At 66.6% G+C, this 53,261-nt stretch carries 56 protein-coding genes and 1 pseudogene; 32 read left to right on the forward strand and 25 right to left on the reverse strand.

Annotated features, from left to right (window positions below; translation table 11 throughout):
* Together RXV88_RS16635 and RXV88_RS16640 are read right to left on the reverse strand one after the other, a co-directional pair.
* Window positions 1-77 (reverse strand): annotated as a pseudogene (locus RXV88_RS16635) (elongation factor Tu); the annotation flags it as partial.
* A gap of 125 nt (window positions 78-202) precedes the next feature.
* A complete protein-coding gene (locus tag RXV88_RS16640) occupies window positions 203-802 on the reverse strand; it encodes a hypothetical protein (RefSeq protein ID WP_316294620.1) in 600 nt (199 codons plus the stop codon).
* A 124-nt stretch (window positions 803-926) separates the two neighbouring features.
* Between RXV88_RS16640 and RXV88_RS16645 the strand changes: the two genes are divergently transcribed.
* Window positions 927-2,291 (forward strand): cytochrome P450, encoded by a 1,365-nt coding sequence (locus RXV88_RS16645; protein WP_316294621.1) that lies wholly within the window; start codon window positions 927-929, stop codon window positions 2,289-2,291.
* Window positions 2,292-2,768: 477 nt separating this feature from the next.
* Here the strand turns inward: RXV88_RS16645 and RXV88_RS16650 are convergent, their stop codons facing one another.
* Entirely contained in the window at window positions 2,769-3,341 is a 573-nt protein-coding gene (locus RXV88_RS16650) for a cob(I)yrinic acid a,c-diamide adenosyltransferase (protein WP_316294622.1), read from the reverse strand.
* A 1-nt stretch (window position 3,342) separates the two neighbouring features.
* A complete protein-coding gene (locus RXV88_RS16655; RefSeq protein WP_316294623.1) occupies window positions 3,343-3,546 on the reverse strand; it encodes a twin transmembrane helix small protein in 204 nt (67 codons plus the stop codon).
* A gap of 361 nt (window positions 3,547-3,907) precedes the next feature.
* On the opposite strand from RXV88_RS16655, the gene RXV88_RS16660 reads away from it, so the two are divergent.
* A complete protein-coding gene (locus tag RXV88_RS16660) occupies window positions 3,908-5,422 on the forward strand; it encodes a YifB family Mg chelatase-like AAA ATPase (protein ID WP_316294624.1) in 1,515 nt (504 codons plus the stop codon).
* Window positions 5,423-5,461: 39 nt separating this feature from the next.
* Here the strand turns inward: RXV88_RS16660 and RXV88_RS16665 are convergent, their stop codons facing one another.
* From RXV88_RS16665 to rsmI, 4 genes are all read right to left on the reverse strand, one after another.
* Complete coding sequence (locus RXV88_RS16665; protein ID WP_316294625.1) at window positions 5,462-6,349, reverse strand: alpha/beta hydrolase; 888 nt, start codon at window positions 6,347-6,349, stop codon at window positions 5,462-5,464.
* Window positions 6,346-7,281, reverse strand: a complete 936-nt coding sequence (gene gshB, locus RXV88_RS16670; protein ID WP_316294626.1) for a glutathione synthase — start codon at window positions 7,279-7,281, stop codon at window positions 6,346-6,348. The genes RXV88_RS16665 and gshB overlap by 4 nt, the downstream gene beginning before the upstream one ends.
* A gap of 65 nt (window positions 7,282-7,346) precedes the next feature.
* Window positions 7,347-7,781 (reverse strand): YraN family protein, encoded by a 435-nt coding sequence (locus RXV88_RS16675; protein WP_316294627.1) that lies wholly within the window; start codon window positions 7,779-7,781, stop codon window positions 7,347-7,349.
* A 34-nt stretch (window positions 7,782-7,815) separates the two neighbouring features.
* Window positions 7,816-8,673: a 16S rRNA (cytidine(1402)-2'-O)-methyltransferase gene (gene rsmI / locus RXV88_RS16680; RefSeq protein ID WP_316294628.1), complete on the reverse strand. Its 858-nt coding sequence runs from the start codon at window positions 8,671-8,673 to the stop codon at window positions 7,816-7,818.
* Between the two features lie 89 nt (window positions 8,674-8,762).
* Between rsmI and RXV88_RS16685 the strand changes: the two genes are divergently transcribed.
* From RXV88_RS16685 to RXV88_RS16705, 5 genes are all read left to right on the forward strand, one after another.
* The gene (locus tag RXV88_RS16685) at window positions 8,763-9,947 is read left to right on the forward strand and encodes a penicillin-binding protein activator (protein WP_316294629.1); all 1,185 of its coding nucleotides are present in this window, start codon (window positions 8,763-8,765) and stop codon (window positions 9,945-9,947) included.
* On the forward strand, window positions 9,907-12,714 hold the full coding sequence (locus RXV88_RS16690) for a [protein-PII] uridylyltransferase (protein WP_316294630.1): 2,808 nt from the start codon (window positions 9,907-9,909) through the stop codon (window positions 12,712-12,714). Before RXV88_RS16685 ends, RXV88_RS16690 begins: the two co-directional genes overlap by 41 nt.
* On the forward strand, window positions 12,707-13,306 hold the full coding sequence (locus RXV88_RS16695) for a hypothetical protein (protein ID WP_316294631.1): 600 nt from the start codon (window positions 12,707-12,709) through the stop codon (window positions 13,304-13,306). The genes RXV88_RS16690 and RXV88_RS16695 overlap by 8 nt, the downstream gene beginning before the upstream one ends.
* A gap of 177 nt (window positions 13,307-13,483) precedes the next feature.
* Complete coding sequence (gene murJ / locus RXV88_RS16700) at window positions 13,484-15,031, forward strand: murein biosynthesis integral membrane protein MurJ (RefSeq protein WP_316294632.1); 1,548 nt, start codon at window positions 13,484-13,486, stop codon at window positions 15,029-15,031.
* A 4-nt stretch (window positions 15,032-15,035) separates the two neighbouring features.
* Window positions 15,036-16,520 carry a phospholipase D family protein gene (locus RXV88_RS16705; protein ID WP_316294633.1) on the forward strand — a complete coding sequence of 495 codons (1,485 nt, stop codon included), beginning with the start codon at window positions 15,036-15,038 and terminating at the stop codon, window positions 16,518-16,520.
* Window positions 16,521-16,745: 225 nt separating this feature from the next.
* On the opposite strand, the gene RXV88_RS16710 is transcribed toward RXV88_RS16705, so the two are convergent.
* A complete protein-coding gene (locus RXV88_RS16710; protein ID WP_316294634.1) occupies window positions 16,746-17,432 on the reverse strand; it encodes a rhomboid family intramembrane serine protease in 687 nt (228 codons plus the stop codon).
* 95 nt (window positions 17,433-17,527) lie between these two features.
* Here RXV88_RS16710 and trpS point away from each other — a divergent pair, with 95 nt between their 5' ends.
* On the forward strand, window positions 17,528-18,562 hold the full coding sequence (gene trpS, locus RXV88_RS16715) for a tryptophan--tRNA ligase (RefSeq protein WP_316294635.1): 1,035 nt from the start codon (window positions 17,528-17,530) through the stop codon (window positions 18,560-18,562).
* Window positions 18,563-18,565: 3 nt separating this feature from the next.
* Here trpS and RXV88_RS16720 read toward each other — a convergent pair whose 3' ends face one another.
* Complete coding sequence (locus tag RXV88_RS16720; RefSeq protein WP_316294636.1) at window positions 18,566-18,859, reverse strand: HNH endonuclease; 294 nt, start codon at window positions 18,857-18,859, stop codon at window positions 18,566-18,568.
* A 335-nt stretch (window positions 18,860-19,194) separates the two neighbouring features.
* Between RXV88_RS16720 and RXV88_RS16725 the strand changes: the two genes are divergently transcribed.
* Window positions 19,195-20,388: a TIGR03862 family flavoprotein gene (locus tag RXV88_RS16725; RefSeq protein WP_316294637.1), complete on the forward strand. Its 1,194-nt coding sequence runs from the start codon at window positions 19,195-19,197 to the stop codon at window positions 20,386-20,388.
* 51 nt (window positions 20,389-20,439) lie between these two features.
* On the opposite strand, the gene RXV88_RS16730 is transcribed toward RXV88_RS16725, so the two are convergent.
* The 4 genes from RXV88_RS16730 to leuS are packed head-to-tail and all read right to left on the reverse strand — an operon-like array spanning window position 20,440 to window position 25,094.
* On the reverse strand, window positions 20,440-21,027 hold the full coding sequence (locus tag RXV88_RS16730; protein WP_316294638.1) for a glutathione S-transferase family protein: 588 nt from the start codon (window positions 21,025-21,027) through the stop codon (window positions 20,440-20,442).
* An 11-nt stretch (window positions 21,028-21,038) separates the two neighbouring features.
* Entirely contained in the window at window positions 21,039-22,064 is a 1,026-nt protein-coding gene (gene holA / locus RXV88_RS16735; protein ID WP_316294639.1) for a DNA polymerase III subunit delta, read from the reverse strand.
* Complete coding sequence (gene lptE, locus RXV88_RS16740) at window positions 22,061-22,552, reverse strand: LPS assembly lipoprotein LptE (protein WP_316294640.1); 492 nt, start codon at window positions 22,550-22,552, stop codon at window positions 22,061-22,063. The genes holA and lptE overlap by 4 nt, the downstream gene beginning before the upstream one ends.
* Entirely contained in the window at window positions 22,539-25,094 is a 2,556-nt protein-coding gene (gene leuS / locus RXV88_RS16745) for a leucine--tRNA ligase (protein ID WP_316294674.1), read from the reverse strand. Before leuS ends, lptE begins: the two co-directional genes overlap by 14 nt.
* Before the next feature lie 198 nt (window positions 25,095-25,292).
* Between leuS and RXV88_RS16750 the strand changes: the two genes are divergently transcribed.
* On the forward strand, window positions 25,293-26,552 hold the full coding sequence (locus tag RXV88_RS16750) for a glycosyltransferase (protein ID WP_316294641.1): 1,260 nt from the start codon (window positions 25,293-25,295) through the stop codon (window positions 26,550-26,552).
* A gap of 45 nt (window positions 26,553-26,597) precedes the next feature.
* Here the strand turns inward: RXV88_RS16750 and RXV88_RS16755 are convergent, their stop codons facing one another.
* Window positions 26,598-27,371: a c-type cytochrome gene (locus tag RXV88_RS16755; protein ID WP_316294642.1), complete on the reverse strand. Its 774-nt coding sequence runs from the start codon at window positions 27,369-27,371 to the stop codon at window positions 26,598-26,600.
* Between the two features lie 208 nt (window positions 27,372-27,579).
* Window positions 27,580-28,074, reverse strand: coding sequence for a DUF3576 domain-containing protein (locus RXV88_RS16760; RefSeq protein ID WP_316294643.1), 495 nt, complete (start codon window positions 28,072-28,074; stop codon window positions 27,580-27,582).
* Between the two features lie 267 nt (window positions 28,075-28,341).
* On the opposite strand from RXV88_RS16760, the gene RXV88_RS16765 reads away from it, so the two are divergent.
* From RXV88_RS16765 to RXV88_RS16775, 3 genes are all read left to right on the forward strand, one after another.
* Entirely contained in the window at window positions 28,342-29,301 is a 960-nt protein-coding gene (locus RXV88_RS16765; RefSeq protein ID WP_316294644.1) for a porin, read from the forward strand.
* A gap of 96 nt (window positions 29,302-29,397) precedes the next feature.
* Complete coding sequence (locus RXV88_RS16770; protein ID WP_316294645.1) at window positions 29,398-30,867, forward strand: tetratricopeptide repeat-containing sulfotransferase family protein; 1,470 nt, start codon at window positions 29,398-29,400, stop codon at window positions 30,865-30,867.
* Complete coding sequence (locus tag RXV88_RS16775) at window positions 30,858-31,511, forward strand: YggS family pyridoxal phosphate-dependent enzyme (protein ID WP_316294646.1); 654 nt, start codon at window positions 30,858-30,860, stop codon at window positions 31,509-31,511. Before RXV88_RS16770 ends, RXV88_RS16775 begins: the two co-directional genes overlap by 10 nt.
* Before the next feature lie 69 nt (window positions 31,512-31,580).
* Here the strand turns inward: RXV88_RS16775 and RXV88_RS16780 are convergent, their stop codons facing one another.
* From RXV88_RS16780 to RXV88_RS16800, 5 genes are all read right to left on the reverse strand, one after another.
* A complete protein-coding gene (locus tag RXV88_RS16780) occupies window positions 31,581-32,141 on the reverse strand; it encodes a F0F1 ATP synthase subunit B (RefSeq protein ID WP_316294647.1) in 561 nt (186 codons plus the stop codon).
* A gap of 3 nt (window positions 32,142-32,144) precedes the next feature.
* Window positions 32,145-32,690 (reverse strand): F0F1 ATP synthase subunit B', encoded by a 546-nt coding sequence (locus tag RXV88_RS16785; protein WP_316294648.1) that lies wholly within the window; start codon window positions 32,688-32,690, stop codon window positions 32,145-32,147.
* Window positions 32,691-32,808: 118 nt separating this feature from the next.
* Window positions 32,809-33,033: a F0F1 ATP synthase subunit C gene (locus RXV88_RS16790; RefSeq protein WP_072775827.1), complete on the reverse strand. Its 225-nt coding sequence runs from the start codon at window positions 33,031-33,033 to the stop codon at window positions 32,809-32,811.
* Window positions 33,034-33,109: 76 nt separating this feature from the next.
* Entirely contained in the window at window positions 33,110-33,868 is a 759-nt protein-coding gene (locus RXV88_RS16795; RefSeq protein ID WP_316294649.1) for a F0F1 ATP synthase subunit A, read from the reverse strand.
* Window positions 33,858-34,205 carry an AtpZ/AtpI family protein gene (locus RXV88_RS16800; protein WP_316294650.1) on the reverse strand — a complete coding sequence of 116 codons (348 nt, stop codon included), beginning with the start codon at window positions 34,203-34,205 and terminating at the stop codon, window positions 33,858-33,860. The genes RXV88_RS16795 and RXV88_RS16800 overlap by 11 nt, the downstream gene beginning before the upstream one ends.
* Window positions 34,206-34,467: 262 nt before the next feature.
* Here RXV88_RS16800 and RXV88_RS16805 point away from each other — a divergent pair, with 262 nt between their 5' ends.
* Window positions 34,468-34,803 carry a metalloregulator ArsR/SmtB family transcription factor gene (locus RXV88_RS16805; RefSeq protein ID WP_316294651.1) on the forward strand — a complete coding sequence of 112 codons (336 nt, stop codon included), beginning with the start codon at window positions 34,468-34,470 and terminating at the stop codon, window positions 34,801-34,803.
* A 9-nt stretch (window positions 34,804-34,812) separates the two neighbouring features.
* Here RXV88_RS16805 and RXV88_RS16810 read toward each other — a convergent pair whose 3' ends face one another.
* Both RXV88_RS16810 and RXV88_RS16815 read right to left on the reverse strand, forming a co-directional pair.
* Complete coding sequence (locus RXV88_RS16810) at window positions 34,813-35,694, reverse strand: LysR family transcriptional regulator (RefSeq protein ID WP_316294652.1); 882 nt, start codon at window positions 35,692-35,694, stop codon at window positions 34,813-34,815.
* A 607-nt stretch (window positions 35,695-36,301) separates the two neighbouring features.
* The gene (locus tag RXV88_RS16815; RefSeq protein WP_316294653.1) at window positions 36,302-36,553 is read right to left on the reverse strand and encodes a hypothetical protein; all 252 of its coding nucleotides are present in this window, start codon (window positions 36,551-36,553) and stop codon (window positions 36,302-36,304) included.
* Window positions 36,554-36,892: 339 nt separating this feature from the next.
* Here RXV88_RS16815 and ffh point away from each other — a divergent pair, with 339 nt between their 5' ends.
* The 10 genes from ffh to RXV88_RS16865 all read left to right on the forward strand — a co-directional run bounded on the left by ffh (window position 36,893) and on the right by RXV88_RS16865 (window position 43,104).
* Window positions 36,893-38,395 carry a signal recognition particle protein gene (ffh, locus tag RXV88_RS16820; protein ID WP_316294654.1) on the forward strand — a complete coding sequence of 501 codons (1,503 nt, stop codon included), beginning with the start codon at window positions 36,893-36,895 and terminating at the stop codon, window positions 38,393-38,395.
* 136 nt (window positions 38,396-38,531) lie between these two features.
* A complete protein-coding gene (locus RXV88_RS16825) occupies window positions 38,532-39,068 on the forward strand; it encodes a GNAT family N-acetyltransferase (protein WP_316294655.1) in 537 nt (178 codons plus the stop codon).
* The gene (locus tag RXV88_RS16830; RefSeq protein WP_316294656.1) at window positions 39,065-39,595 is read left to right on the forward strand and encodes a GNAT family N-acetyltransferase; all 531 of its coding nucleotides are present in this window, start codon (window positions 39,065-39,067) and stop codon (window positions 39,593-39,595) included. Before RXV88_RS16825 ends, RXV88_RS16830 begins: the two co-directional genes overlap by 4 nt.
* Window positions 39,592-40,107, forward strand: coding sequence for a GNAT family N-acetyltransferase (locus RXV88_RS16835; protein ID WP_316294657.1), 516 nt, complete (start codon window positions 39,592-39,594; stop codon window positions 40,105-40,107). The genes RXV88_RS16830 and RXV88_RS16835 overlap by 4 nt, the downstream gene beginning before the upstream one ends.
* Complete coding sequence (locus tag RXV88_RS16840; protein WP_316294658.1) at window positions 40,104-40,679, forward strand: GNAT family N-acetyltransferase; 576 nt, start codon at window positions 40,104-40,106, stop codon at window positions 40,677-40,679. Before RXV88_RS16835 ends, RXV88_RS16840 begins: the two co-directional genes overlap by 4 nt.
* Window positions 40,679-41,284 carry a GNAT family N-acetyltransferase gene (locus tag RXV88_RS16845; RefSeq protein ID WP_316294659.1) on the forward strand — a complete coding sequence of 202 codons (606 nt, stop codon included), beginning with the start codon at window positions 40,679-40,681 and terminating at the stop codon, window positions 41,282-41,284. The genes RXV88_RS16840 and RXV88_RS16845 overlap by 1 nt, the downstream gene beginning before the upstream one ends.
* Window positions 41,277-41,786 (forward strand): GNAT family N-acetyltransferase, encoded by a 510-nt coding sequence (locus tag RXV88_RS16850; protein ID WP_316294660.1) that lies wholly within the window; start codon window positions 41,277-41,279, stop codon window positions 41,784-41,786. The genes RXV88_RS16845 and RXV88_RS16850 overlap by 8 nt, the downstream gene beginning before the upstream one ends.
* Entirely contained in the window at window positions 41,783-42,079 is a 297-nt protein-coding gene (locus RXV88_RS16855; RefSeq protein ID WP_316294661.1) for a chorismate mutase, read from the forward strand. The genes RXV88_RS16850 and RXV88_RS16855 overlap by 4 nt, the downstream gene beginning before the upstream one ends.
* Window positions 42,080-42,121: 42 nt before the next feature.
* Window positions 42,122-42,499 carry a 30S ribosomal protein S16 gene (rpsP, locus tag RXV88_RS16860; RefSeq protein WP_316294662.1) on the forward strand — a complete coding sequence of 126 codons (378 nt, stop codon included), beginning with the start codon at window positions 42,122-42,124 and terminating at the stop codon, window positions 42,497-42,499.
* Between the two features lie 155 nt (window positions 42,500-42,654).
* Entirely contained in the window at window positions 42,655-43,104 is a 450-nt protein-coding gene (locus RXV88_RS16865; protein WP_316294663.1) for a nuclear transport factor 2 family protein, read from the forward strand.
* Window positions 43,105-43,126: 22 nt separating this feature from the next.
* Here the strand turns inward: RXV88_RS16865 and RXV88_RS16870 are convergent, their stop codons facing one another.
* Window positions 43,127-44,170, reverse strand: a complete 1,044-nt coding sequence (locus RXV88_RS16870) for an aromatic ring-hydroxylating dioxygenase subunit alpha (RefSeq protein WP_316294664.1) — start codon at window positions 44,168-44,170, stop codon at window positions 43,127-43,129.
* 168 nt (window positions 44,171-44,338) lie between these two features.
* Between RXV88_RS16870 and RXV88_RS16875 the strand changes: the two genes are divergently transcribed.
* The 7 genes from RXV88_RS16875 to rpmE all read left to right on the forward strand — a co-directional run bounded on the left by RXV88_RS16875 (window position 44,339) and on the right by rpmE (window position 49,606).
* A complete protein-coding gene (locus RXV88_RS16875) occupies window positions 44,339-45,151 on the forward strand; it encodes a MipA/OmpV family protein (RefSeq protein WP_316294665.1) in 813 nt (270 codons plus the stop codon).
* A 106-nt stretch (window positions 45,152-45,257) separates the two neighbouring features.
* The gene (gene rimM, locus RXV88_RS16880) at window positions 45,258-45,764 is read left to right on the forward strand and encodes a ribosome maturation factor RimM (protein WP_316294666.1); all 507 of its coding nucleotides are present in this window, start codon (window positions 45,258-45,260) and stop codon (window positions 45,762-45,764) included.
* Window positions 45,761-46,564, forward strand: coding sequence for a hypothetical protein (locus RXV88_RS16885; RefSeq protein ID WP_316294667.1), 804 nt, complete (start codon window positions 45,761-45,763; stop codon window positions 46,562-46,564). The genes rimM and RXV88_RS16885 overlap by 4 nt, the downstream gene beginning before the upstream one ends.
* Window positions 46,565-46,709: 145 nt before the next feature.
* On the forward strand, window positions 46,710-47,825 hold the full coding sequence (locus RXV88_RS16890) for a hypothetical protein (protein ID WP_316294668.1): 1,116 nt from the start codon (window positions 46,710-46,712) through the stop codon (window positions 47,823-47,825).
* Between the two features lie 42 nt (window positions 47,826-47,867).
* Entirely contained in the window at window positions 47,868-48,695 is an 828-nt protein-coding gene (trmD, locus tag RXV88_RS16895; RefSeq protein WP_316294669.1) for a tRNA (guanosine(37)-N1)-methyltransferase TrmD, read from the forward strand.
* 293 nt (window positions 48,696-48,988) lie between these two features.
* Window positions 48,989-49,372 carry a 50S ribosomal protein L19 gene (gene rplS / locus RXV88_RS16900; RefSeq protein ID WP_316294670.1) on the forward strand — a complete coding sequence of 128 codons (384 nt, stop codon included), beginning with the start codon at window positions 48,989-48,991 and terminating at the stop codon, window positions 49,370-49,372.
* A gap of 12 nt (window positions 49,373-49,384) precedes the next feature.
* Entirely contained in the window at window positions 49,385-49,606 is a 222-nt protein-coding gene (gene rpmE, locus RXV88_RS16905; RefSeq protein WP_316294671.1) for a 50S ribosomal protein L31, read from the forward strand.
* Between the two features lie 127 nt (window positions 49,607-49,733).
* On the opposite strand, the gene RXV88_RS16910 is transcribed toward rpmE, so the two are convergent.
* The gene (locus tag RXV88_RS16910; RefSeq protein WP_316294672.1) at window positions 49,734-52,028 is read right to left on the reverse strand and encodes a calcium-binding protein; all 2,295 of its coding nucleotides are present in this window, start codon (window positions 52,026-52,028) and stop codon (window positions 49,734-49,736) included.
* A 240-nt stretch (window positions 52,029-52,268) separates the two neighbouring features.
* Here RXV88_RS16910 and RXV88_RS16915 point away from each other — a divergent pair, with 240 nt between their 5' ends.
* Window positions 52,269-53,078 (forward strand): division plane positioning ATPase MipZ, encoded by an 810-nt coding sequence (locus RXV88_RS16915; protein ID WP_316294673.1) that lies wholly within the window; start codon window positions 52,269-52,271, stop codon window positions 53,076-53,078.
* Window positions 53,079-53,261 lie beyond the last annotated feature (183 nt).

A 53,261-nucleotide genomic window follows, 5' to 3' on the forward strand; every position in this document is an offset into this window, starting at 1 on the left:
GTCTTGCCGTGGTCAACGTGACCAATCGTGCCGATGTTGCAATGCGGCTTAGAACGTTCAAACTTTTCCTTTGCCATCGTACCAGATGCCTCGTGTCTGAGGGGTCTTGCCCGACCCGGATTTCCATCGCGGGCCATGTATTGGCTTGCGGCGGGAAAATCAAGCGGCAGATGGTGCAGCGATGCGGCGGGCCGCGCCGGCGTTATCCGGCCTCAGCGGCGACGGGTTCCGGCCCTGCCTCGGGCGCCTCGCCCTCCGGCGCCGGGCCGAACCAACCGTCCTCGGCCTGCCTGCGCCGCAGCCAGGTTTCCACCTTCAGCGCGGCATTGGCCGCAAGCGCCCGCATCTGCTCTTCCTTCGACTGCGTCAGCCCCGACCCGATCACCGTCTCGGGCGACACCGCTTCGAGCACGGTGATCAGCTGGGCCTCTTCGTTGAGCTTGCTCTGGCTGGCGTCGTCCCAGGCGGTGACCCGCAGGATCAGCGCCGACTTGGGGCTCAGCACCAGCGGCACACCGGGCTGCGCCAGCACATAGCCCTCGACGCTGATCCCGAGGTGATAAAGCCGCGTGCCCTCGAACCGGCCGAACCGCTCTTCGATGGCCGCGTCGACGGCGGCGGTCCATTCTTCGGCCGTGGCCTCACGCGACAGCGGACCCTTGACGAGGTTGGGCGCCACCACCTCGGAAAATCCCAGCCGGAAGTCGCCCAGCGGCTCGACCGGCTGGCCCAGCTGGCGCAGACCGTCGGCGCAGGCTGACAGCAGACACAGAACCGACAGGGACAGAAGCAGGCGGCGCATGGGCTGGTCCTTTTCGCGGTAACCGGGCTTTCGGATAGACCAGCGGCGGGTGCGGCGCAACGAGGCACCACCTTTGCCCGCGCCGCCGCCGCCCCTACATTGAGGATACGAAAGGAGCGCCGCCATGACCGACCAGACCCCGATCCGCGCACTGCCCGCCCGCGTTCCGCTGGTGACCGAGCCGATGGGGCTCTGGGCCAGTCTGCAGGCGTCGCGGCGCAACATCCTGTCGATCATCCCCGACATCGCCACCCGCCAGCCGATGGTGTCGGGCAAGACCGGCGTGCGCTGGCACATGGTGATGGATCCCGGCGCGCTACGGCGCATCCTGCTGGAAAAGCTCGACGATTACCCGAAATCCGACGTCACAAAGAACCTTCTGCGCCCGGCCATTGGCGAATCGCTTTTTATTGCCGAGGGGGCGCATTGGCGCTGGCAGCGGCGGACCGCCGCGCCGGTCTTTTCGCACCGCAACGTGATGAACCTGGCCCCGATCATGACATCCGCCGCCGAACGCTCGGTCGCGCGGGTAGAAGAGGCCGGACCGCGCGCGGTGAACTTCCTTGACGAGATGGTGACGACCACCTTCGACGTGATCTCGGACGTGACGTTTTCGGGCGACAAGGGCTTCGACCGGGCGGCGGTGCACAGGGCGATCGACGGCTATATCGCGTCCGCGGGCAAGATCTCGCTCTTCGACATTCTGGGCTTTCCCGACTGGGTGCCGCGCCCGGGGCGGATGTTGTCGGCGGGCGGCGTGCGCGAAATGAAGCGCGTGGCCGATCAGGCCATCGAGGCGCGGGCCGAGCGCGGGCACGACGGCGTGCCCGACCTGCTCGACCTGCTGCTGGCCGGAGAGGACCCCGAAAGCCAGCGCCGCATGAACACCGCCGAGCTGCGCGACAACCTGCTGACCTTCATCGTCGCCGGGCACGAGACCACGGCGCTGACGCTTGCATGGTCGCTCTATTTGCTGGCCTTCGACGAGGCCGCGCAGGAGCGCGCGCGTGAGGAAGTGCAGTCAGTTCTCAAGGGCCGCCGCGCGGTGACCGGCGAGGATGCGCAAAAGCTGCCCTTCGTGCGCCATGTGGTGGACGAGGCGCTGCGGCTCTACCCGCCGGCGGCGATGGTATCGCGCACGGCGCAGGCCCATGACACGCTCTGCGGGCGCGAGATCCGGCCCGGCGACACGGTGATGATCCCGATCTACGCTTTGCAGCGGCATCACCAGCTCTGGCAGGACCCGGACGCCTTCCGCCCCGACCGGTGGGAGACCGGCAAGCCCGACCGCTACGCCTATCTGCCTTTCGGGGACGGCCCCCGCATCTGCATCGGCGCGTCCTTCGCCATCCAGGAGGCGGTGATCATCCTCGGCACCCTGCTGGCCAACCTGCGCTTCAAGGCGGTGCCGGGCAAGGAACCCGAGCCGGTGATGATCCTGACCCTGCGGCCCGAGGGCGGCGTCTGGCTCGAGACCGAGCCGGTCTGACCGGGCGGTCCGTCAGGGGTTTTTTAACGCCTTGTCAGACGCTTAAGAGGGTTTCGCAGCGAAACCGATTCGGCCCCCGTCGGGGGGCGTTTCCCGCGCATGTTTCGCAGCGAAACTGTTTTTGTGAACAAATGGTTAACATCCGCAGCCCGGCCCGAATCCCACGGCCCGCGCCCGCCCGTGGGATGGCGCCTCCCCATCCGTTCTGTGCACTTTATCCCGGCCAAGTCATTGCCCCGAACGAGCGGCGCGCCAACGCCACCAATGCGCCAGCCCGCCGGGACGGGCAGGCGCGGGCCGCGGCGGCCTGCGGTCTTGATTCCGCGGCCGAAATTCCGCTCAAGCAACATACCCGCCCTTCCGGGCGCTTCGGCCGTCCCCTGGACGCCCGACCGCTTTCAGCGGCTCGCGCCGCCCTTCGGGCCGGGGCTCCGCCCTTCCGGGCGCTTCGGCCGTCCTCCGGACGCCCGACCGCTTTCAGCGGCTCGCGCCCGGAACCCACAAGACGTCGGCTTTGCCGCCGTCGTTGGCAGTGCGGGCGGCGACGAAGAACCAGTCGCTCAGCCGGTTGAGGTATTTCACCGCCGTCGGGTTGACCGATTCCATCGTCGCCAGCTCCACCGTCATCCGCTCGGCCCGGCGGGCCACGGTGCGGCAGTGGTGCAGATGCGCCGACAAGGCCGATCCACCGGGCAGGATGAAGCTGCGCAGCGGCTCGAGCCCCGCGTTCATCTGGTCGATCTCTCGCTCCAGCCGGGCGACCTGGCTCTCGATCATGCGCAGCGGCGGATATTCCGCCTCGGCGTCGCGTTCCATATCCGGTCGGCAGAGGTCGGCGCCGAGGTCGAAGAGATCGTTCTGGATCACGCTCAGCCAGCCGTCCATCTCGCCCTCGGCATGCAGCCGGGCGACACCCACGACCGAATTGAGCTCGTCCGAGGTGCCATAGGCCGTCACCCGCAGCCCGTGCTTGGCCACCCGTGCGCCGTTGCCCAGCGCGGTTTCGCCGTCGTCGCCGGTCTTGGTGTAGATCTTGTTGAGAACGACCATGTCAGTTGCCCCCCCGGATCCAGACGAAAAGCAGGATCAGCAGCACCGCGACGAACTGGGCGATGATCCGCCAGCGCATCGCCTTGTTGGCGTATTTCTTGTTGAACGCCCCGCCCTTGGCGAAGCTTCCGATGCCGAAGAGCAGAACGCCCACGACGGCAAGCATGGCGATGGCCATGACGATGAACAGCGGATCCTGTAGCACGAGATGCCCCCTTTGGTCCTTTGACCGCCCACATAGCGGTCGGCGGGCGAAAAGCGAAGGGTGGTTCCGGGAAAATCGCTCGACGCCGCGGGCAAAAACCAAACCATATCTCCCGATGCGGGCCATGACAGATACCGGCAGTGCGAAGCGCTGTCCAACATCGGATCCCGCGACGTCGTCCGCCCGTTCCCGCCAAGGCCGGTGCCTTCGCGACGGGGTACAAGAAACCCGACGCCCAGGTCCCTCACGTATGAGGTTGCGGCTCTATCAGCCGATGGCCGCACCGAAACCGCCTGCCGTTAACTATTCTCTAACCGTGACGCGCGAACCCTCGGCCTGATCAGTCCGAAAAGGGGCCGCCATGGCCGCGCAGGCCTATACAGTCGCGTTCGAGGGGGTCGAGGCCCGCCCGGTCGAGGTGCAATGCGCCGTCACGCCCGGGCTGCCGGCCTTTTCCATCGTCGGCCTGCCCGACAAGGCGGTGTCCGAGGCGCGCGACCGCGTGCGCTCGGCCCTGACGTCGCTTGGCATCGCCTTGCCGTCGAAACGCATCACGGTGAACCTGTCCCCCGCCGACCTGCCCAAGGAGGGCTCGCATTTCGATCTGCCCATCGCCATCGGGCTGCTGGCCGCGCTCGATATCGTGCCGCCCGACGCCATCGCCGAAACCGTGGCCCTGGGCGAATTGTCGCTCGACGGCACGCTGGTGCCGGTCATGGGCGCCCTGCCGGCCGCCATGTCGGCGGCAGAGGCCGACCGCGCGCTGCTCTGCCCCAGCGCCTGCGGGGCCGAGGCCGCCTGGGTCGGATCGTGCCGCGTGATCGCCGCCGCCAACCTGATGCAGGTGGTCCAGCATTTTTCCGGCCAATCGGTCCTGGCGCCCTGCACCCCCGGAGAGGTCACGCCCGAACCGTCGCATCGCGATCTGCGCGACGTCAAAGGCCAGGAGCGCGCCAAGCGGGCGCTTGAAATCGCCGCGGCCGGGCGGCACCACCTGATGTTCGTCGGCGCGCCGGGGGCGGGCAAATCCATGCTGGCCGCGCGCCTGCCCGGCATCCTGCCGCCGCTCTCCCCGACCGAGGCGCTGGAAACCTCGATGATCCACTCGCTGGCAGGCCTGCTCGACGAAGGCGGCATCTCGCGCATCCGCCCGTTTCGCGAACCGCACCACACCGCGTCGATGGCGGCCATCGTCGGCGGCGGGCGCGGCGCGAAACCGGGCGAGATCAGCCTGTCGCACAACGGCGTGCTCTTCATGGACGAATTCCCCGAATTCGCCCGCACGGTGCTGGAAACCCTGCGCCAGCCCATCGAAACCGGCGAGGTCATGGTCGCCCGCGCCAATGCCCATGTGCGCTATCCCTGCCGGTTCATGCTGGTGGCCGCGGCCAACCCGTGCAAATGCGGCTATCTGACGGACCCCGCCCGCGCTTGTTCGCGCGCGCCGCTCTGCGGCGAGGATTACATGGGCCGTATCTCGGGTCCGCTGATGGACCGGTTCGACCTTCGGGTCGAGGTGCCGCCGGTGGCCTTTGCCGACCTCGATCTGCCCCCCTCCGGCGACAGTTCCGAAACCGTGGCTACCCGCGTGGCCGCCGCGCGGGCGGTGCAGAGCGACCGTTTTTCCGGCCATCCGGGCCTGCGCACCAATGCGGATGCCGAGGGCCGGATCCTCGACGATATCGCCGCGCCCGACACCGAGAGCCGCGAGCTGCTGACCCGGGCCGCCGACCTCTTCGGCCTGACCGCGCGCGGCTATCACCGCGTGCTGCGGCTGGCCCGCACCATCGCCGACCTCGACGAAAGCCCGTCCGTCCGCCGCCCCCATGTCGCTGAGGCCCTCGGCTATCGCCTCATGTCCGCCCGCGACGGCTGAGCGCTGCGCCGTAGGGTGCGCCTTCAGGCGCACCGCCCCTCAGCCCCCAAGCCCGTCCATCCAGCCCGCCAGGCCCCGCAAGGTCGCCTTGGCCTCGGGCAGCACATTGTGAAAGAGCGGCCAGACATGCGGAACGTTTCGCTCGATGCTCAGCACGCTTTCCACCTCTTGCGCTTGCAGCCTTGCGTGCATCCGAACCGCATCGTCACGAAGGATCTCGGTGTCCCCCACGGTCATCCACACAGGCGGCGCACCCTTGAACGCCCCGAAAAGCGGCGAGGCGCGAGGATCCTCCGGGTTCTGTCCGGCCAGGAACATCTCGATCATTTGCCCGATCCGGCCCGCCGGCAGCACGTTGTCGCACTCGGCATTTTCCGTCACCGACGGGGCGGAAAAGGTCATGTCCGTCAGCGGCGAAAAGGCAAAGACCCCCAAGGGCTTGTCCAACCCCTGCCTGAGCACCTCATGCAGCGCCGCCAGCGCCAGCCCGCCACCGGCGCTGTCGCCGCCGAGAATAACGTCATGCTCACCCCGCAACGCGCGGTAACAGGCCAGCGCATCCTCGATCTGGGCCGGGAACGGATGCTCGGGCGCAAGCCGGTAATCCGGCAGACAGGCCGCCCGCCCGGTCAGCGCCGACAGTTTCGCAAGCATGGCCCGATGCGTGTCCGACGACCCAAAGACATAGGCCCCGCCGTGCAGGTAAAGGATCACCGGCCCGCCGCCGGCCGCGCCTCTGGCGCTGACCCATTGCACCGGCACACCCGCCAGCGCGTCACGGCGATACACCGTCCCGCGCGGCGCGTGAAAATAAAGCCGCGACTTCAGCTCGAACGCCCGCCGCAGCCGATCCGGCGCCTGGCGCGCCAGCGCCGGCTTTTCGATCCAACGCAGCTGCCTGTTAAGAAGCGCGAGCTGCCAGCTCACGCCCGCCGCGCCTCGATGGCTTCCCAGATCTTCGCCGCGATGTTGACCTCGTCAAAACGCTCCAGCTCCTGGATGCCGGTGGGCGAGGTGACGTTGATCTCGGTCAGATAGTCCCCGATCACGTCGATCCCCACGAACACCTGCCCCTTTTCGCGCAAAAGCGGACCGATGGCCGCACAGATCTCACGGTCGCGCGCACTCAGCGCCACCTTCTCGGCGCGCCCGCCCACATGCATGTTCGACCGCGTCTCGCCCGCCGCCGGCACCCGGTTGATCGCCCCCACCGGCTCGCCATCCACGAGGATCACTCGCTTGTCGCCGTTTTCCACCGCCGGCAGGAATTTCTGCACGATCAGCGGCTCGCGCGAAAAGGTGGTGAACAGCTCGTAGAGCGAGCTGAGGTTCCGGTCGTTCCGATCCAGCCGGAACACCCCCGCTCCGCCATTGCCGTAAAGCGGCTTGAGGATGATGTCGCCATGCTTGGCCTTGAAGGCGCGGATCGTGTCCAGATCGCGCGCGATAGTCGTCGGCGGCGTCAGATCCGGAAAGTCGAGCACCAGCAGTTTCTCGGGGTAATTGCGCACCCAGAACGGGTCGTTCACGACCAGAGTGCCCGGGGCCAGACGGTCCAGCAGATGGGTGCTGGTGATGTAATGCATGTCGAAGGGCGGGTCCTGGCGCAGCCAGACCACATCGAAATCCGCCAGATCCACGCTGCGCATCTCACCCAGCTGGGCATGATCCCCCTGCACCCGCCGAACCCGCAGATCCTGCCCGCGGGCGGTGATCCGCCCTTCCTCGAACGCCAACTGGTCCGGTTCGTAATAGAACAGCTCATGCCCACGCGCCTGCGCCTCTTCGGCCAGCCGGAACGTGCTGTCCGCGGCAATGTCGACCGCGCCGATCGGGTCCATCTGGAATGCAATCTTCATGGGGCCTCTCCTTGGTGCCCCGGATAAATGGCGCAAGCGCAGCGCCGGTGCAATGCCGCAGAGTTTCAGACGTAGGCGTTTTCCAGAATCCTGATCTGCCCCGCATCGTTCATCAGCGCCACGTCGAAACGCATCTCGGTCAGGGAGCCGCGGGCATGGGCCCCGGCATATTCCTCCCCCGCGAGCTGGATGCGGTCGATCTGACGGCGCGTCAGCCCTTCGAGAGCACGACCGAAATTCCGGCTTTTCTTGACCTCGACAAAGATCAGCTGCTTGCCGTCATCGGCGATCAGGTCGATTTCGCCGGCCGCGCCGCGCCAGCGCTGCGCCACGATGGCCGAGCCGCGTTCGGTATAGTGGCGCGCCACCTGCCCTTCCGCCGACAGCCCGGCGTGATAGGCGGTAGACCCCGTGGCGCGTCGGCGTTCGGCCGCATCGCGGCGCGCCGGTTCGTTCCGGCGTTCGGTCGCCCAAGGAGTCTGCCCCGGCTGCAAGATCATGTCATCCCTCCGACCCGGATGAACGGCCCGCCGGTTATTTCCGGCCGGCAAGTTCCATCGCCTTTTGATAGATCGCCCGTTTTGGCCGACCGTACATGCGTGCGACGAAATCGGACGCATCCCGCACCGACATCGTCAAAAGTGCTTCACTTAAACTCGATTCGACCAAGGATTCATTAATTTCCCCCGCCCCTTTGCCGATCAGCACGACAATTTCGCCTTTCACCGCCGTTGCCGCGATGTCTTCGGCGAGCGAGCCCAGCGTGCCGCGCCGGCATTCCTCGAACTTCTTGGTGATCTCGCGGCAGATCGCGGCGGGGCGTTCGGGGCCGAGCACGGCGGCGGCATGGGCGAGCATGGCCGCCAGCCGCTTGGGCGATTCGTAGAAAACCAGCGTCGCCGGCACCTCGCGCAGCTCTTCCAGCGCGCGTTTGCGGGGTCCCGCGGCATTGGGCAGGAACCCCGCGAAGAGGAACCTGTCGGTGGGCAGGCCCGCCAGCGTCAGCGCAGCCACCGCGGCCGAGGCCCCCGGCGCCGCCGTCACGCCGTATCCGTCCTCGACCGCCGCCCGCGCCAGGTCGAAGCCCGGGTCCGAGATCATCGGGGTGCCCGCCTCGGAGGCATAGGCGACCGATTTGCCCTCGGCCAGCGCACCCAGCAGGCGCGGCCGCACCCGCGCGCCGTTGTGGTCGTGGTAGGCCACCAGCGGGCGGTCGCCCAGCGCGACGCCGTGGATCTCCATCAGCCGGCGCAGGCTGCGGGTGTCCTCGGCGGCCAGCACATCGGCCTCGGCCAGAATGTCCAGCGCCCGCAGCGTGATGTCGCGGGCATTGCCGATCGGCGTCGACACCAGATAGAGACCCGGCGCCAATCCGCCCTTTTCCCGATTCATCTCTGGACCCGTCCTTTCCGCTCGTTATGATCGCCCGCAATGACGCGCGGGCCTGGACCCGCGTCCGACAACGAGGGAGTGTGCTATCCATGTTTGCCGTTTTGTCCTCTGCCCGCAAGGCGTTCCGCCGGGGTGTCGCCGCGCTGTCGCTGGTCGCTTTGACGGCCTGCGACGCGTCCCTCGTCACCGATCTCGGTGCCGGATCGGGCGGGCCGTCGGTCGATCCGAACGCCCCCATTCCGGTGGCGCTTTTGGTGCCACGGTCCGATGCCGGCGCGGCGTCGGTGGCGCAGAGCCTCGAGAACGCCGCCCGTCTGGCCATCGCCGATCTGAACGGCGTGCGCATCGACCTGCGGGTCTATGACACCGCCGGCAATGCCGGCATTGCCGCGTCGCAGGCGCAGAAGGCGGTCGACGAGGGCGCCAAGATCATCCTCGGCCCGCTCTTTGGCGAGGCGGCCAATGCCGCGGGCAATGCGGTGGCCGACGAGGGCATCAACGTTCTGGCCTTCTCGAACAACCCCTCGATCGCGGGCGGCAATGTCTTTGTCCTTGGACCGACCTTCTTCAACACCGCCGACCGCCTGCTGGGCTATGCCCGGGCGCGCGGCAGGAACAGCATCGTGGTCGTGCACCCGGCCAACACCGAAGGCGAATTCGGCCGGTCGGCGATCCAGCAGGCCGCCGAGCGCAACGGCGTCCGCATTGCCGCGGTCGAGAGCTTTCCCTTCAACGAAGCCGGCGTCGCCGCTGCCGTGCCGCGCGTGCGCGGGACGCTGCAATCCACCGGGGCGAATGGCGTCTTCCTGACCTCGACCCCCGCCGGGGCCCTGCCGCTGCTGCTGCAGCTGATGCCCGAGGCCGGCATTTCGCCACAGACGACGCAATACATGGGCCTCGCGCGCTGGGACGTGCCGCCGCAGACGCTGGGGCTTCCGGGCGCGCAGGGCGGCTGGTTCACCCTGCCCGACCAGAACATGCAGCGCAGCTTTACCGAGCGGTACGTCGCGGCCTTCGACGGCAGCCCGCACCCGCTGGCCGGTCTGGCCTTTGACGGGATCGCCGCCGTGGGCGCGCTGGCCGCGCAGGGCCGCCGCGACGCCCTGACCGGCGGGGCGCTGACGCAAACGGCTGGTTTTCAGGGCACAGGCGGTGTATTCCGGCTCTTGTCGGACGGCACCACGGAACGTGCGCTGGCCGTGGCGACGGTGCGCAACAATTCGGTAGTGATCCTTGACCCAGCTCCCTCCGGCTTCGGCGGCGCCGGCTTCTGACGCCGCTCCGGCCGACGCCCTTCCGGACAACCTGATCGCGCCGGCGGACGAGATTTTCGACCTGCCGGCGCAAAGAGACGCGCTTTTCGCCGCCCTGCCTTCGGGCGAAGGCGAGGGGGCGGTGCGCAAGGTCGTGGTGGCGCAGCTGTCCGCGGCGCAAAAGACCGGGCGCGAAGCGATCGCGCGGGCCTTTGCCGCGGACCCGCGCAACGCCCGCGCGCTCACCCGGTCCTACACCTGGCTGACCGACGGGCTGGTCACCCTCGCCTGGGAGGTGGCCACCCGCCACCTGCACCCGCTGCCCACCCCGACCGAGGGCGAGCGCATCGCGGTCATGGCCGTGGGCGGTTATGGCCGGGGCGAAATGGCCCCGTTTTCCGACGTCGATCTGCTGTTCCTGACGCCCTACAAGATCACCCCCTGGGCCGAGAGCGTGATCGAATCCATGCTCTACATCCTTTGGGATCTGAAGCTGAAGGTCGGCCATTCCTCGCGCACGATCCGCGATTGCCTGCGCCTTGGCGGGGACGATTTCACCATCCGCACCGCGATGCTGGAACACCGCTTCCTCACCGGCCACGAACCGCTTGCCCGGGACCTGGATCGGCGGCTCTGGTCCGATCTCTTTGAGGGCACCGAACGCGAGTTCATCGCCGCCAAGCTCGAGGAGCGCGACGCGCGGCACGAAAAGCAGGGCGGCCAGCGCTATATGGTCGAGCCCAACGTCAAGGAGGGCAAGGGCGGGCTGCGCGATCTGCAATCGCTCTACTGGATCACCAAGTACATCCACCACACCGACGACACCGAGGAACTGGTCCGCCATGGCGTCTTCCGCCCCGAGGAATACGCCACCTTCGTCAAGGCCGAGACCTTTCTCTGGGCCGTGCGGGCGCATCTGCACCTGGCGGCGAACCGTCCGGTGGAACAGCTGACCTTCGACATGCAGGTCGAGGTCGCCGACCGCATGGGCTATACCGACAAGGGCGGGCGGCGCGCCGTGGAATGGTTCATGCAGGATTATTTCCGCCACGCCACCGCGGTCGGCGATCTGACGCGCATCTTCCTGACCTCGCTCGAGGCGGATCACACCAAGGACGCGCCGCTCTTGTTGCGCATCTTCAAGCGCGCGCCGAAAACCAAGGACGGCTACGAGGTGCTCAACGGCCGCCTCGCCATCGCGGATGACAAGGCGTTCCTGTCGGACAAGATGAACATCCTGCGGCTTTTCGAAGAGGCGCTGCGGACCGGCCTGCTGATCCATCCCGACGCCATGCGGCTGGTGGCGGCGAACCTGCATCTGATCGACGACGATATGCGCACCACCAAGGAAGCGCAGCGCATCTTTCTCGATCTGATGCTGAAACACGGCAACCCCGACCGGGCGCTTCGGCGCATGAACGAACTGGGCGTGCTGTCGGCCTTTATCCCCGAGTTCGAGCCCATCGTGGCGATGATGCAGTTCAACATGTATCATTCGTACACGGTCGACGAACACACCATCCAGTGCATCTGGAACCTGTCGGAAATCGAGCACGGCAACCTGACCGAAGAGCTGCCCGTCGCGTCGACCATTCTCAACGAGGGGGTCAACCGCCGGGTGCTCTATGCCGCGCTGCTGCTGCATGACATCGGCAAGGGCCGGGACGAGGATCATTCGGTGCTGGGCGCCCAGATCGCGCGCAAGGTGGCGCCCAGGCTGGGGCTCAACAAGCAGGAATGCGCCACCGTGGAATGGCTTGTGCGCTATCACCTGCTGATGTCGGACATGGCGCAGAAACGCGACATTGCCGACCCGCGCACCGTGCGCGACTTTGCCAAGGCGGTGCAGACCAAGGAACGGCTGGACCTGCTGTGCGTGCTGACGGTCTGCGACATCCGCGGCGTCGGCCCGACCACCTGGAACAACTGGAAAGCGGCGCTGTTGCGCGCGCTTTACCGCCAGACCCGCCGCGCGCTCGAGGACGGGATGGAGGCGCTCAACCGCGAGAACCGCGGCGCCGAGGCCAAGAAGCTGCTGCGCGAACGCCTGCCCGACTGGGACGCGCGCGACATCCGCGCCGAAACCGCGCGGCATTACGGGCCCTATTGGCAGGGGCTGCATGTCACCGCGCATGTGGTCTTTGCCAATCTTCTCAAGGGCATCGACACCGACGAGATCCGCATCGACATCCACCCCGACGAGGACCGCGACGCCACCCGCGTCTGCTTTGCGCTGGCCGACCATCCCGGTATCTTCTCGCGGCTGGCCGGGGCGCTGGCGCTGGTGGGCGCCAACGTCGTCGATGCGCGGACCTTCACCACCAAGGACGGCTTTGCCACCGCCGCCTTCTGGATCCAGGATGGCGAGGGAACGCCCTATGAGGACAACCGCATCCCGCGTCTGCGCCAGATGATCGTCAAGACGCTAAAGGGCGAGGTCATCGCCCGCGAGGCGATCAAGTCGAAGGACAAGCTCAAGAAACGCGAAAAGGCGTTCCGGGTGCCCACCTCGATCACCTTCGACAACGAAGGATCCGAGATCTACACGATCATCGAGGTCGATACCCGCGACCGGCCCGGCCTGCTCTACGATCTGACGCGGACGCTGGCGAACGCCAATGTCTACATCGCCTCGGCGGTGATCGCGACCTATGGCGAGCAGGTGGTGGACACGTTCTATGTCAAGGACATGTTCGGGCTGAAGTTCTACACGCCGAGCAAGCAGAAGGCGCTGGAACGCAAGCTGCGCGAGGCGATCAGCGAAGGCTCGGACCGCGCCCATGCCTGACGTTCTGGTCAGTTCCGGGGCGCGGGTCTGGCGGCACTGGCTGGCCGCTGTCGCACTTTTGCTGCTGGCCGCCTGCGCCGAGGGCCCGACGACGGCGGGCAACGACACCGCCGATCGCATCGCCCGGCTGCGGTCCGACATCCTGGCGCTCGGCCCCGGTGTCGATGCCGAGGAGGCCGCCCGCGCGGCCCGGATCGCCATCGAATATCCGCTCAAGCTGCGGCAGGACTACCAAGTCTCCGACCCGGCGATCGTGCATAACATGAAGGTCAACAGCGGGCTGCGGCCGCGCGGGCTCTGCTATCAATGGGCCGACGATCTTCAGGCGCGGCTGGCGAAGGAAGAGTTCGAGACGCTCGACATGCACCGCGCCATCGCCAATGCCCGCAAGGTGTTCCGCATCGACCACAGCACCGTCGTGCTAAGCGCTTCGGGTGCGGCCTGGGACCGGGGCATCGTGCTCGACCCCTGGCGCTTTGGCGGCACGCTCTACTGGGGTCCGCCGCTTGAGGACCAAAGCTATGCCTGGGAGCCGCGCCAGCAGGTTCTGGCCTTCAAGCGCGCCCGCTTCGGCGACCGTGACAGGGACTGAGCGCGCAGCCCGCCAGCCCGCGCGACACAGCCCCGCCCCCCGCGCCGGAGCCTCGGCCTTGGACGTGGCGTGTTGCGCGATCCCCCGCTTCGAAATCCCGACCGGGAATGGCATCTTTAACCGAAGCCGCCGATGGGCTACTCCAATCCCCGTAGCCCCGGGCAGAGACATCGCCGCATGAAACCCATCCGCCTCCTTTCCGGCGTGCTCACCGTCGGGTTCTGGACCTTGATGAGCCGCGTTCTGGGCGTGGTCCGCGAGGTGATGATCCTGGCCTTCATCGGCCCCGGCCCGGTGATGGACGCTTTCGTGGCCGCCTTCCGCCTGCCCAACATGTTCCGCCGCTTCTTTGCCGAGGGCGCGTTCAACGCCGCTTTCGTGCCGATGTTCTCGAAACGCTACGAGGCCGGGGAAAACCCGCTGGGCTTCGCGCGCGACGCGATGAACGGGCTGGGCTTCGTGCTGATGATCCTGACCGGCCTGTCCATGGTCCTGATGCCCGCGCTGGTCTGGGCCACCGCGCAGGGGTTCGCGGGCGACGCCCGTTTCGACCTGACCGTGGCCTTCGGGCGTGTCGTCTTTCCGTACATCTTCTTCATCTCGCTGGCCGCGCTTTTCTCCGGAGCGCTGAACGCCACGGGCCGCTTTGCCGCCGCCGCCGCCGCGCCGGTCTTTCTGAACGTCTTCGTGATCGCCGCGATGCTGATCGGGTCGCGGGTGGGCGGCGAGATCGTGCTCTGGCTGGTCTGGACCATCCCGCTGGCGGGCATCGCGCAGCTGGCCATCGTCTGGGTCGCCGCCGAGCGCGCGGGCGTCAGGCTGCGCCCCGGCCGCCCGCGCCTCACCCCCGAGATGAAGCACCTGACCGTTGTCGCCGTGCCGGCGGCGCTTGCCGGCGGGGTGATGCAGATCAACCTGCTGGTGGGCCAGCAGGTCGCGTCGCATTTCGACAAGGCGGTGGGCTGGCTCTATGCCGCCGACCGGCTCTATCAGCTGCCGCTGGGCGTGGTGGGCATCGCCGTGGGGATCGTGCTGCTGCCCGACCTGTCGCGCCGCCTAAAGGCGCGCGACGACGACGGCGGGCGCGAGGCGTTTTCCCGCGCGGGCGAGCTGAGCCTGGCGCTGACCATCCCCGCCGCGGTGGCGCTGGTGGTGATCCCGCTGCCGCTGGTGTCGGTGCTCTTCGAGCGCGGCGCGACCGGGCCGGACGACGCCGCGGCCATCGCCGTGGCGGTGGCGATCTACGGGCTGGGCCTGCCCGCCTTCGTCCTGCAAAAGGTGCTGCAGCCGCTCTTCTTCGCGCGCGAGGACACCAGGACCCCGTTCCGTTACGCGGTCTGGTCGATGCTGGTCAACGCCGCCGCCGCCATCGGCCTTGCCCCGGTGCTGGGCTGGATCGCCCCGGCCATCGCCACGACGCTGGCGGGCTGGACGATGGTCGTGATGCTGGGGGTCGGCGGCCGCCGCCTCGGCCCGGTGGCGCGGTTCGACGACCGGTTCCGCCGCCGCATCTGGCGGGTGTGTCTGGCCTCGGCGCTGATGGGGGGCGCGCTCTGGGGAACCTTGCTGCTGATCGGGCCGTTCCTTTCTGTCGATTACTGGCGCTATTCGGCGCTTGCGGGGCTGATCGCGGTCGGCATTCTGGCCTACGCCCTGGCCGGGCAGGTCATCGGCGCGTTCCGGTTGTCGGAATTCCGCGAAGCCCTGCGCAGAGGAAAACGCTGAACCGATGACCCTGACCCCGCTCATCACCGCCGACGAGGCCTTCCCCGCCTTCGAACGCCTGGCCGCAGGCGCGCGCGAAGAGCTGATGATGTCGTTCCGCATCTTCGATCCGGCCACCAAGCTGCGCGCGCCCGAGCTGCGCGAGCGGGGGCTCGACACCTGGGCGGATCTGCTGACCTGGGTGGTGCGGCGCGGCGTGCGGCTGCGGCTGATCATCGCCGATTTCGACCCGCTGTTGGCGCAATCGCTGCACCGTCTGGCGTGGCGGTCGGCCTCGGGCTTTGCGGATGTTATCGTCGGCGACGTGCAGATCCTCTGTGCGCCGCACGGGCAGGCGGCGGGGCGGCTCTGGCACCTCGCCATGCGCGCCCGCCTGCGCAAGACGCTGAGCGCCCTGCGCGCCAGCGACCCCACGCGTCTGACCCCGGTGCAGCGCGACATTCTGGAAACCGCGCCGGTGCTGCGCCCGGTCACGATCCACCAGAAGTTCGCCCTGGCCGACGGGACGCGCTCTATCGTGGGCGGCATCGACATCAACCAGCGCCGCTTCGACACTGAAAAGCACGACCAGAGCCCCGAAGAGACCTGGCACGACGTCAGCATGTCGGTCGAGGACGCCGATTTCAGCGGCGCGCTGCGCGGGCATTTCGTCGACACCTGGAACGCAGCACTTATCTGCGGCGCGCCGTCGCTGGCCGAGCGTGCGTTGCCGATCGACATGCCGACCCGGCCGCAGGCCCCGCCGGATCTGCGCCTGATCCGCACCGTCTCGGCCCCATGCCCCGGCCTGACGCGGCTGGGCCCGACACCGAGGATCACCGACCATGAAAAGACCGTGCTGTCGCTGATCGGCGAGGCGCGGGAGCACATCTATATCGAGACGCAGTTCCTGCGGCACAAGCCCGTCGCCGATGCGCTTGTGGCCGCGGCCGCCCGTGCTCCGGATCTGCAGCTGGTGGTCGTTCTGCCGCCGGCGCCGGAACGGATCCTGTTTGACGGCGACGACGGCTGGGATGCGCGGCACGCCCACGGCCTGCAATTCCGCGCCCTGCGCCGGATCGCGGCGGCCTTCGGCGACCGCGCGGCGCTGATCTCGCCCGCGCAGCCCTGGGCCGCGGGCCGCGACGCCCCGGCGCTGAAGGGCGGCGGGACGGTCTATGTGCATGCCAAGGTGTTGCTGATTGACGATGCGGTCGGGCTGGTGGGCTCGGCCAACCTCAACGGCCGGTCCTTGCGGTGGGATACCGAAGCCTCGGTCCTCTTCCGCCGCCCCGACACGGTGGCCGCGCTGCGCAAACGGCTGGCCGAGAAGTGGCTGGGCGAGGATGCCCCGGGCGACACGGCCAAGGCCGCGACATGGCGGCAGGCGGCGCTGGCCAACATGGCCAAGGAGCCCGGGACGCGGACGGGCTTCGTGATGCCCTTCCCGATGGAAAGCGCAGACAGGTTTTCCAAGCGGCTTCCGTTTCTGCCTGACGATATGTTCTGAGCCGGAGTTGGTCGCAGAGGCCACGCGCACGGTAAGCCGCGACCGGCGCCTGCCCGTGGGGTGGCGCTGCAACATCCGTTCTGCGCGCTTTATCCCTGCCCAGTCATTGCTTCGCGTGATCGGCACGCTCACGTCGACAAAGCGCCAGCCCGCCGGGACGGGCAGGCGCTGGTCGCGGCGGCCTTCGGCCTTGATTCCGCGACTGGGGGAGCACCGAACTAAGGCCTAACCGCGCCGCAAGTACGCCAGCAACCGCGCCCATCCGCCCGGCACCAGCAGGATCGACAGGCTGAACCCCGTGGCAAAGGCCGCCAGATCGGCCACCCAGTCGTTGCCGCCGCCGAACAGAAGGCCAAAGAGCAGTTGGATGAACAACAAGAACCCGATCAGCGAAAACGCGCGGACCTGCGGCGCGCCCAATTGCCCCAACCGCATCCACAAAAGATAGGTGAACGCCCCGATCAGCCCGTAGACCGGCGGGAACGCCCCGAACAAAGGCTGCGGGTCGTTCAGCAGCACGCCGTAGGCCAGCGCCCCGCCGATACCCGAGACGACGAAGACCGCCAGCATCGCCACGCCGCCCATCGCCTCGGCCACCATCTTGCCCAGCGCCAGCAGCATCGCGCCCGCAAAAAGCGCCTGGGTGAAGGTGGCGTGCACGAAAGGATAGGTGACGAAGCGGATCAGATGTTCGAACCGCCAGCTGCCGGTCGCCCACATCCAGGACAGAATCTCGCCCGAAAAGGCGTATTGCTGCAACGCGGCCAGCCGCCAGCCCACAGCGCCCGGCCCGCCTATGATCCCCCGCGCGCCCAGCGAAAAGGCCAGCTCGATCCCCGCGATGAACAGAAACAACGCCGCCACAACCGGCGGCAGCGGATTGACGGGCGTTTCGTTGTGCGGATGGGTCATGGCGCGGTCCTCGGGTGATCGGTCCGGGGTTTCTTGACGGTGGTCCGGGGCATGGGTAAGGCACGCACAGCCAAACTTCCAGATGGAGAATTGCCATGTCCGAGGGGGTCCAAACCTCTCCCGCCTTCACAAAACGCGTGTTTTCCGGAATTCAGCCGTCCGGAGGGCTGACGCTGGGCAATTACCTCGGCGCGATCAAACGCTTCGTCGACATGCAGGACAGCGGGGTCGAGACGATCTATTGCGTGGTCGATCTGCACGCGATCACCGCCACGCTCTTTGACCCCGACACGCTGCGCCAGCAGACCCGCGAGCTGGCCGCGGGTTATATCGCTTCGGGGCTCGACCCGCAAAAGTCGATCCTCTTTAATCAAAGCCAGGTGGCCGAGCACACCCAGCTGGCGTGGATCTTCAACTGCGTCGCACGCATGGGCTGGATGAAGCGCATGACCCAGTGGAAGGACAAGGCCGGCAAGAACCAGGAGAACGCATCGCTTGGGCTGCTTGCCTATCCCGCGCTGATGGCGGCGGACATTCTGGTTTATCACGCCACCCATGTGCCCGTCGGTGAGGATCAGAAACAGCATCTGGAGCTGACCCGCGACATCGCGATCAAGTTCAACCACGATTACGGCGTCGACTTCTTCCCGATCACCGAACCGGTGATCGAGGGGGCCGCGACACGGGTCATGAGCCTGCGCGACGGGTCCAAAAAGATGTCCAAGAGCGATCCGTCGGACATGAGCCGGCTGAACATGACCGACGACGCCGATGCCATCGCCCGCAAGATCCGCAAGGCCAAGACCGACCCCGAGCCCCTGCCCGACACGCTCGAGGGGCTGGACGACCGCCCAGAGGCGCGCAACCTGGTCAACATCTACGCCGCCCTGGCCGATATTCCGCCCGAGCAGGTGATTGCCGAACATGCAGGTCAGCAATTCGGCACGTTCAAGCCCTCGCTGGCGGATCTGGCCGTGGCCAAGCTCGAACCGATCTCGTCCGAGATGGCGCGGCTGATGCAGGACCCAGCAGAGATCGACGCGATCCTGCGCGGCGGTGCCGACAGGGCCCGCGCCATCGCCGCCCCGGTGTTGGAGCGCACCTACGAGATCGTCGGCATGGTCCGCTAAACGCTAGCGCTTGCGTCGCCCGCCGGCGCTGCGCTTGTGAAAGCCGGGCGGGCGTTTGGCCACCCAATCCAGAAACCCGCGCATCCGTGGATGCGCGCGCAGCGCCTCGGGCGTATCGAAGTCCCGCGCCAGCTCGGCCTCGGTAAAGGTGGCGTGGATTTCGTTGTGGCAGATCTGGTGCAGCAGCACGGTCGGCCCGCCCTTGCCGCCTTTCAGCTTCGGCACAAGGTGGTGCAGGCTCTGACGCACATCCGGCGGGATGGGCCGCAGGCACAGAGGGCAGACAGGATCGGGCAAACCTGGGCCTTTCCTTGGGGTGACGTCGAAGACCGGCACGGCGCGGTGCGGTCCGTCAATATATGGCGCCTTCCCGCGGCCGGGCAATTTCCCTCCGGGGGATCACGGCCCGCCGCCGCCCCACTTGCGCGCTTCGGGTCAAAGCGGCATGACGGGGGCCATAACGCCACGCCGGACCCAAGGGAGCACAGAATGGCCGGGGACCTGTCGGGCCAGCCCGACCTCGCAAACCGCGCAGTAGTCTTTGCCGTCCGGGCGACGGCTCTGGCACGATGGCGCGCTGGGTTCCCGCGTGTCCGAAGTGCAGCGCATATGTCCGCCAGAGGCCGCCCGGCATGAAGACCGCGCTCGTCATCGGCGGCGGTCCGGCGGGGCTGATGGCCGCCGACGCGCTGCTGAGCGCTGGGCACCGGGTCATCCTGACCGAGGCCAAGCCGAGCCTTGGCCGTAAATTCCTGATGGCTGGCAAATCCGGGCTGAACCTGACCAAGGCCGAGGACCTGGCCACCTTCCTCGCCCATTACGGCGCGGCGGAGGACGCCCTGCGCCCGATGCTGGACGCCTTCGCGCCGGATGACGTGCAACGCTGGGCGCAGGGGCTTGGTCAACCCACTTTCGTGGGCTCCTCCGGCCGGGTCTTTCCCGAGGCGATGAAAGCCTCGCCGCTGCTGCGCGCCTGGCTGGCGCGGCTGGACGGGCTGGGGATCGACCGGCGGACACGCTGGTGCTGGACCGGATGGGACGGGGCTGCGGCGCGGTTCGACACGCCGGACGGCCCGCAGACCATCCGGGCCGATGCCACCGTGCTCGCCCTCGGCGGGGCAAGCTGGGCGCGGTTGGGGTCGGACGGGGCCTGGGTGCCGCATCTGGAGGCCCTGGGCGTGCGGGTCGCCCCCTTCGCCCCCGCCAATGCCGGGGTCACCGCCGACTGGTCCGACCACATGGCCCCGCATTTCGGCCAGCCGCTGAAAAACATCGTGCTGAGCGCCGGAGGCCTGACCAGCCGGGGCGAGATCGTTTTGTCGCGGACCGGGCTGGAGGGCGGCGCGCTTTATCCGCTGACCCCCGCGCTGCGCGAGGGGGCGGTTCTGACCATCGACCTCGCGCCCGACCTGACGCAGGAGGCGCTGACCGAACGCCTGTCGCGGCCCCGGGGCAAGGCCAGCTGGTCCAACATCCTGCGCAAGGCACTGCCCCTGACCGCCGTCGCGCGCGCCCTGCTGATGGAATTCGCCCGCCCGCTGCCACGCGATCCGGCGGCTGTGGCGCGGCTGGTCAAGGCGCTGCCTTTGCCCCTGACCGGGCTGCGGCCGATGGACGAGGCGATCTCGACCGCCGGGGGCGTGCCGTTCGCGGAACTGGACGCGGGGCTGATGCTGACGAAACGCCCGGGCATCTTCTGCGCGGGTGAAATGCTCGACTGGGAGGCGCCGACCGGCGGTTATCTTCTGACCGCCTGCCTCGCCACCGGGCTCTGGGCCGGACGGCATGCGGCGGCCTGGATGGACGCTGAGGAAAGCGCAACATAGTCCCGGGCCTGACCCGGGACCTCCCGGCCCGCCCCACCGGCGTGCAGCGGGTTAAAGCGCCGCCGCGCGCTGAAAGGCGGGCCGCGCGCGCAGGCGCGTCAGATAGGCGGCAAAGGCCTCGGGCGGTTCGGGAAACCGCGCATTCTGCGCCCAGCCGCCGCAGTGGCACAAAAGGATATCCGGCACGCTCGGCGCCTCTCCCATCAGGTAGGGCCCGGGCATTTCGTCGCAAATGCGCGCGATATTGCGGGCGTATTCCGCCTTGACGCTGTCCTTGATCGCCGGGACGCGCTCGTCCTCGGGCAGAATGAAGCTGTGCCGCGCAGCGGTCCAGAGCAGCGCATCCACCTCGTCGAGGATGCGGAAGGTCCAGGCGTCCTGCCGGGCGCGTGCCAAAGTGCCGGCGGGGGCTGTCCATGCGCCGTGCTTGTCCGCCAGATAGGTCAGGATCGCGGTGCCGTCGGGGATCGCCGCCTCCCCGTCGAGCAGAACCGGCACCTTCCCCAGCGGGCTGTGCCTGCGTACCTCGTCCGTGCGCGGCGCGGCGGCGATATGCTCAAAGGGCTCGCCCAGTTCCTCCAGCATCCAGAGCACGCGGAACGCGCGGGTGCGCAAAGCGCCGATGACGGTATATCCCAAGGGGCCTCTCCTTATTTGCGGCTGAGCATGGCCAGCCGAATGAAACAGCGTTCGACAAGGGCCATGGCCGGGGCGCTCTGCCCGGCGGAGCGCAGGCTCAGGTCGGTGTCCATGATATAGCCCAGCGCCTCTTCGAGCTTGGGCGCGCCCCAGCCTTGCGCGTGGCGCAGGATGCGGTCGCGGCGGGGGCCGAAGACCGGCGGGCGCAGCCGTCCGATGCCCTGCCCCGGCCCGCCCGGGTCCGAGGCCACCGTGTGCAGCGTCCGGAAGAACCGCAGCGCAAAGATCAAAAGCGTCACGGGCGCGGCGCCCTGCGCCTTGAGCCGCTGCATCATCGGGCCGATATCGCCCGTCCGTCCCTCGGCCAGCACATGAAAGATGTCGTCCATGTCGGCCTCGGTCGACGCCGGGGCCATCAGCGCCACCTCGTCGGGGCTCAGCGGGTCGGGGTCGCCGATCTTGTAGAGCGCGACCTTTTCCAGCGTCTGGCGAAAATCGCCCGGGTCGATCTCGCGCGAGAGGGCGGTCAGCGCCTCCATCGCGGGGCCGGCCACCTGCGCCAGCCCGGCCTTCGCCAGCGCCGCCTCGATCTCGGCCCGGCCCGGGGGATCGTTGTAGATGCCGGCGGCATAGGTCTCTTTCGCGCCTTCGAAGAGCTTGCGCAGCGCCGAGCGCGCGTTGAGCTGCCCGGCGGTGACCACGATCTGCGCGTCGCCCGGGTTCCAATCCTCGAGCGCCGCCGTGATCGTGGGCGCGAGCCCGTCGGTGGCGTCCTCGACAAAGGCAACGCGGGGGCCGGGGAAAAAGCCCTGCGCCTTGACCGCGTCCAGCAGCATCGCGGGGTCCTTGCGCAGCTCGGCGGCGGGGATTCGTGTCAGGCGCATTTCCGCCTCGCCCTCGGGGCCGACAAGGGCGGCGATCAGTTCCTGCCGCCGATGCGCCACGCGCATGGCGTCCTCGCCATAGATCAGGATCCCGGCCTTGTCGGGGTCGGGGCGGCGGAAATAGGCCGGGGCGTCGCGGGGGCCGAGCTTCATTGCGGCAGGTCCGGCGCGGCCACCAGAAGCTGGTCGATGACCTGATCCGCCAGCATGGTCATCAGCCGGGCATAGGCGTCGCGTTCCGCCGCCAGTGTGGCCACGGTCGACCCGCTGGCGGAATAGCCGGTGAAGGCGATGGTGCGGCCATCGGTGATCAGCCGCTCGCTGCCGGTCTCGCGCAGGGCGAATTGCGCCCGCGCCAGGATGCGGAAGCGGGTGGTGCGGCCGTCGGCCGTGGTGCCGAGCCCGCTGGTGTCGGTCTCGATGATGGTGGCGAGGCGAAAGCGCGGGGCTTCGGCGCGGCCCAGGCGCTCTTCGATGCGCTGCTGAAAGAGCTGGTCGTTGCGGCTGGCCGGCGCGTCCAGCCCGACATGCCCCACAAGCGCATTGGCCGCGCCGCCGGGGCCGTAGACCGGCGCAAAGCCGCAGGCCGAGAGGGCCGAGAGCCCCCCCAGCAGGAAGAGGCGGCGGTCAGACCACCACATTGACGATCCGGCCCGGCACCACGATCAGCTTTTTCGGCTGACCGCCGTCCAGCGCGCGTTGCACCGCGTCATGGGCCAGCACCTGTTTCTCGATCTCGTCCTTGCCGAGATCGCGGGGCACGGTGATTTCGCCGCGCCGCTTGCCGTTGACCTGGATCGGCAAGGTGACGCTGTCCTCGACCAGCATGGCCGGATCGGCCTTGGGCCAGGGGGCGTTGGCGACCAGCCCCTCGCCGCCGAGCATCGACCAGACCTCCTCCGAGAGGTGCGGGGTCATGGGGGACATGAGCTGCGCCAGGGTGCGCGCGGCCTGGCGTTTGGCGGCGCTGCCCGCGCCGGATTTGGCCAGCGTGTTGGTGAAGGCGTAGAGCTTGGCGATGGCGGCGTTGAAGCCGAAGGATTCGACGCCCATCGTGACGTCGTGGATGGTCTTGTGCATTTCGCGCAGGAGCGCCTCATCGGTCCCTTGCGGGCCCTCTTCGGCGTCAGCGATCTGTTGCGCGATGCGGTGGACGCGGCCCAGGTGCTTGAACGCCGCTTCGGCGCCCGCGGCGGTCCATTCGACGTCGCGTTCGGGGGGCGAATCGCTCAGCACGAACCAGCGTGCGGTGTCGGCGCCGTATTCGGCGATGATGTTCATCGGGTCGACGACGTTGTTCTTGGACTTGGACATCTTGGCGGAGGGGATGATCTCGACCTCGGTGCCGTCCGCCAGAAAGCCCTTGCCGTCGCGGAGCGTGACATCCTCGGGGTAGTGATAGACCGGGCGGCCGTTTGCATCCTTGGTGACGTAGATCGCGTGGGTCACCATGCCCTGGGTGAAGAGCGCGTTGAAGGGTTCTTTGCTTTTGGCCGGCAGGTGGCCGGTGATGTGCATCGCCCGTGCGAAGAAGCGCGAATAGAGCAGGTGCAGGATCGCGTGTTCGATGCCGCCGATATACTGGTCGACGTTCATCCAGTAGTCGGCCTGCGCCATGTCGGTGGGCGTTTCGGCATGGGGCGCGGTGAAGCGGGCGAAGTACCACGACGAATCGACGAAGGTGTCCATCGTGTCGGTTTCGCGTTTCGCCGGCGCGCCGCAGGTCGGGCAGGCGCAGTCGCGCCAGGTCGGGTGCCGGTCGAGCGGGTTGCCCGGCGTGTCGAAGCTGACGTCGTCGGGCAGTTCGATGGGCAGGTTCTCTTTCTTCTCGGGCACCACGCCGCAGGTGCCGCAGTGGACCACCGGAATCGGGCAGCCCCAATACCGCTGGCGGCTGAGGCCCCAGTCGCGCAGGCGGAACTTGGTCACGCCCTGGCCGACGCCATTGGCCTCGCAGAAGTCGATGGCGGCGTCGATGGCGTCCTGCCCGGTGGTTTGGGCGTCCCAGCCGAAGGGTTTGGTCCAGTAGACCATATCGGTCTTGGGCGGCACGAAGGCCTCGTCCAGCTCGGGCGAGCTGTCCTCGGCAGGAAGGAAGGTCGGGATGATCGGCAGGCCGTATTTCGTGGCGAATTCGAAGTCGCGCTGGTCGTGCGCGGGGCAGCCGAAGATCGCGCCCGTGCCGTAATCCATCAGGATGAAGTTGGCCACGTAGACCGGCAATTCCCAAGCAGTGTCAAAGGGATGGCGGACGCGCAGCCCGGTGTCGAAGCCCTTTTTCTCGGCCTTCTCCATGTCTTCTTCGGAGGTGCCCATCTTGCGGCATTCGGCGTTGAAGGCGGCCAGGTCGGCGTTGTCCTTTTCCAGCTGGCGGGCCAGGGGATGGTCGGGTGAGACGCCGATAAAGGACGCGCCCATCAGCGTGTCGGGGCGGGTGGTGTAGACCTCGATCCGGTCATGCCCGTCGGGGCCGTCGATCGTGCTGAAGGCGAATTGCAGGCCGCGGGATTTGCCGATCCAGTTGGCCTGCATCAGCTTGACCTTGGCGGGCCAGTCGTCGAGCCCGTCGAGCGCATCGAGCAGCTCTTCGGCCATGTCGGAGATCTTGAAGAACCACTGCGTCAGCTCGCGCCGTTCCACCGGCGCGCCCGACCGCCAGCCCTTGCCGTCGATCACCTGTTCGTTGGCCAGAACGGTCATGTCGACCGGATCCCAGTTGACCACAGCGTTCTTGCGGTAGACCAGCCCGGCCTCGAGAAAGTCGATGAAAAGCGCCTGTTGCTGGCCGTAATATTCCGGGTCGCAGGTGGCGAACATGCGCGACCAGTCGAGCCCGAAGCCCAGCGGCTTCATCTGCGCGACCATGGTGTCGATGTTGTCGTAGGTCCAGGTCTTGGGGTGCCCGCCGCTGGCCATGGCGGCGTTTTCGGCGGGCATCCCGAAGGCGTCGAAGCCCATGGGGTGCAGCACGTTGTGGCCGGTGGCCAGCTTATAGCGGGCGATCACGTCGCCCATGGCGTAGTTGCGCACATGTCCGATGTGGATGCGCCCCGACGGATAGGGGAACATCTCGAGCACGTAGTATTTCGGTTTGTCCGAGCCGGCGTCGGCGCGGAAGGTCTGGGCCTCGTCCCAGGCGTTCTGCCATTTCGGCTCGATCTCGGCGGGGTCGTAGCGCGACATCTGTCTGTCCTTGTCCATCGCGGCGGGCGCGGTGCGGGTTTGGCAAGCGTGATAGGACGCGGCGCGCGCAGCGTCCAGTCCAAGGCGACATTTCCGCCACCCGGCCCCGTGAAATGCCGCCCCGCGGCTGTCGGGGGCATTGGCGCGGGGGGCGGAAAGTGGCAGAAAATGCGGAAAATTCCGCGAGGCCCGGCATTCATGAAGATCCTTTGCATCCACCAGAACTTTCCCGGTCAGTATAAACATCTGGCCCCGGCGCTGGCGCAGCGCGGTCATCAGGTGGTGGCGCTGACGCCCAAGGTCGACAAACCGACCAAGTGGAGCGGCGTCGCGGTGGTGCCCTACAAGATCACCGGGCAGAGCACCAAGGGCATCCACCCCTGGCTGGCGGATTTCGAGACCAAGCTGCTGCGCGCGACCAGCTGCTACCGGGGCGCGCAGGCGCTGAAGGCGCAGGGCTTTTCGCCGGATGTGATCCTGGCCCATCACGGCTGGGGCGAGCCGATGTTCCTGAAAGACGTCTGGCCGGAGGCGCGGCTGGGGCTTTATTGCGAGCTTTATCACCTGACGACCGAGCCCTTCCTGAATTTCGACCCGGAGTTTCCGTCGAAATCGCCCGAGGCCGACAGGCTGCGGATTCGGATGAAGAACCTCAACAACCGCCTGCACGAAGAGGTGATGGATGCGGGCATCAGCCCGACCGCGTTTCAGGCGGGCACCTTTCCCGACCATTACCGCGACCGGATCACGGTGGCGCATGACGGGGTGAACACCGATGTGGTGGCGCCGAACCCGGACGCGCGGCTGGAAGTGACCGATGGCAAGGTGCTGACCCGCGAGGACGAGGTGATCACCTTCATCAACCGCAATCTCGAACCCTACCGCGGCTATCACATCTTCATGCGCGCCCTGCCCGAGATCCTGCGGCGGCGCCCCAAGGCGCAGGTGGTGCTGCTGGGCGGCGACGAGGTCAGCTATGGCGCCAAGGCGCCCGACGGCAAGACCTGGAAGCAGATCTACATCGACGAGGTGCGCGACCAGATTTCAGACGAGGACTGGAAGCGCGTGCATTACCTTGGCCGGGTGCCCTACGACCGGTTCCTGTCGATGATGCAGGTCAGCCGGGTGCACGTCTATCTGACCTATCCTTTCGTGCTGTCCTGGTCGCTGCTGGAAGCGATGAGCGCCGAATGCGCGATTCTGGCCAGCGACACCGCCCCGGTCAAAGAGGCCCTGACCGAAGACGAAACCGGCCGCATGGTCGATTTCTTCGACCACGCCGGGCTGGTGGACCGGCTCTGCGACCTGCTCGACGATCCCGAGGCGCGCGCCCGGCTGGGCAAGGCCGCGCGCGCGCATGTCCGCGCGCATTACGACCTGCAAAGCGTTTGCCTGCCGAAACATCTCGACTGGGTCGACCACCTGGCCACGCTGGACCCGCGCCCGCCGCGGGATTGACCCGGTCCTGCGGCGCTTGCAGCGCGGCCCGGCAGGTGGCCGGGGTCACTCCTGCGGCAAGGTCGAGATATAGGTCAGCACGTCCCCCGCGGCCTCGTCGCCAAAGGCGCGCAGGTTGATCATTTCGACACCGGTATGGGCGTTCAGGATCTTGTTCATGACCTCGTCCGGCGCCGCCACCGCCTCGGTGCCGACATAGGCCGGCCCGTCCGCGCCGCCCCAGTCGAGCTTGCGCCCGTCGAACCCATGACAGGCCGAGCAGATCGTCTGGAACACCGCACGCCCTTTGTCGATATCGCCCGGGATCACCGCCCGGGTTTCAGTATCGACGTATTTGGTCATGTCGATCTGCCCGCGCGAGACGAATGCCGCGATCCGGGTCAGTTCGTCGTCCGTGATCATGTCGGCGGTATAGCCATGGGGGGCGGCGCGCAGCAGCGCCGCGATCTCGGCCGGGTCGTCGCCGATTGCGCCGTCTATGCCCTTGATACCGGTATGGTGGCTGCCCTTCCGATAGATGCCCGAGGCGCCGAGATAATCCCAGCCATGGCATTCCTTGCAGCGCCAGGTAGATTCGCCGGCCTGCTTGGCCGTGGCCGGATAGGCGGGATGAGTGCCCTCGGGCGCATCGCGGTCCAAGGCGTCCATCCAGTTGTCGTAGATGCGGCCGCCGGCGGCCAGAAGCCATGCTTCCGACGGATTGCTGGGTGCGCCGTGAATGAACAGCGCCGCCTGGTCGTCATGTCCGTAATCGTGGCCGTCGTCATCGCTCGCCCCGGCCGGAGCGGCCAGACCCGCGCAGACGCAGACCGATGTCAAAATATTCCGGATTCGTTTGAAACACGCATTCGTCCCCCTTGCCCCGGTTGCGATTCCCAAGGCTGCCAAAACGCGCGTTTCGGGGCACCATACCATAAATTTCGGGATTGCGCAGTTAACCGCGCCCTTCACCCGCCGGCGGCGGATGGGCCCCGGCCTATGGCCGCGGAGCGCCCGTGCGTCTGTCCGCAGGGGCGCGACGGCAGTGTCAGAGATTGCTGTCCTGGCGTCGAAGCTGACGGGCGCGGGTCAGGATCGCGTCCTCGACCGCGCGCAGGGTGGCCGCGTTGACGGGCCCCGAGCGGGTCATCAGCGCAAGGTTCAGCGACCGTGCATCGAGCGCCGGATCGTTGACCAGAATCGTGGCACGATAAGCCTGTCCCCCGCCGGGCGGGCGGCCATAGCCGGTGACGATCACCCCTGTGAAGGGATCGACCGATTCGACCGGCAGAAAATCGAGCGTTTCCAGCGTGGCGTTCCAGATATACTTGTTGACCGATCCGATCTGCCCTGCATCGGGACGCTCGCGGAACAGGTCCCAGATGGTCGAACGCGGACGCGGCCGGTCTTCGTAGATGATGTCATCGATGATTTCGTCGGCGGGCCGGGTTTCCACCGGCGCCTGATTGCCACGGCTGCAAGCCGAAAGCGCGATCACCGACGCCATCAGGCCAAAGCCGAGAATTCTTGTCGGTCCGGTCATGACGTCGCTCCTGCTCATGCGCAATCAAGCCTTTGCATACAAGCCACCGGGCCTGCGGACAAGCCGAAGTTACCGCCTTTCCCGCGCCGCGCGAACGACAGTCGGAACGGGGCCTGAAAAGCTTGTGGCAAATGCGCATCACTGACGACCTTGTTGCGCGCGGCGTTTTTCGATCGCTTGCAATGCACCCCCTCGCAGGAGCATAGAACCCCCATCAACACCGGGCGACCGGATTGGTACGTGCCTTACGAACACATGAGGGAAATCATGAAAAACATTCTTCTTGCCACCACGGCGCTGGTCGCCACCGCTGGCATCGCATCGGCTGAAGTTGCCCTCAGCGGCTACGCTGAACTGGGTATCTTCCAGAACGAAAATGACTCTGGCGACGGCGCCTCGCCGCTCGCATCGGATACTACTCGCGTCTTCACCGACATCGACGTGACCTTCTCGATGACTGGCGAAGCTGACAACGGCCTGACCTTCGGTGCAAGCATCGACCTGGATGAGCTGGACGGCGACGGCGACACCTCCGACGCAGCGCGTCTGCCCGACTCGACCATCTTCATGGCATTCGGCCCGATGACCCTGACCGTCGGCGACACCGACTCGGCATTTGACGCTCGTCTGACCGAAACCGCCATCGGCGGCGCGATCAACGACGATCACACCGTGCACCCCGGCTACAACGGCAACTCCGCTCTGGACGAAGCCTACGGCGGCCAGGAAATCCGTCTGGACTACGCGTTCGACTCGTTCACCGCCAGTGTGTCGATGTCGCCCGACCGTTTCGACAACTTCGACCCGAGCTTCGCAGTGGGTGTGTCCTACAACGCAGAGCTGGCCGGTCTCGACCTGGGCGTTGGCCTCGGCTACATCCAGGTGGACGAAAGCGCGTTCGTCTATGACCAGATCATCGGTCTGAGCCTGAGCACCACGTTCAACAACGGCCTGCAGGGTATCCTGAACTACAGCCACTGGACCGACGACTCGACCGGCGGCGCAGACGATGCAAGCCACATGGCAGTTGGCCTCGGCTACTCCATGAACGCCCTGACCATCGGCTTCAACTACGGCGTCTATGACCTGCCGGGTGGCGACGTCGAAGGCTACGGCCTGGCCGTCAACTACGATCTCGGCGGCGGTCTCGTTGCTCAGCTGGGCTACGGCGCAGGCGACGATCCGTACGAAGACACCTTCTCGCTGGGTGTGGCAATGTCCTTCTAAGGACTACTGCCTAACGGTAAGAGAGAGCGGGCTTCGGCCCGCTCTTTTCTTTTGGGGCACTGCGTTATAGCAATCGGCACCGTGAAGGAGCCCGCGATGCCGCCCGTCAATCCACAGCAGATCAAGGTCCGCTACGCCGACGCCCTGCGCCTGTTGCAGGCCGGGCAGGTCGACGCGGCCAAAACCGCCTTTGACGCATTGCTGAAACTGCTGCCCGATTCGCCCGAGGTTCATTTCCAGCTGTCGCGCATCGCGCACCACAGAGGCGACGGCGCGGCCCGCATCGACCATCTGGCACAGGCCCTGCGCAAGAAGCCGAACGAACCGCCGCTGATCGAGGCCGCCATCGACGCGCATGCCGGCACCGGCGACACGGCGGCGGTGCTGGGGCTTTACGACCGTCTCATTGCGCTGTCGGGCAAGGCCATCAAACCGCAGGTCGACAAGGCCTCTTACCTGCAATCGCAGGGCCAGTTCGCCGAAGCAGAGGCGCTTTTCCGCAGGCTGATCCGCGACAACCCCTATGACGGCGAGCTATACCGCACCTTTCTGGGCACCAAGAAACTGGCCGCGAACGATCCGTTGATGGGCAAGATGCGCAAGGCGCTCGCGCATCCGCGCATGTCCGACGCAGGCAAGATGCATCTGAATTTCGCTATGGCCAAAGCGCTGGAGGATCAGGGCGAAAGCGCCAAGGTCTTTGCCCATCTGCGCCGCGCCAATGCGCTCCAGCGCAAGGCCGCGCCCTTCGATCCCGCCGCGCGGGACCGCGAACAGGCGGCGATGCTGGCCGCGCAGGACGGCTGCGACCTGACACCTCTGCCTGACGGCCACGAACCCACACCGATCTTTGTCACCGGCATGCCGCGCTCGGGCACCACGCTGGTCGAACAGATCGTCGCCAGCCATTCCGACGTGACCGCCGGGGGCGAGATGGGTCATGCCCTGCGCCTGGCGCTGCAGATGTTCAAGAAGGGTGACGCGATCCGCCCTCTGCCCGGCATCGCCGACGACGAGCTGCGCACATACGCCAAGGCCTACACCGCTGCCCTTCGCCGCGACACCGGCGCGCGCAGCGGCGCGGTCACCGACAAGTCGATCCAGTCACATCTGGTCTTTGGCCTGATCCACCGCGCCCTGCCCGGCGCCCGGTTCATCATCGTGCACCGCGACCCGCGCGACATCGCCGTGTCGATCTACAAGAACCACTTTGCGATGGGCACCCACCGCTACGCCAACGACCTGGCTGACATCGCCGAGGCCATCAAGCTTTTCCGCCGCAGCATCGCGTTCTGGCAAGAGCGCCTGCCCGGAGCGCTGCACGAGGTCCGCTATGAGGATCTGGTCGCCGATCCCGAACCGCAGTCGCGGGCGCTGATTGCCGCCGCCGGGCTGGAATGGCAGGATCAATGCCTTGATTTTCACAAGAGCAAGGCCACCGTCAAGACGCTCAGCCTGCACCAGGTCCGCCAGCCGATCTACAAGGGCTCGGCCCAGGCCTGGCGGAAATACGAGGCCGATTTGCAACCCTTCTTCGACGCATGGGGAGACACACCATGGGATTGACCGATATTCAGGACCGCATCGCCAAGGCCTGCAAAGAGGCCGGGCGCAACCCGTCCGAGGTCGCGCTGATCGCCGTCTCGAAAGTGCAGCCGCTGGAACGGGTCGAGGCCGTGCTGGCAGAGGGCCATCGGCTCTTCGGTGAAAACCGCGTGCAGGAGGCCGCGGGCAAGTGGCCGGAATTTCAAAAGACCTATCCCGACGCGCAGGTCCATCTGATCGGCCCGCTGCAGACCAACAAGGCGCGGCAGGCGATGGAGCTGTTCAGCGCGATCCATTCCGTCGACCGGCCCAAGCTGGCCAAGAACATCGCGCGGCTGGCGCAAGAAATGGGCCACTGCCCCGACCTCTTCATTCAGATCAACACCGGCGAGGAAGATCAGAAGGCCGGGGTCCTGCCTGCCGACGCCGACGACTTCATCGCCGAATGCCGGGCGCTCGATCTGCCCATTCAGGGGCTGATGTGCATCCCCCCGGTGGACGAAGCGCCGTCGCTGCACTTTGCCCTTCTGGCGAAGATCGCCAAGCGCAACGGCCTCACCGGCCTGTCCATGGGGATGAGCAGCGATTTCGAAGAGGCGATTGCGCTTGGCGCCACGCATGTTCGGGTCGGATCGGCCATCTTCGGCGAGCGCACAAAGGGCTGATCCGGTCACACCCGACATGAAAAAACCCGGCGCGATGGCCGGGTTTTTTTTATCGTACTTTGGTGCCGATCAGTGCAACTTGGCGCCAACCTCGGTGATCGCTTCGTCGATCAGCTTGTTGGCGTCGGTCGCGGTCATCTGCTTGGCGATCACCGATTTGGCCGCCTTGATGGCAACCGCCGCGGCCTGATCACGGACTTCCTTCACCGCGGCAGCCTCGGCCGAGGCGATCTGACCCTCGGCAGCGGCCAGACGGCGTGCGATCGAAGCTTTCAGATCCTCCTTGGCCTGGTCGGCTGCGATCTGCGATTCTTCTTTGGCGTGGGCGACGATCCGGTCGGCCTGCTCCTGCACCTCGTTCTGCTTGCGCTCATAAGAGGCCAGCAGCGTCTGTGCCTCTTCGCGCAGGGCGCGGGCGTCGTCCAACTCGGACCGGATGCCCTCGGCGCGCTTGTCGAGCATGCCGCCCAGAAGGCCGGGCACCTTGAAGTAGACCAGCACGGCAAGGAACAGCAGGAAGCCCAGCAGCACGACAAAGTCGGTGTTGCCCAGCGAGAAGAACGGGCCGGAGGCGGCCAGCGCGGGTCCGGCGAGCGCCGTCAGGGCGGTTGCGGTCAGAATGATACGCATGTCTTACCCTTTCAGCTGGTCTGCGACGGCCGCGTCGATGGCTTTGTCGTCTGCCTTGCCGCCCAGGGCTGCAACGACCGCAGCCGCCGTTTCCTTGGCAACCGCTTCGACATTCTCCATCGCCGAGGCGCGGATTTCGGAAATGGCCTTTTCCGATTCGGCCGCCTTTGCGGCGATCTCGGCATCGGCTTTCTTGGTGGCGTCGGCCAGTTCGGCCTTGATTTCGTCGCGGGCCTCTTGCGCGATGGCCTGCGCCTGGGCGCGTGCGTCGGCGAGTGCTTTGTCATAGGCCTTTTCGGCCTCTTCCGCCTTGCGCTTCAGGTCTTCGGCAGCGGCCAGATCGTTGGTGATCGTCCCCTGACGTTCCGCCAGAACGGCGGCAATCCGCGGCAGGGCGATGCGCGACAGCACAAAGAAGATCACCACCAGCGTGATGACCAGCCAGAAGATCTGGTTGGGGAACCAGTCGAAGCACAGCTGCGGCATGCCGATGGCGCTGCCACCAGCGTCGATGCAGGTGCTTGCGGCCCCTTGGGTTTCGGTCGCCATGTCGTCCTCCGTCGGAACTTGTCTTTACTTTAGCAGCTCACCCGGGGGTGAGACACATCGGGCGGCCAGAGCCTTGGCCAAAGCCGCCCGCGCGTAAGGATCGTGTGTCCGAAGCGGTTTAGACGGCGAACATCAGCAGCAGCGACACGAGGAAGGCAAAGATGCCCAGCGCTTCTGCGAATGCGATACCGATGAAGAGCGTTGCCGTCTGCGATGCAGCGGCGGAGGGGTTGCGCAGAGCGCCGGCCAGATAGTTGCCAGCCACGTTGCCCACCCCGATGGCGGCCGCGCCGGAACCGATTGCTGCCAGGCCTGCGCCGATGTGTGCCAGATCGCCTTCCATGATGAATCTCCTTACGATTGGAAGTTGGATATTGGGTTGTTTGCTTGCGTGAGGCGGGTTGGACCCCGCCGCTGCATTAGTGATGCGGGTGCAATGCGTCCTTGAGATAGACGCAGGTCAGGATGGTGAACACGTAGGCCTGAATGAAGGACACCAGCACCTCGAGCCCGTACATCGCCGTGATTGCCACGACCGACAGGGGCGAGATGGCGGCAATGGCCGCGAAGCCCGCGAACACCTTGATCACGGCGTGACCGGCCATGACGTTGCCGGCAAGACGAATGGAGTGGCTGACCGGACGCACGAAGTACGAGATCAGTTCGATCACCGCCAGAACGGGGCGCAGCGGCAGCGGTGCCGAGGCCACCCAGAAGAGGCCCAGAAACGACGCGCCATTCTTGATGAATCCCAGGATCGTCACCGTCAGGAACACCGCCAGCGCCAGCACGATCGTCACCGCGAAATGCGAGGTCGTGGTAAAGGACAGCGGTATCAGGCCGAGGAAGTTGGCAAAGACGATGAAAAGAAACAGCGTCATGATATACGGGAAGTAAACGACGCCTTCCTTGCCCGTGATATCCTCGACCATCTTGTAGATAAAGCCATAGGCCAGCTCGGCGATGGACTGGCTGCGCGAGGGTACGACCGCGCGGCGCGCGGTGCCCAGAACCATCAGACCGACCACGCAGAGAACGGCCAGCGCCATCCAGAGCGTCACGTTGGTGATCGTGAACACCCCGATCGGGCCGTCGCCGAACAGCGGCTTGACGATGAACTGGTCCATCGGGTGGAACACCAGGCTGCTTTCTTCGGCTCCGTGCGCTTCAGTCGCCATTGCGTTTCCTCTCGTCCTCACCACCGGTTTCGGCGGCTATCTTCTTGGCCTGGATTTCCTGTGCCGTGCGCAGCATCGTCTTCACGCCCGCGGCAAAACCCAGCAATGTGAACAGCACCAGCATAAAGGGCAGCGTGCCAAAGAGCGCGTCCAGCCCGTAACCGATGCCAAAGCCGATCCCGAGACCGGCCACCAGCTCTGTCACCATCCGCCAGGCGACCTGCGCCTGAGAATAATGTTCCTCTTGATGCGGTTTCCCGCCGTCCTTCGCCGCTTTTGCAGCGGCGATCCGGGCTTCGAGCTCGGCCAGCCGTCGCTTAGCATCGGGATCAGGCACGTTACCACCTCAGTTGGTGTGTTGCGCCCGTTGCTATGCGTCAGCGCAGCCCGAGTCAATATGCCGGAGCCTCACGGCAGAGGCGGTATAAATCTCTGATATATAGTTGTTTTAATTGCGCACCACCGACCCCGACGGATCTGTCGCATGCCAAGATCGGCCATTTCCGGGGAAATTGGTTATTCAACCCTTCAGTTGAATATATTCAACGGCTTTGGCGCGCCGAACTTGACCTGACGCGGGAATGGCGGCTTATGGCGGCATGGCCCACCCGCTCGACATCGTCTTTGCAGCGCTCGCCGATCCGACGCGGCGGCAGATCCTGTCGATGCTGCTGGAGGACGATATGGCTGTCACCGACGTGGCCGACCCGTTCGACATGTCGCTGGCCGCGATTTCGAAACATCTCGGGATCCTGGCCGGGGCCGGGCTTATCTCTCAGGAAAAGCGCGGGCGGGTGAAGTGGTGCAAGCTCGAGCCCGACGCCCTGCGCGACGCCAGCATCTGGATGCAGGGGTTCGGGCAGTTCGAGGCGGTGAACCTCGACGCCTTCGAGCGGTTCCTGGCGCAGGAACTGCCGCCGCGCGATCACGAGTGACGGCGGCCCTCAACAGGCCGAATCGTCGCCCGCATAGGTTTTCAGATGGCTCAGAAACGCCTGCACCTTGGCCGTCCGATGCAGGTCCACATGCGTGACCAGCCAAAGCGGCGCGCGCCATTCGGGCCGTGGCGGCATGATCTGCACCAGCGTGGGATGCTTCGCGGCCTCGCGCAGACCGACAAAGCCGATCCCGGCCCCGGCCAGAACCGCCCGTTCCATCACGCGGCTGTCGGTGCTGCGGAACACGACCCGTTCATAAGGGATATGTTCGCGCAGCCAGCGCTGGAACGGCGCGCGGCTGTCGGGGGCGTCATGCGCCACGAACCGGTGTTGCGGCAGATCTTCCATGCTCTCGGGCTTGCCGTGGCGTTCGACGTAATCCTGGCTGGCGTAAAGCGCCAGATCCTGCCGGGTAAAGGCCTGCACCACATTGTCCGGCTCTTCCGGCGCGGGGCCGGCGCGCACCGCCACATGCGCCTCGCCGTATTCAAGCCGGAACAGCCGGTCCCCGGTCAGATAGCGCACGATGACATCGGGATGGCTTTCCTGGAAGCTGGCCAGCGCCCCCACCATCAGCGGCGCGAGCGACACCAGCGAGGTGACCAGCAGCTCGCCCGACACATCGGCGCCGCGCCCCTTGATCCGTCCGGCAAGCTGCTGGAACTGATCGTCGGTTGTCTTGGCGACGCGCATCAGATCGTGCCCCGCCTCGGTTGCCGTATACCCGCGCGCGTGCCGCTGGAACAGCTTGACGCCCAGCCGCCCCTCCAGCGCGTCGATATGGCGGATCACCGTGGCATGGTGCACGCCAAGCACTTCGGCCGCACCGCTGACGGTCCCCAGCCGCGCCACCTGGAACGCGGTTCGGATTTCATCCCAGTTGTCCATTGGACCCTCTGTGCGGAAATTCGCATCCATCCGGAACATGTGGCCGAGAGTGCGCAATTGCAACGGCCTCAACGGTTTTTGCGCGAGAGCCCGCCCCGGGGGGCGTGACCGCGCCTTGCCATTTGCCGGACGAGGCCACACGGATCGGCCAGAACCGGCGGCCCGCGAGAATCGGCATAGATCTGCCGATCCCAAGGCAGGAGCATGAAAATTCTGCTGACGTCTGTCGAAATGGCGCTCGCGCCGGGGGTCGCCGCCCCAGGCGGCGAATGTCCTGCAGAGTGATTCCCCCGCCTGTCCGCCTCGAATTCAGCGTCTAGGTAAGGTTTTCCGGCCTTGGCACTCCGTCCGGCCGATCCGCGCCCGATTCCAACCGAGGTCGGGCCGTTCCGCATTCATCCGGCGGTCCGTACCACCGTCGCTTTATGGTTTTCGACTGGCTCGAGCCGCTCTGCCGAAACCCCTCGGGCGGCACATCCCCATGCATCTCTGCGGCCCCCGGGTATCTCGGAAAGATATCCCGCAAAACGAAAAGTAGCCCCGCGCGAACACGGGGCTACTCTTTTGTTTTCTTTCACGAAAGTCGGAATATCCGACCGCGCGATTATCAAGTGCCAGGAGTGCCGTCGGTTTCGTCCGAATCGTCGCCATCGCTTGCACCAGCGATCAGCGCGAGGCCGGCAACACCGGCGATCACTGCCATACCGCCAGCGCCGCCGAGCGAGCCAACCGGGATGAATGCGCTGTCGTCGTCTTCGACGACTGCGTCACCGGTGCCTTCTGCCAGGCTGCCAGCAGTTGCGGTGTGTGCGCTGAGCGCGAATGCGGCGGCCAGTGCGGCCGTAAGAATCTTGTTCATGTGCGGTCTCCAATTAAAGCCTGAAAAACGCTTACCTGACTGTGATGCAGTGTCAAGACTGCGATCAAAATCTTTGGCAGGCGAGTCGCGTGACTGGAATGAGTGTAGCATGTTCGCCGCAGTGCGGCACCCCCTTCTGCCCCGACAGCAAGGTTGACTCGCCCCCGCCCCCCGATTAAACGCGGGCCGATCTCCGGAAGTATCAGGCTTCCGGTCCCTTGGGCATGGCCCGGGATCGCCCCCCACCAGCGTGTTACGCCCGTGGGGGCCTTTGTGTATTGAGCCGCCGGTCCCTACATTGGGCCCAGCAGAACCGAAACGACGAAAGGGCCACGCGCCATGTTTGAAAATCTGTCAGATCGCCTCTCCGGCGTCTTCGACCGGCTCACCAAACAGGGCGCGCTGTCCGAAGACGACGTGCGCACCGCCCTGCGCGAGGTGCGCGTGGCGCTGCTTGAGGCTGACGTCTCGCTCCCCGTTGCCCGGAATTTCATCAAGGCGGTCGAGAAAAAGGCAACCGGTCAAGCGGTGACCAGATCGGTGACCCCCGGTCAGCAGGTCGTGAAGATCGTCCATGACGAGCTGATCGAGGTGCTCCGCGGCGAAGGCGACCCCGGCAAGCTCAAGATCGACAACTCACCCGCGCCGATTCTCATGGTCGGCCTGCAGGGCTCGGGCAAGACCACCACCACCGGCAAGCTGGCCAAAAGGCTGAAAGAGCGGGACGGCAAGAAGGTGCTTCTCGCCTCGCTCGACATCTACCGCCCCGCCGCGATGGAACAGCTGGCGGTGTTGGGCAAGCAGGTCGGTGTCGACACCCTGCCCATCGTTCCGGGCGAAACCGCCCAGCAGATCGCCAAGCGCGCCAGGACCCAGGCCAGCCTGGGCGGCTACGACGTCTACATGCTCGACACCGCCGGCCGGCTGCAGATCGACGAACGGCTGATGCAGGAGGTCGAGGATGTCCGCGACATCGTCAGCCCGCGCGAGACCCTTCTCGTCGTCGACGGCCTGACCGGCCAGGTCGCCGTAGAGGTGGCCGAGGAATTCGACAGCAAGATCGGCATCTCCGGCGTCGTCCTCACCCGGATGGACGGCGACGGCCGCGGCGGCGCGGCCCTGTCGATGCGCGCCGTCACCGGCAAGCCCATCCGCTTCGTCGGCCTGGGCGAGAAGATGGACGCGCTCGAAACCTTCGAGCCAGACCGCATTGCCGGCCGCATCCTCGGCATGGGCGACATCGTCAGCCTGGTGGAAAAGGCACAGGCCACGCTCGAGGCCGAACAGTCCGAACGCATGATGAGGCGCTTCCAGAAAGGTCAGTTCAACATGAACGACCTCAAGATGCAGCTGGAACAGATGATCAAGATGGGCGGCATGGAGGGCATGATGTCCATGATGCCCGGCATGGGCAAGATGTCCAAACAGATGGCCGATGCGGGTCTCGACGACCGCGTCCTGCGCCAGCAGATCGCCTTGATCAACTCGATGACCAAGAAGGAACGCGCCAACCCGCAGATCCTTCAGGCCAGCCGCAAGAAACGCATCGCCGCCGGGTCCGGGATGGAGGTCAGCGACCTCAACAAGCTTCTGAAAATGCAGCGCCAGATGGGCGACATGATGAAGAAGATGGGCAAGATGGGCAAAGGCGGCATGCTGAAACAGGCCATGCGCGGCATGTTCGGCAAAGGCGGCATGCCCGCCGACATGGCCGGCATGGACCCCAAGGCGCTCGAAGCGGCGGCCAAGCAGATGGGCGGCAAGCTCCCCGGCGGCCTGCCCGGCATGGGCGGCGGGGCGGCCCTGCCCCCGGGCCTCAGCGGTTTCGGGAAAAAGAAGTAATGTCTTCTTCTTGGCAGAAATACTCCCGCCGGAGGCATACCGCTCTCGGCAACGGCGCAACCCGCAGCGACCTGGCTCACGCCCGCCCCGTGCTCCAGAACAAAGCCGCGCGCCAGCGCGTCCGCCGGATCGCGCCATGACACGGGCGCCCGCGATAACCACGGCGCGCCTGCGCCTGCGCGGGCATGTCCTGTCGGATATGGACGCGTTCGAGGCGTTCCACGCCACCTCCCGCGCCGCCTTCGTAGGCCGGCCGGAAAACCGCACGCATCTGTGGTACGGCTTCGCCTCCGAGGTGGGCAGCTGGGATCTGATGGGCCATGGCGGCTGGGCCATCGAAGACCGCGACGGGCAGCTCATCGGCCAGGTCGCCATCACCCGCCCCCCGCACTTCCCCGAGACCGAGATCGGCTGGACCCTGCTCGACCATGCCGAGGGCCGCGGTTATGCCTTCGAGGCCGCCTCCGCAGCACTAACCTGGGCCTGGGATAACGAGTTCGAAACGCTCGTCAGCTACATCCATCCCGAAAACGCCCGCTCCATCGCCCTGGCCGAACGGCTTGGGGCGGCGCATGACCCAAATGCCGCCCTGCCCGACGGCGAAACCGCCGACGAAACCCTCGTCTACCGCCACAGCCCCGACACCGACGGCAGCCCGGAGGCCTATGCATGAGCCTCACCAACGCCCCCCGTCTGGACACCGACCGCCTGATCCTGCGCGGGCCTTCGCCACACGACGCCGAGCCGATGATCGCCTTCCTGATGGATCAGGACCGCGCCGGCGGCTTCGGCGCCTATGACAACCGCGGCGACGCCTGGCGCTGGTGGGCGCTCAACATCGGGCATTGGCATGTCCACGGCTATGGCTATTTCACCATCGAGGACCGGGCCACCGGCGCGCCTGCCGGCATCAGCGGCATCTGGAACCCCGAGGGCTGGCCCGAACCCGAACTTGGCTGGGTCGTGTTCGAAGGCTTCGAGGGCAAGGGCATCGCCTATGAAGCCTCACACCGTGCCCGGCAATGGGCCTATGAAGACCTCGGCTTCACCACGCTGACCTCGAACATCGTGCCGGGCAACGCCCGGTCGATCGCCTTGGCCGAACGTCTGGGCGCGCGCTATGAGCGCACCTACGTCAATCCGCACATGGGCGAGGATCTGCTCTATCGCCACCCCGGCCCAAAGGAGCTGGCGGCATGAGCGTCACGATCCCCACCGTGGAAACCGACCGCCTGATCCTGCGCGAACAGCGGCTGAGCGACCTCGACGCTTTCGTCGCCTTCTTCGCAGGCGACCGCGCGCAATTCGTCGGCGGGCCCTGTGACCGTGTGGATGTCTGGCGCATGTTCTGTTCCGGCGCGGGCCATTGGCAGCTGCGGGGCTATGGCATCTGGCATGTGGCCGACCGGGAAACCGGCGCGCCCATGGGCTTTACCGGCGTGCTCAACCATATCGACTGGCCCGAACCGGAACTGGCCTACACGATCTTCGACCGGTACGAAGGCAAAGGCATCGCCTTCGAGGCCGCCAGCGCCGCGCGCCGCGCCGCCGCCACGCATTTCGGCCTGACCCGGCTCATCAGCCTGATCGCGCCCGAGAACACGCGCTCGCAGGCGCTGGCCCGCCGTCTTGGCGCGGCGCCCGAGCGCGACACCGAAATTCGCGGCCACGCCTGCACGATCTGGCGCCACCCCGAAGAGGTGCCCGCGTGACCGCCCCCGTCGAACAGCACCGCCCCGGACCGGGCGCGCGCGTGGCGGCGCGTCTGGGCGGCCGGCTGCCCGTTCTCGACACCCGCCGCCTGCAATTGCGCGGCCCGCGCATCTACGATTTCGAGGCTTTCGCCAGCATCTACGGCTCTGACCGGGCCGAGCACATGGGCGGCCCCTTCAGCCGGGCCGAGGCCTGGGCGGAATTCACCAATTACACCGCGCTCTGGCTGCTGCATGGCCACGGGCTCTGGACCATCGACGCGCAGGTGCAGCCCAGCGCGGGCTTCGTCACCCTCGGCTACGAATACGACGACCCTGAGGCCGAGCTGGGCGTCTTCCTGACCGAAGAGGCGCAGGGCCACGGCTATGCGCAAGAGGCGCTGATCGCGGCGCGTGACCATGCGTTCACCGCGCTCGACTGGGACAGCGTCGTGTCCTACGTCAGCCCCGATAACGCCCGCTGCATCCGCCTGATGGAGGCGCTCGACGCCCAGCGCGACGACATCGCCGAGGCCGAACTGGACGACGGCACGCTGGTCTACCGGCACATCCGACCGGGGGAGAGCGCGTAATGGGACATCGCGACATTCCCGTGCTGGAAACCCGGCGCCTGATCCTTCGCGGCCCCGAGGCGCAGGATTACCCCGATTTCAAGGCCACCTTCGCCAGCTACCGCAGCCGGTTCATGGGTGGCCCGCTGAATGCCTACGAGGCCTGGATGCTCTATGCCGCCGAAATCGGCCATTGGGAAATACGCGGCTTTGGCATGTGGATGGTCCACCTGCGCGACACCGGCGAGACCGTCGGCATGGCGGGCGGCTGGTTCCCGGCGAAATGGCCCGAACGCGAGATCGCCTGGATTATCTGGCCCGACCGCGCGGGCCATGGCTTCGCTCTCGAGGCGACCAGCCGCGTGCGCCGGTATTTCTACGAGGTGCAGGGCTGGGAGACGGCGGTCAGCTACCTCGACCCCAAGAACCTCGACAGCATCCGGCTGGCCGAACGGCTGGGCTGCAAGAAGGACCTCGATGCGCCATCGGTCGACGGCACCGACGCGGTCTACCGCCACCCGTCGCCCGCGGCGCTGCGCGACACGCAGCTGGCGCACGGCATCGACATGGAAATCGCACACTACCGCGATCCGCTCTTCAAACCGAAAGGCTGGGCCATTGACTGACATCCCGCAGATCGCCACCGAACGGCTGGTCCTGCGTGGATACCGGCTGGAAGACTTCGACGCCTTCGCGGCGTTTTACGCCACCGCCCGCAGCGCTTTCGCCGGCGGCCCGCGCGACCTGCGCGAGGCCTGGCGGCACTTTGCCGCCGATCTGGGGCATTGGGCGATGATGGGCTTTGGCTGGTGGATGGTCACCGAGAACGGCCGCCCGGTCGGCACCGTCGGCATGCACCGCCCGCCGTTCTGCGACGATATCGAACTGGGCTGGACGCTGTTCGATGGCGCGACCGGCCGCGGCCTCGCCACCGAGGCCGCCCGGGCAGCACTTCGTTGGGCAGTGGCCACGCTCGCTCCGGAACGGCTGATTAGCCATATCGACCCGCGCAACGCCGCCTCGGTGCGTCTGGCCGAACGGCTGGGCGCGCGGCGGCACGAGGGCCGCGCCGCCCACGACCCCGACGCCTGCATCTACCTGCACGATCTGAAAGGTTTCCGCTCATGACCGACGCCGCCACCCGCGCCGCCGACTTGCTGAAAGACCACCGCGACAGCATCGACCGGCTGGACGCCATTCTGGTCTTTACGCTGGCCGAGCGTTTCAAGCACACCCAGGCCGTGGGCGTTCTCAAGGCGCAACACGACCTTCCCCCATCCGATCCCGCGCGCGAGAAGACCCAGATCGCGCGGCTGGAGGATTTGGCGCAAAGGGCCGATCTCGATCCGGCCTTCGCCAAGAAATTCCTGAACTTCATCATTCAGGAAGTCATCAAGCACCACGAACAAAAGCAATCCTGACGGCCCCTGCCGTCACCACGCCATTCAAAAGGAGACACTCAAATGGCTATCAAAATCCGGCTCGCCCGCGGCGGTTCGAAAAAGCGCCCCTTCTACCGCATCGTCGCCGCCGATTCGCGGATGCCCCGCGACGGCCGCTTTATCGAAAAGCTGGGCACCTATAACCCGCTGCTGCCCAAGGACAGCGAAGAGCGCGTGAAGATGGATGTCGAGCGCATCCAGTACTGGCTGGGCCAGGGCGCGCAGACCACCGACCGTGTCGGCCGCTTCCTCGAGGCCGCGGGCCTCGTCGAGAAGAAAGAGCGCTCGAACCCCAAGAAGGGCACCCCGGGCAAGGCCGCGCAAGAGCGCGCCGAAGCCAAGGCCGCCAAGGCCGCCGAAGCGGCAGAAGCCCCCGCCGAAGAGGCAGGCGCGGAATAAGCCTTTCGCGCTTGAACCATCGGAAACGGCGCGCGGCCCCCGCGCGCCGTTTTCTTTTGCGCTCGTCGCTGGCGCGGGATTGACGCGGATCAACCCGCACTGTGGCGACGGGATTACCTTGGCCCCCGTATCGGAAGCAAACGGGGGGAATCGCCATGTTGAAACGTCTCTGCGCCGCCGCGCTTTGTCTTGTCGTGGCTCTGCCGTTGACCGCCAGCGCCGACGACGCATCGGATCAGGCCGCCATCAACGCGATCTGGGACAGCTATCAGACCGCCCGCGTCGCGGGCGACGCCGAGGCCTGGCTTGCGCTTTGGGACGACGACGGCATCCAGATGCCCCCCGGCATCCCCGCCCGTGGCAAGGACGTGCTGATGCAAGGCGTGCCCAAGGCCTTTGCCGCGCGGCCCGCAACCGCGATGGAGATCAGCCCCGAAGAGATCGTGATCATGGGCGACTGGGCCTTTTCGCGGGGCAATTACACCGCCACAGTCATGGCCGGAGAGATCGCCAGCGAGACGGACGGCAAGTTCATGACGATCTTTCGGCGACAGGACGACGGGTCGTGGCGGATCTACCGCGACATCTTCAATTCCAACAAGTAAACGCGCGACAAGGGGCCCAGGGTCAGCCCTCCGCCATCTGGCGGTCGACCTCGGCCTCTTCGTTGATCATCGCCTGAAGTTGGCGGCGGAACCGCAGCGGCCCCGCGTCTATCGGCAGGTCGATATGCGGCGAGCGTTTGTCGGCCATGCCCCTTTGCACCTCGTGCAGCACCGCGCGGTCCTCTTCGAACGCCTTGCGGACGTCCTCGGACATCATCTGTGACAGCGCCTGATCGTCGGGGCGTATGTTGCGCAGCTGGAACCAGTAGTACCGTGTGCGCCCTTCGTCCGTGGGCGTCAGAAAGTTGTAGCTGTCCATGATGAACACATCGTCATGCAGCGGGCCATCCGGCCCGCCGGTGCCCGCAGGCGTAAAGACCGCCCTAATCAGCGCATGGGAGGGATAGCGCACCTCGTAATGCTGGAGCCGGTCGCAATTGCCCGCAAAGCCGATCACCTTCTTGTAGAAAGGCGCCGGTTCGACATCCATCATCCAGCGGTGCACGATCACCCCGTCATCGGTTTTCGTGACCCTCAGCGGCGTGTCGCGGGTGGCGGACTGGCCAAAGCTGCCCTCATGCACCCAGGCCACATGGGTCGGGTCCAGCAGGTTGTCGCACATCAGCAGATAATTGCAGTCAAGCTCCATCGCCTCGCCGCGATTGATCCCCCAGGCGGGATCGCCATACTGCGCGATCTCGAAGATATCGCCCGGATCGGCGAGCGCCGGGTTGCCCATCCAAATCCACACCAGGCCATAGCGTTCGACCATCGGATAGGCATGCACGCGGGCCTCGGACGGAATGCGCCCGGTGCCGGGGGACCAGACGCAATGCCCGGCGCAATCGAAGGTCAGCCCGTGATAGCCGCATTCCACCGTGTCGCCCTTGATCCGCCCTTTGGACAGAGGCAGCTTGCGGTGCGGACAGGCATCCTCGAGCCCGACGATTTCGCCGCCTTGGGTACGGAAGACGCAGATCTTCTCGCCCAGGACGGTGATCTGCGACAGATCGCGGGTGATCTCGTCACCCCATGCGGCGACGTACCATGCATTCTTGAGAAACATCGGCTGCGCTCCCTTCTACAGTGACCCGAGTTGAAACCCAGTTGACGCCGCGCGTCCAGTGGCGGCACGGCCACCGCCGCCCATTCTTTTGACCGTATCGCTTGCCTTGCCGGGCTTGCCCGCCATATCGACCCTTATGAATTCCGCCTTGCACACAGGACGCCAGCCATGACCCTTCGCCTCGTCAGCCCCCTCTGCCTCGCTCTCGCCGTTGCCAGCCCGCTGGCCGCCGCGGGACCCGAGCCTGTGGCCCAGGAGCCGGTCGTCATGCCCGCGCAACCCGACCGGGCGTTCATCTTCAGCCTGCGCGGCGGGATCGCCGCCGTCCCGGAATATTTCGGGTCGGATACCTTGGCCTTGGGCCCCGATGTGGGCTTCAGCTTTCACTACCTGTCGCTTGGCAATGGGCGCAGCTTCGGCGACCCCGACCCTTGGGCCGATTCCACCGGCCTGTCGTTCGGCGGATCGCTGCGGTACATCGCACCGCGCAGCGAGGACGATTACAGCGAGCTGGCCGGGCTCGACGATATCGACGCGGCGCTCGAGCTGGGCGTGTCGGTCAGCTATGCCACCCGCAATTTCGAAACCTTCGGCGCGCTGCGCCGCGGCTTTGGCGGGCACGAGGGCTGGGTGGCCGAGCTTGGCGCCGATGTGATCGCCCGCCCCACCGACCGCTTGCGTCTGACCGCGGGGCCGCGCCTGCTTTGGGGGGATGACAGCTATACCGGCACCTATTTCGGCGTGACCGGCACCGAGGCCAGCGCCGCTCTCCCCGCCTACGATCCCGATGGCGGGCTGGTGTCGGCGGGGATCGAGCTGGGTGCGCGCTACCAGATCAACGAGGATTGGGGGCTCGAGGGCGCGATCACCTGGGACACCTTCGTCGGCGATGCCCAGGACAGCCCCATCGTGCGCCAGGGCGCGACCGATCAATGGGGGGTGCGGCTGGGCGTGACCCGGGTCTTCCGCATCGGCGGATAAGCCCGGGCGCGGGACACGGGAAACCGCAAAAGCCCAATAGCCCGATTGCCCTTCTGCCGGGGTCTGGTCTATCCAGACGCAGGAACCGGGCAGGAGCGACGGAACAGTGAGCGACAAAATCTGCGTCGGAGCGATTGCCGGGGCCTTCGGTGTAAACGGCGAGGTGCGGCTGAAAAGCTTTACCGCCGACCCCGAGGCCATCGCCGATTACGCGCCGCTGACCACCGAGGACGGCGCGCAGAGCTTTGACGTGACTGTCGTCCGCGCGATCAAGCAAGGCTTTGCCGCGCGCCTCTCGGGCGTGCGCACCAAGGAAGAGGCCGACGCGCTGCGCGGCACCCGGCTTTATGCCCCGCGCGACCGGCTGCCGTCGCTGCCCGATGACGAATATTATCACGCCGACCTGATCGGTCTGACCGTCTTTGACACCGGCGGCGCGGAACTGGGGCGGGTGAAGGCGGTTCTGAACCACGGCGCGGCCGACCTTTTGGAGGTGCAAGTGCCCGGGGCCAGCAACACGGTGCTGCTGCCCTTCACCATGGCCGCGGTCCCCACCATCGACCTTGCCGCTGGGCGCATCGTCGCCGATCCGCCGGAGGGGCTCTTCGAATGACCCGCATCGTGGTGCACGCTGGCTTTCACAAGACCGGCACCACGAGCGTACAAAGCATGATCCGCGAAAACCGCAGCGCGCTGCAAGCGCATGTGCGGTGCTACCTGAAACCGGATTTCGAGGATCTGACCGGCGCCGCGCGCGCCTTTTCCATCGACCCCGACGCCCGGCGTCTGGCCGCCGTGGGGCGCGAGGCCGCGGATGTCTTCGGCTCGTTCGACCCAGACGATCCGCGCCCGGTGCTGATGTCGTCCGAGGACCTTTCGGGGCACCTGCCGGGCCGGCACGGGCTAGACCGCTACGATGCCGCGCCGCTGATCATGGCGCAGCTGGCCGATGCCGCGCGGGCGCGTTTCGGCGACGCGCTGGACCTGATCTTTTTCTTCTCGACCCGCGATCGCGCGGCCTGGCTGCGCTCGACCTGGTGGCAGAACCTGCGCAGCACCCGCCTGACCGAGGACCTGCCCACCTACACCGCCAAGATCGCCGCCGCCGCCGACCTGCCCGCAATCCTGCGCGACGTGGCCGAGGCCGTGGCCCCCGCCACCGTCGCCGCCCTGCCGCTCGAGGACAGCACCAAGGACCCCTTCGGCCCGCTGACCCCGCTTCTCGACCTCGTTCAGTTGCCCGACGCGGCGCGCGCGGCGCTGACCGTGCTGCCGCCGGAGAACCAGCAGCCGGACCTCGGGCTCGAACAGGTCTTCCTGGCGCTGAACCGCAGCGATCTGCGCGACAAACACGTGCAAGAGGCGAAACGCAGCCTGCGCCAGATGGCGAACAGACAGCTCGGCCTTCGCTGACCTTTTCCCACCCGGAAACAATCGCCTGAAATCACCAAGACCCTGCCCGGAGAGGGACACAATTCGGCGCGATCTTCACGTGACGTCAAGTCAGGGTCTGTCACTCGGGGGATTGCACGTGGTGGTGTCTGCACAGAGGATTCTTATGACCGCACTGGCGGCGGGACCGGTGATAATATTGACCGTCCTGCCCGATACCGTGCGGGCGGCCATGATCTCGCCTTACCGCGCGCCCGCCGTCGTGGGCACATTGGCCACCGCTGGCCTTGTGTTCCGACGTATGCGCGCCGGACGCCAGCCCAAAGACCGGCGCGAGGGCACAGCGCAGCTGCTTCTGCCCGCCGCGTCGAAGACCTGCCAGGTGGGGCCCGCCGCAGTGTCCCGTATGCGGCACGAGCTGATCGATGCATTGACCCCGCGCCCCATCCCCACCGCCGGCCCCGAGACCGGGCCCGCCGCCGTCGCCCGGATCATTGATCGCGTCGTGCGCCAGCATGGCGCGCAGGGGCTGGCCGATCTGAGGCCCGAGGATCTGGCCGCGGTGCACATGCTCTTGCGCCTTTTGCGCGCCGGACCGGCCGAGGCCGGGGCGCTGGCGCAGAACTTTCGCAAGCCCGACGCGGTGCTCGATCTGCGCGATGAGGCCATGACGATCGCGCGGCTGCGCCGGGAGTTCCAAGCGCAGGAGGCCGCCTACGCCGCCGCCTGCCGTGCCTGGAAGCGACAGAATGCACAGGCCGAAACCGGGCCGATCGGCGCGCTTCATGCGGTGGATCAGCCGGATCCGGACCTCTGGCACAAGGTCGTCACCGAATTCGACCCGGCTGTCGCGGCGCAACGCGAGGCGGCGCTTTGGTGCGTGTCTCAGGCCCGATGCCATCAGGCGACGGTGGCGCTGTTCCTGTCACGGGTGGCCGGCGACTCGATGCTGCGGGCCGCGGCGTGGCGCGGCGACCAAGCCTGGCTGGACGGCGTGTTGGCGGTGATCGAGGCGTGGAACGCCGGGGCATATTCCGCCAACGACATCGGGCTCGATCCGGTGGACGCGGTCGCCCAGGACGCCCCTGCCTTCGCCGCCGAGCTCGCGGCGCTGGCGCAGGAGACCGGCGCGCCCCACTGGCCGATGCCGCAGGGTGCGTTCTGCGAATACCCCGGCCGTCCCGCGCGACCCCGCGATGAATGGTGCCTGCGCACCGGGCGGCTGCTGTCGCCGCCCCGCGCCGCGCATTACTTCGATCCCGAAATCCGCCGCGCCGCCTGATCGCTCTTGCCGCCCGGCCGCTCCCCCGGCTAGGACAGCGGCATGAGTGATGCCAAACCCCGTTCCTTTGGCCGCAAGGCCATCCGCCCGACCCTGAAACCGCAGGAGCTGATGACCCACACGCCCGACCTTGCGCGGGCGTGGAAGGCGCAGATCATCACGCTCTTCCCCGAGGCGTTTCCCGGCGTGCTGGGTCTTTCGCTGACCGGCAAGGCCCTGCAGGAGGGGCGCTGGCAGCTGGACACCGTGGCGCTGCGCGATTTCGGCGAGGGCCGGCACCGCAATGTCGACGATACCCCGGCGGGGGGCGGCGCCGGCATGGTGCTGCGCCCCGACGTCATGGGCCGTGCCATCGACCACGCCCGCGCGCGGATGCCCGCGCAGGCGCCGCTGATCTACCTGTCGCCACGCGGTGCGCCCTTCCGCCAGCCCATGGCGCAGAGCCTGGCGCGCAGCCCCGGGGCGACGCTGATCTGCGGCCGGTTCGAGGGGCTGGATCAGCGGGTGATCGACCATTACGGCATCACCGAGGTCAGCCTGGGCGATTTCGTCATGACCGGCGGCGAGCTGGCCGCTCAGGCGATGCTCGACGCCACGGTCCGGCTGCTGCCCGGGGTGCTGGGGAACGCCGAGTCCGCCGAAGAGGAAAGCTTTTCCAACGGTCTGCTCGAACACCCGCAATACACCCGCCCCGCCACCTGGAAAGGCCATGACATTCCGGCGGTGCTGATGTCCGGCCACCACGGCGAGATCGCCAAGTGGCGCAAGGCCCAGTCCGAGGCCCTGACGCAAGAAAGGCGGCCCGATCTCTGGGACCGGCTCCACGCCGCGCCCGGCCAGCCCGGGGCTGACCGGGCCAACAAAGGCTAGGCTCTGGCCCGCCTATATTGCGACCACGGAATACCGGCAATTCGCCCTTGATCGCGGGGGCGAACCCCCCTATACGGCGTTTGCCCGCACGGCAGAAATGCTCTGCGGGCGCGTCTTGCATTGGCCCCATGCTTTCTTCTGCACCGACCCAGCCGATGCCGGACGCACGAAACGAAGAATTGTCGACCTGACCTCTGGCGGGCGCACCCTGCGGACCCGGACGAAGACCAAGAGCTCTGAGGCGCGCCAAACATCTCCGGGATCAACCCGAGACGAAGAATAGGAGTGGTCCAATGGACCTGATCGCACAGATCGAGGCGGAACAGATCGCCTCGCTGGGGAAGACCATCCCCGACTTCAAGGCCGGCGACACCATCCGCGTCGGCTATAAGGTGACCGAAGGCACCCGCACCCGCGTGCAGAACTACGAAGGCGTCTGCATCAGCCGCAAGAACGGCAAGGGCATCGCGGGCTCGTTCACCGTCCGCAAGATTTCCTTCGGTGAAGGCGTGGAACGTGTGTTCCCGCTCTACTCGACCAACATCGAATCGATCGAGGTTGTGCGCCGTGGCCGCGTCCGCCGCGCCAAGCTGTATTACCTGCGCTCGCGCCGCGGCAAGTCGGCCCGGATCGCAGAGGATTCGACCTACAAGGCCCCCAAGGGCGCAAACGCGTAAGGAGCGGCTGACATGAAAAAAGACATCCACCCCGATTACCACATGATCGACGTCAAGATGACCGACGGCACGGTCTTTCAGGTTCGCAGCACCTGGGGCAAGGAAGGCGATCAGATGTCGCTCGACATCGACCCGACCGTGCACCCGGCCTGGACCGGCGGGTCCTCGCGCCTGATGGACGCCGGCGGCCGCGTGTCGAAGTTCAAGAAGAAATACGAAGGCCTGGGCTTCTAAAGCACCCAAGCCCGTCTTGCAGACTGACGCCGCCCCCCGGGGCGGCGTTTTTCATTTGGGCACCGCGCGGCCTGACCGGGCGCACGCATCTGGCGTGCCCGGTCAAGCCAGCCTCACCGCACCCGCCTCAGAGGAAGGTGAAATCGTCGAGCGTCAGATCGCTCGCCGCGACACCCTCGATCAGCACAGTGTGGCCCTGATAGTCGATCAGCGCGCCACCCGCGGTGTCGGTGATCCCCAAAGCCGCCAGCTTTCCCGCCAGCCCGCTGCCGGGCGCGTTCTCGACCCCGACCATGCGGAAGCTGTCGATCCCGTCCTCGAAATCGGTGATGACGTCGGCGTCGCCGTCCTTGAAGAAGTTCCAGACGAACACGTCCGCACCTTCCCCGCCGGTCATGGTGTCGTCACCGTCCCCGCCGTTGATCGTGTCGTCGCCGGTCCCGCCGTTGATAGCATCGTTGCGGCCGCCGCCGGCGAGAAAGTCATTCCCCGCACCGCCGTCGATCACATCGTCGCCCTCGCCGCCGCCGGCGCTGTCATCGCCGCCGCCGCCGTCGATCACGTCGCGCCCGGTGCCGCCGCCCATGTCGTCGTTGCCGCCGTCGCCGATCACCGTGTCGTTGCCGAAGGACGCCCCCATCGTGTCGTTGCCTTCGCCGCCGATCATCAGATCGTCGCCCGGCCCGCCGTTGACCACGTCGTTGCCGTCGTTCCCGTCGACGGTATCGTTGCCCTGACCGCCGCCCATGAAATCGTTGCCGCCGCTGCCATCCATGGCGTCATCGCCAAGACCGCCGCCCATCAGGTCGTCGCCGGGCCCGCCCAAAAGCGAGTCGTTGCCGACCGATCCGGACAGGTTGTCGTTGCCGCCGCCGCCGTCGAGCAGATCGTCGCCCTCCTGCCCCTGCAGACCGTCGTCGCCCTCGCCGCCTTCGAGCGAATCCGAGCCGTCGCCGCCCGACAGCAGGTCGTCGCCGTCACCGCCGCTGATCGTGTCGTCCTCGGACCCGCCGACCAGAGTGTCGCCGCCGTCGGTTCCTTCGATGTCTTGCGGCAGGAAATCCAGCGCCCAATCCTCTGGGTTGGCCTCGGCCGGAGTGCCGAAATGAAGCACCAGATCCGGCCCCACCGCCTCGCCGGTCACCGGCAAATCAACAGGGCTGAATGCCGTCAGCGTCGCCTCGACGCTGCCATCGTTGCCGATGTCGATCAACCACGGCTCGCCCGAAAATTCGGGGGCGCCAATTCCGAAGACATCCGTTGCCGCCAGCGCATCCAGCACCACCACCCGGTCGCCCGACCCGGCGGCGTTGACGGAAATCGACGACAGTTGCTCCAGCGTGACGACCACGGTGTCGACCGAGGCATCCGGCCCGGCGATGCCGAAGGCCTCGGCCGCCAATGACACCTCGTCAAAGCTTTCTTCCCCGGTATCGCCGCCCGGCACGATCAGGTCCGCCCCCGGCCCCGCCGAGATCAGATCGAAGACCGGACCGCCGAGGATCGTGTCGTCCCCCTCGCCTGCATAGATGTTCGAGGCGATCTCGGGGCTGAGGATCAGGTCGTTTCCCGCACCGCCCTCCATGTAGTCGACGGCGAATTCGTTGGCGTCGGTCGCCCCCTCCAGCCTGTCGTTGCCCGGCCCGCCATAAAGCGAATTGGCCGCGGGCCCCGCGATCAGCACATCGTCGCCTTCCTCACCGTAGAGAACGGTAAAGAACGACGACCCGCCATCCAGGCTGTCATTGCCCGCGCCGCCGAAGATCTGCTCGCTCTGGCCCTGTGCAAGCACCGTGTCGTTGCCGACCCCGGCCTCGATCTGCCCACCGAACCCGCCTTGCAGCGTCTCGATCAGGTCGTTCTCGGTCACGACGGCCACAATGCCCGGACCAAATGTGTTAAGCAGGATATCCCCGCCCGGCAACGGACCAAAGTCCTCCAGCACCGGGCCGACGTAATCGACCTGATTGACGAAGCTTTCAAAGGCCGCCACGCCCGCCGCTCCGCTGGCGCCCTCAAAGGGAAGCGGGGCACCGCCCATGACAATGAAATACTCGGTTCCACCGTTCTCCGCCCCGACGTCGAAACGCATCACGAAAGTCTCGCCGCCGTCCCAATTCACCTGTCCGATCGAGAAAGACCGCAGCCCCTGCGCCTCGAGTTCCCCGGGCGTCGACGCGTTGAACACCCGATCCCCGATCAAGAGCCCGTAAAGGCCGTCCAGTCCGCCATTGCCGGTTTCAACTATGATTTCGGGAAGATCGCCAGGCTCTAAAAAATCCGTAAGCTGGTAGGCAAAAGACGTGATGAAATCGTTGGTGACAAACGACACCTCCGACTGCCGGGAATCCGTGTTGACGGCATTGTCGTTGGCATCGAAGGCATAATCGATGGCAAAAGCATTGTACGTGTAAGTGGTCATATTCTCTCCGAAAATCCGTGTCCGGCCACGCTTTCAAAAATTATCCCGCACGTCCAGAAGTTTATCCCCGGACCGCCAGCCGGCGTGATTGCGGCACAGGGGGCACGCACGCCGGGCAATCGCGCCCCATTCGGGGCTTTGGCTTTCCTTGCGCACGCCGTGCAATTAGGCTAGCGCGCAAGAAAATGCCGGGGCAAACCCCATGGCACAGGGTAAGCGGATCAGGCAAGGACTCGGGCAGTGGCGCATATCATCGTCGTTGGGAATGAAAAGGGCGGCGCGGGCAAATCAACCGTGTCGATGCACGTGGCCACAGCGCTGGCGCGGCTGGGGCACCGGGTCGGCATCCTCGATCTGGATCTGCGCCAGAAGACGATGGCCCGCTACGTGCAGAACCGCCAGAAGTATCTCGAACGGGAAGGGCTCGATCTGCCCGGCCCCTCCTATATGGAGCTGCCCGAGATCGACCATGCAACCCTGCAGCCGGGCGAGAACGCCTATGACCACCGCCTGTCCGCGGCGGTGGCCGAGTTGGAACCGAACTCCGATTTCATCCTGATCGACTGCCCCGGCTCGCACACGCGCCTGTCGCAGGTGGCGCATTCGCTGGCCGACACGCTGATCACGCCCTTGAACGACAGCTTCGTCGACTTCGACCTGCTGGCCCATATCGACAACGACGGCGAAAAGATCGTCGGGCCGTCGGTCTATTCCGAAATGGTCTGGAACGCGCGGCAGCTGCGCGCCCAGGCCGGGCTCGCGCCCATCGACTGGATCGTACTGCGCAACCGGCTGGGGGCGCAGAATATGGTCAACAAGATGAAGATGGAAAAGGCGCTGGAACGGCTCTCCAAACGCATCGGCTTCCGCATCGCGCCCGGCTTCAACGAGCGCGTGATCTTCCGCGAGCTGTTCCCGCGCGGTCTGACCCTTCTCGACCTCAAGGATCTCGGGGTCAAACAGCTCAACATCTCGAACATCGCCGCCCGCCAGGAATTGCGCGACCTTCTGAAGGCGCTGAAACTGCCCGGCGTCGACGTGCGTTTCTAAGGCCCCGCCGGACAGGTCCCCGCGCATATCCCGCCCGGCACCTTCTCCCGACGGGAAACGGTCTGCACCACAGCCGCTGCCTTCCCCTTTCCCCTTCTTCTTGGCGAAAATACTCCGGGGGGTCTGGGGGGCAGCGCCCCCCAGCCGGGGGGGGGGGGGCGCCCCCCCCCCCCCCCCCCCCCC

Source organism: Aestuariicoccus sp. MJ-SS9 (assembly GCF_032586235.1).
Classification (GTDB): Bacteria; Pseudomonadota; Alphaproteobacteria; order Rhodobacterales; family Rhodobacteraceae; genus Aestuariicoccus.

Excerpts from the sequence above, each read along its gene's own strand:
- RXV88_RS16640 (WP_316294620.1), bottom strand. The coding sequence starts at position 802 with ATGCGCCGCCTGCTTCTGTCCCTGTCGGTTCTGTGTCTGCTGTCAGCC.
- RXV88_RS16645 (WP_316294621.1), top strand. The coding sequence starts at position 927 with ATGACCGACCAGACCCCGATCCGCGCACTGCCCGCCCGCGTTCCGCTG.
- RXV88_RS16650 (WP_316294622.1), bottom strand. The coding sequence starts at position 3,341 with ATGGTCGTTCTCAACAAGATCTACACCAAGACCGGCGACGACGGCGAA.
- RXV88_RS16660 (WP_316294624.1), top strand. The coding sequence starts at position 3,908 with ATGGCCGCGCAGGCCTATACAGTCGCGTTCGAGGGGGTCGAGGCCCGC.
- gshB (WP_316294626.1), bottom strand. The coding sequence starts at position 7,281 with ATGAAGATTGCATTCCAGATGGACCCGATCGGCGCGGTCGACATTGCC.
- RXV88_RS16675 (WP_316294627.1), bottom strand. The coding sequence starts at position 7,781 with ATGATCTTGCAGCCGGGGCAGACTCCTTGGGCGACCGAACGCCGGAAC.
- rsmI (WP_316294628.1), bottom strand. The coding sequence starts at position 8,673 with ATGAATCGGGAAAAGGGCGGATTGGCGCCGGGTCTCTATCTGGTGTCG.
- RXV88_RS16685 (WP_316294629.1), top strand. The coding sequence starts at position 8,763 with ATGTTTGCCGTTTTGTCCTCTGCCCGCAAGGCGTTCCGCCGGGGTGTC.
- RXV88_RS16695 (WP_316294631.1), top strand. The coding sequence starts at position 12,707 with ATGCCTGACGTTCTGGTCAGTTCCGGGGCGCGGGTCTGGCGGCACTGG.
- murJ (WP_316294632.1), top strand. The coding sequence starts at position 13,484 with ATGAAACCCATCCGCCTCCTTTCCGGCGTGCTCACCGTCGGGTTCTGG.
- RXV88_RS16705 (WP_316294633.1), top strand. The coding sequence starts at position 15,036 with ATGACCCTGACCCCGCTCATCACCGCCGACGAGGCCTTCCCCGCCTTC.
- RXV88_RS16710 (WP_316294634.1), bottom strand. The coding sequence starts at position 17,432 with ATGACCCATCCGCACAACGAAACGCCCGTCAATCCGCTGCCGCCGGTT.
- trpS (WP_316294635.1), top strand. The coding sequence starts at position 17,528 with ATGTCCGAGGGGGTCCAAACCTCTCCCGCCTTCACAAAACGCGTGTTT.
- RXV88_RS16725 (WP_316294637.1), top strand. The coding sequence starts at position 19,195 with ATGAAGACCGCGCTCGTCATCGGCGGCGGTCCGGCGGGGCTGATGGCC.
- holA (WP_316294639.1), bottom strand. The coding sequence starts at position 22,064 with ATGAAGCTCGGCCCCCGCGACGCCCCGGCCTATTTCCGCCGCCCCGAC.
- lptE (WP_316294640.1), bottom strand. The coding sequence starts at position 22,552 with ATGTGGTGGTCTGACCGCCGCCTCTTCCTGCTGGGGGGGCTCTCGGCC.
- leuS (WP_316294674.1), bottom strand. The coding sequence starts at position 25,094 with ATGTCGCGCTACGACCCCGCCGAGATCGAGCCGAAATGGCAGAACGCC.
- RXV88_RS16750 (WP_316294641.1), top strand. The coding sequence starts at position 25,293 with ATGAAGATCCTTTGCATCCACCAGAACTTTCCCGGTCAGTATAAACAT.
- RXV88_RS16760 (WP_316294643.1), bottom strand. The coding sequence starts at position 28,074 with ATGACCGGACCGACAAGAATTCTCGGCTTTGGCCTGATGGCGTCGGTG.
- RXV88_RS16765 (WP_316294644.1), top strand. The coding sequence starts at position 28,342 with ATGAAAAACATTCTTCTTGCCACCACGGCGCTGGTCGCCACCGCTGGC.
- RXV88_RS16770 (WP_316294645.1), top strand. The coding sequence starts at position 29,398 with ATGCCGCCCGTCAATCCACAGCAGATCAAGGTCCGCTACGCCGACGCC.
- RXV88_RS16775 (WP_316294646.1), top strand. The coding sequence starts at position 30,858 with ATGGGATTGACCGATATTCAGGACCGCATCGCCAAGGCCTGCAAAGAG.
- RXV88_RS16780 (WP_316294647.1), bottom strand. The coding sequence starts at position 32,141 with ATGCGTATCATTCTGACCGCAACCGCCCTGACGGCGCTCGCCGGACCC.
- RXV88_RS16785 (WP_316294648.1), bottom strand. The coding sequence starts at position 32,690 with ATGGCGACCGAAACCCAAGGGGCCGCAAGCACCTGCATCGACGCTGGT.
- RXV88_RS16790 (WP_072775827.1), bottom strand. The coding sequence starts at position 33,033 with ATGGAAGGCGATCTGGCACACATCGGCGCAGGCCTGGCAGCAATCGGT.
- RXV88_RS16795 (WP_316294649.1), bottom strand. The coding sequence starts at position 33,868 with ATGGCGACTGAAGCGCACGGAGCCGAAGAAAGCAGCCTGGTGTTCCAC.
- RXV88_RS16805 (WP_316294651.1), top strand. The coding sequence starts at position 34,468 with ATGGCCCACCCGCTCGACATCGTCTTTGCAGCGCTCGCCGATCCGACG.
- RXV88_RS16810 (WP_316294652.1), bottom strand. The coding sequence starts at position 35,694 with ATGGACAACTGGGATGAAATCCGAACCGCGTTCCAGGTGGCGCGGCTG.
- RXV88_RS16815 (WP_316294653.1), bottom strand. The coding sequence starts at position 36,553 with ATGAACAAGATTCTTACGGCCGCACTGGCCGCCGCATTCGCGCTCAGC.
- ffh (WP_316294654.1), top strand. The coding sequence starts at position 36,893 with ATGTTTGAAAATCTGTCAGATCGCCTCTCCGGCGTCTTCGACCGGCTC.
- RXV88_RS16825 (WP_316294655.1), top strand. The coding sequence starts at position 38,532 with ATGACACGGGCGCCCGCGATAACCACGGCGCGCCTGCGCCTGCGCGGG.
- RXV88_RS16830 (WP_316294656.1), top strand. The coding sequence starts at position 39,065 with ATGAGCCTCACCAACGCCCCCCGTCTGGACACCGACCGCCTGATCCTG.
- RXV88_RS16835 (WP_316294657.1), top strand. The coding sequence starts at position 39,592 with ATGAGCGTCACGATCCCCACCGTGGAAACCGACCGCCTGATCCTGCGC.
- RXV88_RS16845 (WP_316294659.1), top strand. The coding sequence starts at position 40,679 with ATGGGACATCGCGACATTCCCGTGCTGGAAACCCGGCGCCTGATCCTT.
- RXV88_RS16855 (WP_316294661.1), top strand. The coding sequence starts at position 41,783 with ATGACCGACGCCGCCACCCGCGCCGCCGACTTGCTGAAAGACCACCGC.
- rpsP (WP_316294662.1), top strand. The coding sequence starts at position 42,122 with ATGGCTATCAAAATCCGGCTCGCCCGCGGCGGTTCGAAAAAGCGCCCC.
- RXV88_RS16865 (WP_316294663.1), top strand. The coding sequence starts at position 42,655 with ATGTTGAAACGTCTCTGCGCCGCCGCGCTTTGTCTTGTCGTGGCTCTG.
- RXV88_RS16870 (WP_316294664.1), bottom strand. The coding sequence starts at position 44,170 with ATGTTTCTCAAGAATGCATGGTACGTCGCCGCATGGGGTGACGAGATC.
- RXV88_RS16875 (WP_316294665.1), top strand. The coding sequence starts at position 44,339 with ATGACCCTTCGCCTCGTCAGCCCCCTCTGCCTCGCTCTCGCCGTTGCC.
- RXV88_RS16885 (WP_316294667.1), top strand. The coding sequence starts at position 45,761 with ATGACCCGCATCGTGGTGCACGCTGGCTTTCACAAGACCGGCACCACG.
- RXV88_RS16890 (WP_316294668.1), top strand. The coding sequence starts at position 46,710 with ATGACCGCACTGGCGGCGGGACCGGTGATAATATTGACCGTCCTGCCC.
- trmD (WP_316294669.1), top strand. The coding sequence starts at position 47,868 with ATGAGTGATGCCAAACCCCGTTCCTTTGGCCGCAAGGCCATCCGCCCG.
- rplS (WP_316294670.1), top strand. The coding sequence starts at position 48,989 with ATGGACCTGATCGCACAGATCGAGGCGGAACAGATCGCCTCGCTGGGG.
- rpmE (WP_316294671.1), top strand. The coding sequence starts at position 49,385 with ATGAAAAAAGACATCCACCCCGATTACCACATGATCGACGTCAAGATG.
- RXV88_RS16910 (WP_316294672.1), bottom strand. The coding sequence starts at position 52,028 with ATGACCACTTACACGTACAATGCTTTTGCCATCGATTATGCCTTCGAT.